Raw genomic sequence first — 48,898 nt, 5'->3', positions numbered from 1 at the left:
TGTTTTACCGTGGTCAACGTGGCCGATAGTACCAACGTTAACGTGCGGTTTCGTACGTTCAAATTTTTCTTTAGACACGATCGTGTTCCTTCCTAGTTATGATTCGTCGTGATCATTATTGATCGACGACGCGCCAGAAATTGTTATTTTATGCGCCAACGCCCGTTAGCGCAATATTTGGACGCCCTGATCTCGCAAAAAGTCGTAAACTTTTTGCAGTTCAATCGTCAATTAGTAACCACGCTCTGCAATAATTTTATCTGCGAAGTTTTTCGGCACTTCAGCGTACTCGTGAAACTCCATAGAGTAAGACGCACGGCCTTGAGTTGCAGAACGTAGATCAGTTGCGTAACCGAACATTTCGGATAGTGGTACTTGAGCACGGATGATCTTAAGACCAGCCACACCTTCGTCCATGCCTTCAATGATACCGCGACGACGGTTTAGGTCACCAACAACGTCCCCCATCCAGTCTTCCGGAGTGGTTACTTCGACATTCATCATAGGTTCTAGAATCACAGGTTGTGCTTCTAGTGCACCTTTCTTGAATGCCATCGAGCCAGCGATCTTAAACGCCATCTCGCTTGAGTCTACATCGTGGTAAGAACCATCAAATAGTGTAGCTTTAATATCTAGTACAGGGTAACCCGCTAGAACACCACTATTCATTTGCTCTTCGATACCTTTCGATACCGAACTGATGTATTCCTTAGGAATCACACCGCCCACGATTTCGTCTACGAATACGAAACCTTCACCAGGCTCAGAAGGTTCAAGTTTGACCCAAACATGACCGTATTGACCACGACCACCTGATTGACGAACAAACTTACCTTCAACTTCCGCTTTACCACGAATGGTTTCACGGTAAGCAACCTGAGGTTTACCAACGTTACAATCAACGCTGAATTCACGCTTCATACGATCAACGATAATGTCTAGGTGAAGTTCACCCATACCTGAGATCAGAGTCTGACCTGATTCGTCGTCCGTTTCCACGCGGAATGATGGATCTTCCGCGGCTAGTTTACCTAGCGCGATAGCCATTTTCTCTTGGTCTGCCTTAGAACGAGGCTCTACAGCAATCTGAATAACTGGTTCAGGGAACTCCATGCGTTCTAGAATCACTTTGTGGTTCTGATCACACAGTGTGTCACCTGTTGTTACGTCTTTCAGACCGATAGCAGCTGCAATATCACCAGCGCGAACTTCTTTCACTTCTTCACGCTTATTCGCATGCATCTGAACGATACGACCGAAACGCTCTTTCTTCTCTTTTACTGAGTTGTAAACAGCGTCACCCGAGTTTACAACACCGGAGTAAACACGCATGAAAGTTAGCGTGCCCACGAATGGGTCAGTCGCAATCTTAAACGCTAGCGCTGAGAAAGGTTCGTTGTCGTCAGCATGACGCTCAACTTCATTTTCTCTTTCGTCGACACCTTTAATTGCAGGTACGTCAACAGGCGATGGCAAGAACTCAACGACTGCATCCAGTACCGCTTGAACACCTTTGTTCTTAAACGCACTACCACAAGTAGCCAGTACGATTTCGTTATTTAGTGTGCGAGTACGTAGAGCTTGTTTGAGCTCAGCTTCAGTCAATTCACCTTCTTCAAGGTACTTGTCCATCAGCTCTTCGCTAGCTTCAGCAGCGGATTCAACCATGTGGTTGCGCCACTCTTCAGCAAGTTCAATCATGTCAGCTGGGATGTCTTCGTAAGTAAACGAAGTGCCTTGATCGGCATCATTCCAGTTGATCATTTTCATCTTGATAAGGTCGATGACACCTCTGAACTCATCTTCCGCACCAACGTTCAGCTGGATTGGAACAGGAGTCGCACCAAGACGATTCTTAATTTGGTTCACAACGCGTAGGAAGTCTGCGCCCGCACGGTCCATCTTGTTTACAAATACCAAACGTGGAACGTGGTATTTGTCTGCTTGACGCCATACAGTTTCAGACTGAGGTTCAACACCAGATGAGCCACAGAACACAACCACAGCACCATCAAGTACACGAAGAGAACGCTCTACTTCGATAGTAAAGTCAACGTGTCCAGGGGTATCAATGATGTTTACGCGATGCTCAGGGAACTGTGCTTCCATACCACGCCAGAATGTAGTAGTCGCAGCGGATGTGATAGTGATACCACGCTCCTGCTCCTGCTCCATCCAGTCCATGGTTGCTGCACCATCGTGAACTTCGCCGATTTTGTGAGAAAGGCCAGTGTAGAACAGAATACGCTCAGTTGTGGTTGTTTTTCCTGCATCTACGTGAGCACAGATACCGATATTACGGTATAGCTCAATAGGAGTTTTACGAGCCACGATTGTATCCTCTTACTAAGGTGTACCTTAGAGTATAGAAAAGTGCTGCGAGAGAACCTCGCAGCACAGAAGGTATTACCAACGGTAATGAGCGAACGCTTTGTTTGCGTCAGCCATGCGGTGAACGTCTTCACGTTTCTTAACCGCAGTACCTTTGTTCTCAGACGCGTCTAGCATTTCAGCAGCTAGGCGTTGAGCCATAGATTTTTCACCACGCTTGCGCGCAGCTTCAACCAACCAACGCATAGCAAGTGCGTTACGGCGAACCGGACGTACTTCTACAGGTACTTGGTAAGTTGAACCACCAACACGGCGAGATTTAACCTCTACCGCTGGGCGAACGTTTTCAAGAGCTTCTTCAAAAATAGCTAAGTGGTCTTTACCAGACTTTTCAGCCATAGCATCTAGTGCAGTGTAAACGATTTTCTCTGCAGTAGATTTTTTACCGTCAACCATTAGGATGTTAACGAATTTTGCCAGCAATTCAGATTTGAATTTTGGATCTGGAAGGATCTTACGCTGACCAATGACGCGACGACGTGGCATGGATTTATCTCCGTTGTCTTCTTCAGGTTTTATCCAAAACTTTTCAGTTTTTTCAAAAAATTAAAAATAATTTAGTGTTTGGCCTTACTTAACGGAATCCATTAAGACTTAGGACGCTTCACACCGTACTTAGAACGACCTTGTTTACGGTCATTTACGCCAGCACAGTCTAGTGCGCCGCGAACAGTGTGGTAACGCACACCTGGAAGGTCTTTAACACGACCACCACGGATTAGAACAACTGAGTGCTCTTGAAGGTTGTGACCTTCACCGCCGATGTACGATGTAACTTCGAAGCCGTTTGTCAGACGTACACGACAAACTTTACGAAGTGCTGAGTTAGGTTTTTTAGGTGTAGTAGTGTAAACACGAGTACATACACCACGTTTTTGTGGGCACGCTTCTAGTGCAGGCACGTTGCTTTTAACAACTTGCTTTGCACGTGGCTTACGTACCAACTGGTTAATAGTTGCCATTAACTAGCTCCTGATTTACTTGAAAGTAAGCTTTGTGAAAAATCTATCCCCAACTGCCAATGCAGTTAGGGACGCAAAATTCTATGCAGCAGTGAGAGGTGTGTCAAGAAATATACGGATCTTTTTTGTTCAATTAGAACAATTCATCCGTAAAGCTTTGTCGACAGCAAATCTTGTTCAATCCCAAGTTAGGGATTTATCCTGTTTTGCTGTTAGTTCAACGAAGCCTGAGTAATTCACAATCGTCAGCGATGGACTGATACGATTTGCAATACCGCGAGCTTGCGCATCGCTCTCTAACACAAATACGCTGCGGTTTTTTAGATGGGAAAATGCTTTATGTTGCGAGTTAGCAGCGTACACTGCATCTTCTATAAGTAAGATGTCATCCTGTTCACTGCATAAAGGCATAGCGTCTTCTAGAGCAGAGACTGTTTTTATGATGTGTAACATAACTTCCTCAAAAAGACAGTAGCTTGCCAGCGTGTTGTAACTTATCTTTGAGCTGTTCTGAGCTTAACGCTTGGGCTTCAATGACTAAATCCGCTTGCGCCAAACCTCGCTGGGTTAACGACTCTGAACACACAAAGACTTGTTCGATGTCGTATAAATCGAAAAGCTTTAACATCGGCGCGTAATCTTTACTCAAAATATTGTTGGGGTCTTGCCCGAGTAGAAGCTGGTATACCCCGTCACCCATGAAAATGACGCTGATATCTTCACAGTAAGCCGACGCGGCTAACAGTGCATCCACACCTTCACGACCAGCTGCACAGCCATGTGGCGCACTACGAAATAGATAAGTTAACTGACTCAAAACTGTACCACTCTGTCTTGGGTTAACATCGCTTCAGCTAGGCTACCTAAGCCTGCTTGTTCAAAACCATCGGCTAGATTGTTCTGAACCAAACCATGTTGATTCGCTTCTTCTTCACTTACAATCCCGCGACGCAAAGCGGCCGCGACACAAGTTTCTAGGCGAACACCATGCTCTTTAGCCAAAGACTGCCACGCCTTATTGAGATCAAATTCATCGTTGGCTGGCACACTCAAAGCAGTACCATTAGTCACACCATCTTGATAAAAGAAGACGCTCACTAGCTGATGGCCTTGCTCTATCACCGCTTTGGCGAACTGATAAGCACTGCGCGCTGACTGGCTGCCATAAACGGGACCATTCACCACTAACGTGTAAGTCAGTTTACTCACCTTTCATCATCCTCGGTTTTACGTTGACGAATGTACAAGTAAACGGTGTGTTTTGAAATATTAAGGCGATCCGCGACACGGTTGATGGCATCTTTAATATCGAAGATACCTTTGTCGTACAACTCCATCACGATCTGGCGATTTTTGGTGTTGTTAGACACGGATTTATCCGCATTGATCTCTTCGATGGTGCGTTCAACAGTTTGGTCCACCAGCTCTTCTACGTCACTAGCAAAGTTGACCGAGGAAGCCGCTTCTTTCGCTTCTTGCGTCGGCATGAAAGACTGAAGGACTTGCGAGAAAGGCGCATCCAAATTGACGTTGATACACAACAAACCAATCACGCGATTTTCGCCATTACGAATGGCGACAGTAATCGACTTCATCAACACGCCACCTTTTGCACGGGTAAAGTACGAACGTGAGAAGTTGCGCTCCGAGCCTTCGATGTCTTTTAGCATCTTAAGCGCTAAATCAGTGATTGGTGAGCCGACTTGGCGCCCCGTGTTTTCACCGTTAGCGATTTTAATTGCAGAGGTATTTAAGTCTTCTAGAGAGTGAAGAACGATTTCACAAAATGGACCTATCAGGCTGGCGATACCATCCACGACCGCCTCATAAGATCTTAAAATGATTTTGTCGTGCTCGGTAAACGGCATCACGTTAACGGATTCCATTTCGAGCAACATCTCCGCGTTTATTGTTTCTGTAGTTGTCATAAGCCTTCGAGCGAAAAATCAACAAATTGGTGTAAGTTTATCAGAAAATTTGAAAAGCAACCTAGCAAACTCACCAACTAGTGACCTAGAACAAAAAAGGCCCGTTAAACGGACCTTTTTCAATAACTTATCGCAGCTTATTGTTATTGCTCTGCGTTGTCGTTCTCAACTTTTAGCAGCTCAACTTCAAATACTAGCGTTGAGTTAGCAGGAATGCTTGGTGTGTCTTGGTCACCGTATGCTAGCTCTGGCGGGATAACGAATTTGAATTTAGAACCCACAGGCATTAGCTGAACACCCTCTGTCCAACCTGGGATTACACGGTTAAGTGGGAACGTTGCAGGTTCACCACGATCGTATGAGCTGTCGAACTGAGTACCGTCGATCAGAGTACCTTTGTAGTGTACTTGAACCGTATCAGTGTCTTTTGGCTTCTCACCTTCAGCTGGTGTCATTACTTGGTATAGAAGACCTGTATCTGTCTTCACTACGCCTTCTTGCTTCTCAAACTCAGCTCGGAAATCATCGCCAGCTTTTTTCGCTTCAGCTGCTTTCTCAGCCGCTTGTGCTTGCATCTTTTCTGCAACACGCTTGTCTAGAGATTCTAGTGCTGCACGTGTTTCTTCTTCATTCAATTCAGCATTGCCTTTGAAGACGTCTTCGATACCTTTTAGTACCAAATCTTTGTTAAGATTAATGCCGATTTCGCTTGGCTTGTCGATGCTTGTGCTTAGGTAGTTAGCAAATGAAACACCGATTGCGTATGCCGCTTTGTCGTCGTCGGTTTTAAAGTGAACCGCTTTACCGGTTTCTGCTTGAACTTGTTCTGCTTGAGGTGCGGTTTCTGTTTTAGTTTCTTCTTTCTGACAACCTACCGCTAGCATAACTGTTGCAGCAAGTAGCGACACTTTTAAAACTGATTTCATTAAATTCTCCCAATAATGGCTCTGCCATTGGTTGTTGTGCACAAATCTTCTATGAGACTAGTGAAGACAATCGTTATACCAATATACTAGCTATATGTCTTAAGACACAAACCGGATTATTAGATGTGATGCAAAGAATTTTTCATTTATTCCTATATTTAATTGTCATCACCACGTTAAATGGTTGCTTTTTCGCCGAGCGTGAAGTGCAGCGTTGGCCGATAGAACCTCAAGGTGCGACGAGCTTCGCACTTAGCAGAGATGGACGGTTTGCTCTGCTCTATTCTCAACAACGTCATTTGATGTTGTGGGACCTAGAGCAAAATGAACAACTAGCCAATCTGGGTGAACTCGATGCCGATGCCAATGTGGTTTCCCATATCCGCATATCTGACAATGGTCGCTACGCAATTACAGCAAGCCAAATGAACTTCGCAGTTTGGGACCTAGGCTGGACGCAATCCGAAGGCCTTTGGTCTATCTCTGATGCGCTCATTCGCGACGTTGATATCACCAGTAATGGTGAACAAGTTCTGCTTGGGTTATCCAACGGTAAAGCAATTTATGTCAACTTAGTCACCGGGCGTCGCATGGAGTTCCTTGCACATCGTGAAAAAGTCAATTCCGTGGCCATTTCTCCTAATGGGCGCTTCGCCCTAACCGGAGGTAATGACTATAAAGCGTATCTGTGGGACACCGAAACCGGACAAGTACTACGAACCTTCGAACATGAACAACGAATTGTTCGCGTGGCCCTGCAAAGAGATGGAAAATTAGCAATGACATCTGATGGCGGAAACCAAGCGATTGTTTGGAATTTAAAAACTGGACAAGAAGTCACACAGTTGAGCAGTTGGTCACGCCAATTAATTTTCTCTACCGCACGATTTTCTGACGACGGGACTCAACTAGTCACAGGAAGCCCTTCTGGCCGTGTGTCGATATGGGATACTCAAACCGGAAAACGAATGAGTGGATTTGAAGTGGAGCCCAAAAAAGACACTCGCCCTCCCCGTGCGGTCGTGTATGATGCAGCCTTTGATTCAAAACAACGCGTAATTACTGCTACTTCAGCAGGTATTGCCCAAGCTTGGCAGTTAGAGAACGGATCATGACAGAAAAAATCATTCAGCAATTGGAAGCACGCATTAATGACTTAGAATGTCAGCTTGCGTTCCAAGAACAGACTATTGAAGATCTGAACGGAGCTTTATCGCAGCAACAACTGCAAATTACCAAGATGCTCGATCAGATGAAATATGTGGTAGGTAAAGTAAAAAATATGGACTCGTCGAATTTAGCCGATCCGTCAGAAGAAACCCCACCACCGCATTATTAAAATGCAGGCTCAAATAGCATAAAGCCCAGAACATGTTCTGGGCTTTGTTGTATTAATTACTTAAGAAGGTACTCAAGAGGAAGCTATTCGTCGGCGTAGATTTTAACGCTCAGCTCGCCTTGCGTATTAATGCCTGCTCGGTACATGCCAGAACTGTTCATCGCAAAGTGCATCTCACCTTTAGCATCAATGGCAATCAAACCGCCCTCTCCGCCCATCTGTTTGAGATCACCTTGGATAATGTGTTCACAAGCCGTATGAATATCTTCTTGTAAGTAACGCATACGTGCTGCAACATCTTCCGCAACACGTTTACGAATAAAGAACTCGCCGACACCCGTAGTGGAAACTGCCACGACGCCATTTTCGGCCACCGTACCACAACCAATAAGAGCCGAATCTCCGACTCGGTTGTATTTCTTATTCGTCACGCCACCCGTACTGGTGGCAGCGGCTAAGTTGCCTTGTTGATCTAACGCTACCGCACCAACCGTACCGTGCTTACGGTCATCTGGGTAACGAGATTCCGACAAAGCAAACAGTCCTTTCTCACGCATAGACAGCAACTGCTCATAACGGCGATCAGTAAAGAAGTAATCTTGCTCGGTATACTCATGGCCTTGCTCAAAAGCAAACTTCTCTGCGCCCTCACCCACCAACAGCACATGATTGCTGTTTCGCATCACGTCACGAGCGAGCTCAATTGGGTTTCTGATATGACGAACCCCAGCGACCGCGCCTGCTGCAAGGTTTCGCCCATCCATCACAGAAGCGTCCATTTCAACCATTTCGTTGTTGGTCAGCACTGAGCCTTTACCCGCATTAAAGTTAGGAGAGTCTTCCAATACTTTCACTGCCGCTACGACGGCATCTAAGGCTTCACCGCCCGTGTCTAGAATTTGATGTCCCGCTTTTACCGCAGCTTCTAAATCCGCCAAGATGGATTGTTGCAGCTCATCGCTCACCTGTTCACGCAAGATGGTGCCCGCACCACCATGAATGGCAATCGAGAAAGGTTTCGTCATCACTTTGTCCAACTGTTATTCCTTGTATGGTTGGCACTACACCTTAGATAAACAAAAAGCGCAAGTTGAAAACTCAACTTGCGCTTTTCAAAGCTTTGCTAGATAAGATTATCTAGTGAAGGCGCTTATGATTAGTGAGAACCACAGCTACCGCCGCCACAGCAGCCGCCTTCTTCTTCGTGATCGTGGTCATGATCGTGACCACCACAACAGCCACCACCTTGGTGGATGTGACCGTGTTCGATCTCTTCTGCTGTTGCTTCACGTGTAGACATAACTTCTACTTCGAAAGTTAGTGTTTGACCAGCTAACATATGGTTACCGTCAACAACCACTTCGTTGCCGTCAACTTCTGTTACTTCAACAGGGATTGGACCTTGGTCAGTGTCAGCTAGGAAGCGCATGCCCACTTCGATTTGCTCAACGCCTTGGAACACGTCCGCAGGAACGCGCTGTACTAGCGCATCGTTGTGCTCACCGTAAGCTTCTTCAGGAGCTACCGTTACTGAGAACTTGTCGCCAGCCACTTTACCTTCAAGTTCTTTTTCAAGACCTGTGATTAGGTTGTTGTGACCGTGAAGGTAATCTAGAGGTGCTTCTGCTGTTGATTGATCAACAACGACACCGTCTTCCATCATTACTTTGTATGCAAGGCTTGCAACAACGTTCTTTTCAATTTTCATACTAACTCCAGGGAGATTAATTGACTTAACCTGAATGGGGTTAAGTACTGAGATATCTGGGTGTATTATGGGGATCAATTATCGAAGTTCAATTACTCCGGCTTAAAAATTCCGATCATTTCCTGATCTGAGTGTTTATTTTTCTCTACAGATTGTGGTTTACGCTGCTCTGTAAACTCACACTCGACACACTCAACTAATTCGATGTTATTTTCAATCCACCAGCGCAGGGTATCTTGCTGGCTGCAATTTGGGCAGCTAGCGCCGGCAATAAAACGTTTCTTGATTTTCACGCTATTTCCTTAGCTTGAGTCTTGGCTCAAGTACTACTTCCAATGATTAGGTGACTGATGGTCGCTCTCCATTTCACGACCAAATATTTCTTCTAGCTCTTTGCGGGCCTCTTTCGCTCTTTGAGCTAATTTCTTATCTTCATTGTGTTGAGGCAATAAGTCCTTAAGCATAGCATTATCTAACTTGCGAAAATGTGCTTCTGCCCGCTTTGCTTGATAAGGATGCATACCCAGTTCTACGAGCGCTTGGCGACCGAGATCTAGCGCCCCTAAAAATGTTTCACGAGAGTAATTCTCTACACCATGACTCATTAACTGGTAAGCCTCGACACGGCTTCTTGCTCGGGCTAACAACTTAAGTTTCGGGAAGTGCACGCGACAAATGTCCACGATGGCCATCACCTCATCAGGTGAATCAGTACAAATAATCAATGCTTCCGCTTTATCAGCGCCAGCAGCCCTCAATAGGTCAATTTGTGTAGCATCGCCATAAAACACTTTGTAACCATACTTACGTAATAGGTGGATTTGGCTGGCATCACTTTCTAATACTGTCACTTTGATTTTATTGGCATACATTAAACGTCCGACGATCTGACCGAAACGTCCAAAGCCTGCAATGATAACGCGTGGTCGGCGATCCACGACTTTCGTGGTCATGCCCTCTTCTTCTTGATTCAGGGTATGAGCAAACCACTTCTTTTGTCCCATCAGCAAAAGAGGAGTCGTCACCATGGATAGACTGACCACCACCAACAGAAACGCCACTTGCTCTTTGGACAAAATGCCCTCTTGGCTCGCCGCGGTAAATATGACAAAGGCAAACTCACCGCCTTGACTCAAAATTGCAGCCATACGGCTTCTCGCTTTGGCTCCGACACGGGCAGCTCTCGCCAATGCATACAAAACCAAACCCTTAACCACGACCAAAGCCACCACCGCACCGAGAATCTCTAAAGGGTGTAATGCCAATAACCCCAAGTTTACCGCCATGCCCACCGCAATAAAGAATAACCCCAACAACAGACCTTTAAATGGCTCGATAGCGATTTCCAGCTCATGGCGATACTCACTCTCTGCCAGCAAAACGCCTGCTAAAAAAGTCCCCAATGCCATCGAAAGGCCAAGCTTTTGCATCACGACCGAAATGCCAAGCACGACTAAAAGTGCAGCAACGGTAAAGAGCTCACGAACGCCGCTCATCACGACAAAACGAAATAGCGGACGTAGTAAAAAGTGACCACCAATCAACAGTGCTACCACACTGCCTAAAATAGTGAAGACATCCAACCAACTTCCACCACTATGCCCGCCTGCTAGCAAGGGCAACATCGCCAGCATCGGGATCACTGCAATATCTTGAAAGAGCAGCACCGCAAAACCAGATTGCCCCGTTTCGGTACCATTAAGCCCTTGCTCTTCAATGACTTTAAGCGCAATCGCCGTCGAGGACAGCGCCAACCCCATCCCGATCACTAAACTCACTTGCATGCTTACGCCAAACATACTGACGACACTACCAATCACGGCGGTCGTGACCACAACCTGCGCACCGCCTAAACCTAAAATCGGCCCTCGCATCTGCCACAATTTTTTAGGGTTTAATTCCAGCCCTATCAAAAACAGTAACAACACAACCCCAAGCTCGGCAAAATGCAAAATAGCATCAACGTCGCTAATTAAGCCAAGCCCCCATGGGCCAATCAACACACCAGCGAGTAAATAACCTAAAACCGAGCCAAGCCCAAGGCGCTGAGCAATCGGCACCGCAATAACCGCAGCCGAAAGAAAGACCACACTGCTTTGAAGAAACTCACTGGTGATCGCCATACTGACCTCCTCGATCTGCCGCTTGCCAGTTTTCAAGTGGGTTACTCAGCCATCCACGGTATAACTCAGCATGTTCGTAGCGTTCAATATCCGAAACATTTCTTGACCAATACAACACCAGAGGTTCAATCCAGTGCATTTGGCATAGGGCTGCCGTCAGTTCAAACGGTTGCAAGATTTGCTCAAGTGGGTATTTGTTGTACCCCTTCGCGCTGAAGGCTTCTTCTTTACCACCTGTTGTAATGACACTGCGCCAGTATTTTCCTTCTAGCGCCGCACCTCCGCCAAACGCAAAGCCTTTACCTAACACTCGGTCTAGCCACTCTTTTAATAGGGCTGGACATGAATACATATAAAGTGGGTGGTGAAATACAATCACATCGTGAGCGAGCAACAACTCATGTTCGTAATTCACATCAATAAAGAAATCAGGGTAAACACCGTAAAGATCGTGCACAGTGACGTGATCAAGCGACTGAGCTTTTTTTATCATCACTTGATTGGCAATCGAGTTATGTGGCTCTGGATGAGCATAAATGACCAGAACTTTTGGGAGAATAGACGGTGCAACAGCCAAATGGTCGTCCTTGTGGTTATTTTTATCCGTTATCAAATTGTTATACTTTTTTGTACAGCATAATGCAATTAAAGCGAATCAATCGACTTTTCCGGCCAATACCCCTACTATTCACCGCTAGATATATACCCAAGTGGCTTTAAAAACGATTGAAACCACTTCGCTATGTAACCAAGCAACGCGCACTGCGCAAAGTGAATGAAAACTTTATGATTACCTTCTCTGATATTCAGTTACTGCGTGGCGGTAAACCTCTTTTAGACCAAGCTTCTGCGACTATTCACCCTGGCGATAAAGTCGGTCTTGTGGGCAAAAACGGCTGCGGTAAATCAACGCTGTTTGCCCTACTGAAAGATGAACTGTCAATTGATGCTGGCTCATTTAGCCAACCTCAACACTGGGAGTTGGCCTGGGTCGCACAGGAAACGCCTGCGCTAGAGCGCACTGCACTGGAATACGTCATTGATGGTGATCGCGAGTACCGCGCTCTCGAAAAGCAGTTAGCTGAAGCAGAAACACAAGACAACGGAACCCTAGTTGCCGAGATACACGGTAAAATTGAAACCATTGGTGGTTACAGCATTCGCGCTCGCGCGGCAGAACTGCTCGATGGTTTAGGGTTCAGCCAAGAGCAAATGAGTTGGAGTTTGACCCAATTCTCGGGTGGTTGGCGTATGCGTCTTAACTTGGCTCAAGCGCTATTGTGTCGTTCTGATCTACTGCTACTCGACGAACCAACCAACCACTTGGATTTGGACGCGGTAATGTGGTTAGAGCGTTGGCTACAAAACTACCCTGGCACGCTGATTCTGATCTCGCACGACCGAGACTTCCTTGATCCAATTGTTGGTCGCATCATTCACATCGAGAATCAGCAGCTGAACGAATACACGGGTAACTACTCGTCATTCGAAAACCAACGCGCACAAAAGATGGTGTTGCAACAAGCGATGTTTGAAAAGCAACAGAAGCAGATGTCGCACATGCAAAGCTACATCGACCGCTTCCGTTACAAAGCATCAAAAGCACGCCAAGCCCAAAGCCGTATCAAAGCTTTGGAGCGCATGGAAAAAGTACTGCCAGCTCAATTCGATAACCCATTTAGCTTTCAATTCCGTGAGCCAGCTGCGCTGCCAAACCCAATCATGATGATGGATGAAGTATCTGCAGGTTACGGTGACAACCTCATCTTAGAGAAGATCCGCTTAAACTTGGTTCCTGGCAGTCGTATTGGTCTACTCGGCCGTAATGGTGCGGGTAAATCGACCTTAATCAAGCTGCTCTCTGGTGAACTTAACGCGCAAGGTGGTGACCTAACTTACTCACAAGGCGTGAAAATTGGTTACTTCGCTCAGCACCAGTTAGAAACGCTTCATCCTGAAGAAACGCCGCTGCAACACATGATGCAAATCGCACCCGATCAAACCGAACAGCAGCTACGTGATTACCTAGGTAGCTTTGGCTTCCAAGGTGACAAAGCACTAGAAAAAGTTGCGCCGTTTTCTGGTGGCGAAAAAGCCCGTTTGGTATTGGCTTTAATTGTGTGGCAAAAGCCAAACCTGTTGCTACTTGATGAACCGACCAACCACTTAGACTTGGACATGCGCCAAGCACTTACGATGGCACTGCAAACATTCGAAGGTGCGATGGTGATTGTTTCGCACGACCGCTATTTACTGCGCGCTACGACCGATGACTTGTATTTAGTGCATGATCGACAAGTTGCTCCGTTCGACGGTGATTTAAATGACTATTATAAATGGTTAACCGAACAACAAAGAGCGGAACGCAAAGAAGCGCAGGCTGCGCAGCCAAGCAAAGATACGGCCAACAGCGCAGCTGCGAAGAAAGAGCAAAAACGTCGCGATGCAGAGTTTCGAAAACAGACAGCGCCAATTCGCAAAACGCTGACACAACTAGAAAGTAAAATGGATAAGTTAGGTGCTGCACTGGCCGAAGCTGAAGAACAATTGGCGGACAACTCACTGTATGCGGCCGAAAATAAAGCTAAACTTAACCAAGTGCTGGCACTTCAAGCTTCCAGTAAAGCTGAGCTCGAAGAAATTGAAATGGAATGGATGTCTGCTCAGGAAGAACTGGAGCAGATGGAGCTAGAGTTTAATCAATGAGTAATCAACACGCTGAATACACACTCACCTTAGAACACCTTTGGCAGTTCAGTCTGCAGTTTTATGGTGTGCGAGAAGTGAAAGAAGCGTGTTTATCATTGCAGAACAATTATCACGGCAACGTGAACCTACTCCTGCTGCTCAGATGGCTCGATGAGCAGCAACTCATTTTCCAAGAAAAAGACTGGCCCTTGGTGCAAGACTGTCTAGGTAGGAGCGAAACTTTACTTCACTCCTTTCGCGACCTTCGTCGCCACCTTAAGTCTCAAGTCAATGACGCTTTGTATCGTGAGACCTTGCAGTTTGAGCTGCAACTAGAAAAGCAGCAACAAGCGGATTTGGTGGACTGCATTAACTCACTTGCACTACTCAAAAATGATGATGACCCACTGACGTTGAGATACTGTCGTCAACTCGGTGGGGAACATTTGCAGCAAGCCTTTGCTATTCCGGTGCCAAACATTCAACCACCAAAACGCCCATAAATCTGTAGAATACCTATAATCTTTATAAAGGATTATATTAATAAGTTCTTCAACGGACACCGAAGGACCGCATAAGAGCAGTTAGGTATGACACAATTTTTCGCAGCCGCCGGGATCAAAAACCCGCATCTCCAAACGCTTTTGCCGCGTTTTATTCGCAAAAAAGCGTTGTTTACGCCGATTTGGCAAACCCTCGATACATCCGATGGCGACTTTCTCGATCTCGCGTGGAGCGAGGACCCAACCCAAGAGCCTGCACAAAAAAAGCCGATTTTTGTTTTATTTCATGGATTAGAGGGGTGCTTCTATAGCCCTTATGCCAATGGGCTAATGAATGCATTTGCTCAATCTGGATGGCTGTCGGTGATGATGCATTTCCGCGGTTGTAGCGGTAAGCCAAACAAGAAAGCTCGCGCCTATCATTCTGGTGAAGTGACTGACGCCCGCCACTTCTTAGAGCACCTTGAGCAACGCTTTCCTGATAACCCCAAGGTTGCGGTTGGTATTTCTCTTGGCGGTAACATGTTGGCGAATTATTTAGCCCAATATAAAGACCACCCTATTTTGAATGCAGCGACTATTATCTCAGCGCCTTTAGACCTAGCGGCGTGTGCGAACCGTATAGAACAAGGCTTTTCAAAAGTGTATCGCCGTTATCTGCTTTCTTCACTGAAACGTAACGCGTTACAAAAGCATCATCTACTGCATGGCGAGCTGGCGCTGTCCTACAACTCAATCAAACGTGTCACACGGCTGTATGAATTCGATGATTTGATTACCGCACCATTGCATGGCTTTAAAGACGCACAAGATTATTACGACCAATGCTCTGGCTTAAGTAAACTACAGCAAATCACGCTACCCACACTGATCATCCATGCCAAAGACGATCCGTTCATGACCGATGATGTGATACCGAAGTTTGTTCTGCCAGATAATATTGATTACCGTCTCTTTGAGCACGGTGGCCATGTTGGCTTCCTGACAGGAACGGCGTTAAAACCTAAGTTTTGGTTGGAGGAAGCGCTGCCCGCGTATTACGAAAGTATCGCCGCAGATTACCTTTCTGCTGTATCCAAGCAACGAACGCAGTAAACTAGCCGCTCATCATAAAAGTTAGAGGTATTTATGATCATTCCATGGCAAGACATTGCGCCGGAAACATTGGAAAACTTAATTCGTGAATTCGTCTTACGCGAAGGAACGGATTACGGAACCGTCGAGGTTTCTTTGCAAGACAAAATTGATCAAGTTAAAGCTCAATTGGAAAAAGGTGAAGCGGTTATCGTGTTCTCTGAGCTACACGAAACCGTCGATATTCAACATAAAACAAAATTTTAGACCCTTCACATTTTACCGTATCCCACTCGATGACAAGGTATTGTTACGTGCTATAGTGGGATATCGACCGTGCAGTAGTAACTCTACTGCACATTACAGGTAAGTAATTTTCGACAAGGTTTGTCATGTCAGCTAAACACCCAATTATTGCGGTTACTGGTTCGTCCGGTGCCGGCACGACCACTACATCTGAAGCCTTCCGTAAAATGTTCAATATGATGAACGTTAAACCCGCATGGGTTGAAGGCGATAGCTTCCATCGCTTTACTCGCCCAGAAATGGACATCGAAATTCGCAAAGCCCGCGAGCAAGGTCGACACATTAGCTACTTTGGCCCACAAGCTAATGACTTCCCGGGATTAGAAGAGTTTTTCCGTAAGTTCGGGCATGACGGCACTGGCAGCGTGCGCCGTTATCTGCATACGTTTGACGAAGCAGTTCCCTACAATCAAATGCCAGGCACGTTTACACCGTGGCAAGACTTACCCGAAAACAGCGACGTGCTGTTTTATGAAGGGTTACATGGTGGCGTGGTCGATGGCGAGGTTAATGTTGCTCAACATGTGGATTTCTTAATTGGCATGGTGCCGATTGTGAACTTAGAGTGGATCCAAAAATTCGTACGTGACACTCGCGATCGCGGCCATTCGCGTGAAGCGGTAATGGACTCAATCGTGCGATCCATGGACGATTACCTCAACTATATCACTCCGCAGTTTTCTCGTACTCACATCAACTTCCAGCGCGTACCGACCGTTGATACTTCCAACCCACTTAATGCAAAAGGCATCCCTAGTTTGGATGAGAGTTTTGTGGTGATTCGCCTACGCGGTATCAAGAATGTCGACTTCCCATATCTGCTGGCCATGATTGATGGCTCATTCATGTCACGCCACAACACGATTGTCGTACCCGGCGGTAAGATGAGCTTTGCAATGGAGCTCATAGTTCGGCCTATCCTACAACAGCTCATCGAAACAGGGAAAATTGGCTAAAAACCTGCCTGCGAAGATGTTTACTTTTCATACCGTGATCATGTGCACAGTTTTGCTTACAAAATCTCAATCATGGCACGATTAAAATCAAGAAATCGTTTTCGAAAAAGGATACTATTTCTTACCGAAACACAAGAGAGCTTGCAGCATATAAAAAGTGCTCTTATTCTAGTAGGCCTAATTCAGGCTTAGCTAAAATATGGATAGCGCAAGCGTACCCTGCAGAGGAAGTGAGATATTATGGTTCTAGGTAAACCTCAAACCGACCCAACATTAGAGTGGTTTCTTTCACACTGTCATATTCATAAGTACCCTTCAAAGAGCACGCTAATTCACGCGGGCGAAAAGGCAGAAACTTTGTACTACATCGTTAAAGGTTCTGTTGCGGTTCTTATCAAAGACGAAGAAGGTAAGGAGATGATCCTTTCTTACCTAAACCAAGGAGACTTTATTGGTGAACTTGGTCTATTCGAGGAAGACCAAGAGCGCACAGCTTGGGTTCGTGCTAAATCTCCTTGTGAAGTTGCTGAAATTTCTTTCAAGAAGTTCCGTCAGCTTATCCAAGTAAACCCAGACATCCTAATGCGTCTTTCTGCGCAGATGGCTCGTCGTCTTCAAGTAACTAGCCAAAAAGTGGGTGACCTGGCGTTCCTAGACGTAACTGGTCGTATCGCTCAGACGCTTCTGAACCTTGCAAAACAACCAGACGCAATGACTCACCCAGACGGCATGCAAATCAAGATCACTCGTCAAGAAATCGGTCAAATTGTTGGCTGTTCTCGTGAGACAGTAGGTCGTATCTTGAAGATGCTAGAAGAGCAGAACCTAATCTCTGCTCACGGTAAAACCATCGTGGTTTACGGTACTCGTTAATCTCAAACTAGAGTGACACGAACAAAATTATAAAAGCCACCAATGGCAACATTGGTGGCTTTTTATTTGCTCATGACCAAATGAGATAGGGTGCAGCGAACACTAATGAGTAAGCTTAACAGGTTAACCCTAAAACTTAGCCATTCGTACTTTCAAAGATTTTGTCAGCTGAAGCGGCCACGAAACCTGGGTACAAATCACCATTTTCCATCGGATAGCGCTTAGCAAATTCATAAAACCCGCCAGGGATAATTTCAGTGCCTTCGCTAAAACGAACCGCTACTTTATCTGCCATGGTCGATGACTGCTCTAGCAACACCTCAGGAGTGCCCTTCACTTCACCACCATTTTCATTAATGGTAAACCCAGCGGTACGCAGATGATCGTTTACCTGCTTCACTTCTTCATATTCATTGAGCTGGTTAACGCTCACCGTGAAGTGGTTTGCTCCGTAACCATGCGCCGCAAGCCAAGATGCGTACTCACTTTCTTTAGCCAACGTTTGGTAATCAGCAAAGCTTAAATCCCACAAGCGTCCACCATGTAAGAATGCGCTATCGTTCAGCTTGTCAGCATCGACTTGTGCCACCAAATTTTTCACAATCTCTTGTAGCTCAGACGAGCACTCTTCAACTTTTAGCTCACTAATAAATACTTTAGGTTGCTTCGGATCTGGGTGCTCATAGTGCTTAGCAACCAGCTTTTTGCTTTCGAAAACGTAATCACCACACGCCTTGTAACCAATAGCTACAAATGGCTTAGCTAGAGTTTCAATACCAAGAGGCGCGATATTGAAGGTACGTAAAGCTATATGATCATTAATCAGAGGCTCATCTTCTTGAAGCAGCTGATGCACTTTAGCAGCCGAAGGGCAAAGACGTTGAATGTAATCTTGCCATAGCGATTCAAATAACACATCGGGCGTCATAACGACTCCTTGTTACGAGATGTAGAGTTTAAAGGTAAGCGGAAGTTGGCTGCTCGTTCACAACAAAAGTTGTCCAGAATAATGAACGAGCAACCATCAACCTGTGACGGTAAATGCCAGTCAGTCAACACGCTTTTCCGAGTCTTTGCTCACTTTTCGTGTTCTGCCAACGATCACTACAACCCATACCTAAATGATGCGCCGGCAAGTTGAGCCGCAATGCATAGTTGCGACTCTATTATTAAAACTTATAGCGCTACACCTGGACTCAATGTTGCAGGCAAGACAGTCTCTTGACCTTCCATTGATGCCATTGGGTACGCACAGTAATCTGCTGCGTAGTAAGCGCTTGGGCGCAAGTTACCCGACGCTCCCGGACCACCAAATGGCGCATCACCACTTGCACCAGTGAGCTGGCGGTTACGGTTCACGATACCTGCACGAATGTGGTCAACGAAGTATTCCCATTCTTGGTCGTCGGTTGAGACCAAACCAGCAGATAAGCCAAAGCGCGTATCGTTTGCTAGCGCCACGGCTTTGTCTAACCCTTCGTAACGCACCACTTGCAGAAGTGGGCCGAAGTATTCTTCATCTGGTAACTCAGCAATGTTCGTTACATCAATGATGCCAGGAGAAACAAACGCCGCCTCTCCTGCTTTCGCTTCAATCAAGCTTTCACCGCCAAGAGACTGTAGATTAGCTTGTGCATCAAGAATAAACTTGGCTGCCGCGACCGAAATTTGCGGTCCCATAAATGGCGCAGGTTCTGCAAATGGTTGGTCTACGCGAATATTGCGTGTCGCTTCGACGAGCTTAGTGATAAGCGCATCGCCTTTTTCACCCAATGGCACATACAAACGACGAGCACACGTACAACGCTGCCCAGCACTGATAAACGCTGACTGGATGATGGTGTAAACCGTGGCATCCAAATCACCATATTTATCAGAGATCACCATAGGGTTATTACCACCCATTTCTAGTGCGAGCATCTTGCCCGGTTGACCCGCAAATTGACGGTGTAATACATGCCCCGTATTCGCGCTACCCGTAAACAGTACGCCATCAATGCCTTTTGCGTCAGCTAGGGCGATACCAGTTTCTTTCGCGCCTTGAACAAGGTTAATCACGCCTTTCGGCAGACCGGCTTCTTCCCATAGCTTCATTGCCAATTCACCCGTCCATGGCGTTTGCTCAGACGGTTTGAAGACTACCGTGTTACCAGCCAGTAGCGCAGGCACAATGTGACCATTTGGTAGGTGGCCTGGGAAGTTGTAAGGACCAAACACCGCCATCACGCCCAATGGGCGGTGGCGCAATACGATTTGGTTGCCTGCTGCTTCACGGCTCGCCTCACCAGTGCGGTCATGATAAGCGCGAATCGAAATGGCAATTTTACCTGCCATGGCTGCTGCTTCAGTGCGCGTTTCCCAAATCGGCTTACCGGTTTCTTTGGCAATCACTTCGGCGATTTTTTCGCTGTTCTCTTTTACTTTCTCCGCAAAAGCCAACACGATTGCCTCACGCTCTGAAAATGGACGCTTTTTCCAGTCAATAAACGCTTCACGCGCTGCAGATACCGCCTGGTTCACCTGCTCTGCCGTTGCACCTTTGCCTTGCCAGATCACTTCTTGGTTGTACGGCGACAGAGACGTAAATGCTTCACCCTGACCTTGTACCCATTCACCTGCAATCCAATGTGTCATTGTTTCTATCCTTAAATTCTGTCGTCTGTTACTGCGGAAGAAGGCGGACGAAATCCCCTTCTTCAACCGAAAGTGCATCCGCAACGTCTGGTGCGATCATTACGCTCTGTGTCTCTGCGTCATACGCCGCCTTAGTGACTGTCGCACGGAAGTTCTCGAAAGATGAATTACACATCAAGAAGTCTTGTGTGCTGGAATGTTCAGAGATTTTGACTTGCGCGCGGAATGAATGACGTACCGACTCAATATTACGCAGATCACACTCAACCGTTGGGCCACCATCGAAGATGTCGACGTAACCTCGGTTGGTAAAACCTTCACGCTCAAGCAGCTTCAGCGCTGGACGCGTGTTGTCATGTACTTGACCAATCACGGCTTGCGCTTCTGGGCTGAGCAGATTGATGTAAATAGGCAGTTTCGGCATCAAGTCGGCGATAAAGCCTTTCTTGCCGATACCTGTCAGGTAATCTGCAAGAGTGAAATCGATAGAGAAGAAATGCTCTTGAAGCCATTGCCAGAATGGTGAATTACCCTCGTCGTCTGAAACGCCACGCATCTCCGCAAAGATCGTTTCAGAGAAGCGCTCTGGGTGCTCTGCCATCATTAGGAAACGACACTTCGACATTAGACGACCATTCAGACCTTGGCGGAATTTCTCACGCAAGAACAAGGTACAAATTTCGCTGTTACCAGTGTAGTTATTACCAAAAGTAAGCAGTTTAACGACGTTGTTAACGCCAAGCTTTGGCGACGAGTGCACAACTTTACTAATGTGATATGAGTAAAATGGGACATCCCAGCCGATAGATGCTTCGATTCCGGTGGTACCCGCAACCTCACCCGTTTCAGAGTCAAAGCCAACCATCAGGTAGCCTTCATCGCCTGGTTCTGCCACATCTGGCTTACCAAAGCTGTACTCTGAATGTTTGATTCGATTGGTTAACAGTTCTTCGTTAACCGGTAGAGATGTAAATCCGTGACCAGACTCCACCGCACAAGTGTGCAGTGCGTCGTAATCCGACATCGCGATAGGGCGAACTACTAGCATCAATACTCCCTCCAGATGCAAGAAGATCCTAACTATATTGTAGGAACAATTCCCCCATCAGAGATCCTTGACGGGGGTGTCTGCGTTGACGTTTAAACTGATATCGCGCTTAAACTAAAGTCGCGATCGCTTTATCCAGTTTCGCCAAGCCTTCTTCAATTTCTTGTTGTGTGATAACGAGTGATGGTGTGAAACGTACGACATTGGCACCCGCAACCAATACCATGAGACCTTGTTTACCTGCAGCAACCAGCACGTCACGCGCACGGCCTTGCCATTCTTCATTTAGTGCAGCGCCAAGTAATAGGCCTTGACCGCGCACTTCTGAGAAGATGTTGTACTTCGCGTTGATCTTCTCTAGACCTTCACGGAACATTGCTTCGCGTTCTAGTACACCAGCCAAAACCTCTGGCTTAGTGACTTCATTTACAACCGCTTCTGCAACCGCACACGCTAGTGGGTTACCGCCATATGTAGAACCGTGAGTGCCCACTTTCATGTGCTCTGCCAATTTTGCTGTCGTTAGCATTGCACCGATTGGGAAACCGCCACCAAGTGATTTCGCAGTACTTAGAATATCTGGCGTGATACCTAAACCTTGGTAAGCGTAGAAGTTACCTGTTCGGCCATTACCAGTTTGCACTTCATCGAAGATCAGTAAGGCGTTGTGTTTGTCACACAGCTCGCGAACCGCTTGAGCGAACTCAGGCGTTGGTGGCACGATGCCGCCTTCACCTTGTAGTGGCTCCATCATGACCGCACAAGTACGATCAGACATGTGTGCTTGTAAAGCTTCGATATCGTTGTAAGGAAGGTGTGTCACGTCGCCTGGCTTAGGACCGAAGCCGTCAGAGTATGCCGCTTGGCCACCAACCGTTACGGTAAAGAATGTACGACCGTGGAAACCTTGTTTGAATGCAATGATTTCAGATTTCTCAGTGCCATGAACGTCTGCTGCATAACGACGTGCCAGCTTCAAAGCGGCTTCGTTTGCTTCTGCGCCAGAGTTAGCAAAGAACACACGCTCAGCAAAACTCACTTCTGTTAGCTTTTTCGCCAGACGAAGGGCTGGTTCGTTCGTCATAACGTTACTTAAGTGCCAAAGCTTGTTAGCTTGCTCTGTTAGTGCGTTTACCATTACTGGATGACAATGGCCAAGACAGCTCACTGCAATACCACCAGCAAAGTCGATGTATTCATTACCTTCCTGATCCCAAACACGTGAACCTTCACCTTTAACAGGGATCATTTCCATCGGGTTATAGCAAGGTACCATTACCTCATCGAATAAACCGCGCTCTACTTTAATTTCCGTTGTCATTGCACATTCCTTCTTGATACCGCATGCGTAGCAGATAAGCGAATTTAACCGGCTCTCTTTGCCAGCAAATAATGTTTTGCATTTAAGCTATTGCGGCATTGTATTTACATTTAATTAACCATTTCAATAGTGATTTATTCTTTTCGTTCTCGAAAGCAACTTCCATTAATCACTGCTTATGACTATTTATGCATCAAGAAAGTAAAATAGAGAAGTGATTTTTTATAAATGTTATGTAATACAGGGGATAGAAGGTTTAAAAAGACATGAACAGACAAAGAGACTCGAGAGAATCGCATAGTTTTGCAATCCGCTCACCTCAGCAAAAAGATGAATGATTTGTTAAGAAAAGTGATCGCGATCAGATCGCTTTGCGTGCTAAAAAGTTCGCAAGCAACTCGTGACCTTGCTCAGTTTTGATTGATTCTGGGTGGAACTGCACCGCATCAATTGGCAAGGCTTTATGTTGGTAACCCATTATTTCATCCATGCTTCCGTCCGGCAGTTCTGTCCATGCAGTCAGTTCAAACACGTCGGGTAAAGTACCGTTTTTCACCACAAGAGAGTGATAACGGGTTACCGTGAGTGGGTTATTCAGATTTTTAAACACACTACGACCGTTATGACGAATCGGTGAGGTCTTACCGTGCATCACTTGTCGTGCACGTACCACTTCACCCCCAAACACTTGCGCTATCGCTTGATGGCCAAGGCAAACACCCAATATTGGAAGCTTACCAGCGAAGTGTTCTATCGCTTTCAGTGAAATACCTGCTTCGTTCGGCGTACATGGCCCTGGCGAGATCACCAAATGAGTTGGGTTGAGCGCCTCAATGCCTTGGATATCGATTTCATCGTTACGCACCACCTTTACGTCTGCACCAAGCTCGCAGAAGTATTGGTAAAGGTTGTAGGTAAAAGAGTCGTAGTTATCGATGATCAACAACATAAAGGGTCGGTTGCTCCAATCCGTTTTGGCAATGCTTACGTAGTGAATCGCCACGTTCGTGACAATCAAGGGCGGTATTTTGCTATACCAAGCAAGAAAGGCAAGTTTTTGCTGAATAAAAAGGCCAGCATAGGCTGGCCTTTGGTCTTTACAGCTATTTAGGAAAGGTTTATCAGGAAATAAATTCGCTTAGCGGCGACGGCGGAATAAGCCGAGACCTAGCAGCGCAAATAGCGCGCCAAAACCAAACGAACCACCATCTGAATCCTTCGACCCTTCTGTTCCAGTTTCAGTTTGCGTCATTGAAACATCACGAACAGAGCTAAACTTCACGATATTACCTGTCGAGTCAGTCACTTTCTCTTCTAACTGATAATTACCTTGCTCTGGCGTTTGTTCAAACTCAATATTCACGCTACGCGCATCAATATCAGCTTGAACTAAGGTTTGGCTAGCCGAGTAAGCTTTCGTATCGCTGCTTGCCGCAGCCGCTTGTGTGGATGGCGTTAAGTTCACCGTAACAATATCACCTACAACCGCCGTTGGTGGTAAACGGACATCGACGGCTAAGTTGTCACCTGCTTTCGGTAAATCGATGTCATCATCTGGTAAATCAATCGCGATGATCACTGGATCGTGATCAGAGGCAGAGAACGCATCTTTGTACTTCGGCATATCACCGGTGTACTTGCTGCTGTATTCGAACAAGTTACTCTCTAGTGAGTTGATGTGCCAATCTTCAATTGCTACCACTTTTTGCGCTAGGCTACTGCTTGCCAATGCGTGGTCCAAATTACCCAGCTCGCCCGAATAGGTGTAAGAAAACGTATCAGTGCCGTGCAGCAACGTGTTTAAATTGTGCAGACCGTAACCTTTTTCAATTTTGGTCTTCTCTACTTGAAGTTCACCATCACCAATGGTTGTGTAAGCAGCAGTATAAATGTCACGGCCGTATTTCTCTTTCGAGTAATCAGTCAGTGTCAGAAGTGGGTCTTCCATGCCATAAGCATTGAGATCGCCCATGAGCAATACATCGCCTTTCACCTCTTTCAACGCTTCACCCACTGCGTGCGCAGCAGAAACGCGGAAGTTGTTACAGTTGCCTTGCAGATCCGCTGGCTCAGAATCTTCTACACCAGCAATCCACTCTTCAATACACTCAGAGCCTTTCGACTTAAAGTGGTTTACGACAATAGACAAATCTTCACCCGTCTCTTTCACCGTAAAGGTCTGAAGTAGACTGTGGCGTTGGTACTTATCGTAAGCAGGGTTACTTTCTGTGCCCTCTTTACGAGTAATTGTGTTTTCTGCAATGTGCTGCTCTGGCGTGATGATCACTTTTGCAGCGTCTTTTGGCGTTACTGCGTTAGCACGATATAAAATCGCCACCATGATCGCATCACTGCCAAAGTATTCGTCTTGGTATTTGTCTTGCTCTTCGATTTCGACATACGTGTAATGATCTTCAGCGTCATCAATCTCAGCATTTAGGGCATCAACTAAGTTTTGGATAGCACTGCCATCACCAAAGCCATTGTTCTCGACTTCCATCAAACCAATAACGTCTGCGTCCATCTTGTTCATCGCCGCAACGATTTTCGCTTGCTGGATCAGGAATTCGTCTAGATTAGTCGCACCACGGTTTTGTCCGGTTGGGTTTTCATGACCACTGTCAGCCACGGAGTTGAAGTAGTTCAGTACGTTGAAGCTTGCAATACGCAAATCTGAGTCCGCAATCGCTGGGGCATCTTTACGAGCCACGTCGAAGCCTTCACCTGAAGTCACGAAGTTGGTGTTATTGACTTCATTTGTCGCAATCAGGCGGTATTCGTTGTAGCTGTAAGCCACGACACCCTGTAGACCTTCTACTCGAGAACCAAGGCGAATGTGCTGCTCTGAAGAGCCATCTTGATCTGCATCTTTAGCAAAATCTGGGTAGTATGGGATTTGGCCGTTTGGTGCTTTGCCATCTGATTCTAGGTATACGCGGTTCGCTGCGTTGTCTTTTGCTAGCTCAACGGCTGCATCGCTCTCTGCCGCGTGTAATTGAGTCGGCTTTAACAATGGCGCTTCATGAGAGAGCATCATATTGTTACGACGTGAATCGTAGTCGTAAGAGAAGTTTCGAGTTACAAACAAGTCACTTGCCGAGGTCAACTCAACTTGCATGCCTTCATGACGCTCTAGCGCATCACGTAGTGTCTCACCTTCTTTGATAACAAGATCGGTAACTCGAGGGGTTTCAGAGGTGCCTGTTTTCACATAGCTGTTAGCATCAGAAGCTAGCTGAGTATTGCTGTAGTACTCTTGAACTTTACCTTTCACACAAACAACGTCACCAGCTTTTAGCTCCGTGTCTGCCGCATCGGTATGAATGAACAAACCTTCTGAGGTCTTGTCGTTGTTATCACTTTCTAGTGCTTGTAGGTAGAAACCTTTGGTTAGGCCAGTGGTAACAGCAGTCACGACACCCGTTACGAAATGATCTTCGTCAGTAATGTATGGGTAACCATCAATGAATGGAGACGTATCGCCTTCACCTTGAATATCTTGGATGGTAGTGAAGTTAGGTTGCTGACCGTCTACTTCACAAGCGAATGGTGCTGGTGGCTCAGTCGCATTTAGCTCACCAAGGCCGTCAATGTTGTCTTTCTCAAATGCCGTCCACTGAGATGCATCATAAGTAGCAGAAGGGGTTAGTGCATCACTGTTACGAACTAATGTGGTGTCTTTACCAAAATCTACGTCACCCATCACACCGATGATGTCGTGTACTTCACCATCTTTAAGCAGTGCGATCGGGTCATCACCGTTAAAGTTCGCGACGCTTTTATCTGTAATATCCGCGATAGCTTTGATGGTATCGCTCGCGTCACCATGCGCCAGTACATACACTTGGTTAGCTTGTAGCATCACTTGGCTAAGGTCGAATGTGCTACCCCAAGTACCACCACCGTTTGATGATTTCGCCAACTCGTAGCCAGTGAGTGTCACCGCAGTATCACCCGTATTAGCGATCTCTACCGCTTTATTATAAGCGCCGCCTTCTACGTATTGGGAAATAATAATCTCTGCGTTCGCGTTTGCACTAAGTGCACTGGCGATGGTTAATGCGAGTATTGAGGGTTTGATTAACGTGTCCATTGTCATACCTGATATTTATGTAAATGCAAACTTAGCTCTGGTTAGAGCCTGCCATTTGCGTCTACTATCAGGTTTATTTATGAAATAAATAAGAATGAGTAATTAAAGCCGTGAAATGAATCACATGTGAATATAAGAAAATATGCCAGAGCATCCCATTCAAACATTTTTTGTAATAAATACAGAGCGCTATTGATAAACAAATCAGAATTTAGATTGATTACTCAGTTTACTTTTTCAATTCATGTTAAGGAGTAGAAAATACATCACTTGTTGAGTTGCTTATTAACCCAACCGTTCCTGTTACAAATAAAAAATATAATTAGTCACTAATTTAGAATGCTTTAATTTTCACTTGTATCACTGTTCAAGCCCAAGAATCTATTACTCGCTTCGTTCTCTCTTATACAGGCCTCTCATACTTCAAAGTTTTCATGATTTATTCAATAACTTTTCATTACTCACTAGCCAAAAACATACACAAAAGATATAACACCTGCGCGAGACAATAAGATCTCATTAGCTGTAAACCCAGGAACGACAAATGAAAACAATTCAACGCAGTGTGCTAGCTATCTCCCTACTTGGCTTGATAGCGGGGTGTCAGTTGACCGCCAGTGAGCCACTTCAACCTACGGCGAATCAAGACATCATCGAATCAGCCAAAAATGAACTGGATGGTATTGAAGAGCTAGAAGTCAGTGACGAGGGTGTTATTACCTTTACTCAGCGTCTAAGAACGCCAGGAACCTACTGGATTCCAGCGAGAATTAAAGAACTCAGCTACGATATATCATGCGTACAGCTTAGTTACTTCATTGATAGAGGCATGGTTGTGAAGTCTGCCTTTCTAGGAGCTCGAGGACGTGTTGAATATTACGACATGGAACGCTGTATGAAAGACACGCCATTTCAGTAATACAGGCATAAAAAAAGCTCCACCAAAGTGGAGCTTTTCGTATTCGTTCTTAGCAACTATGGGCGAGCTACAAAACCTACTGCTTCGTATGCTTTCTTAAGCGTTTCAGCCGCTCGTGCCGAGGCTTTCTCAGCGCCTTGCTGCATTACCTCGTCCATGTAAGCACGATCAGCGCGAATACGGTGATATTCTGCTTGAATTGGCTCAAGCATTGCTACAACTGCCTCACCAACATCTTTCTTAAATGGGCCATACATTTCTACGCCTTGGTACTTCGCTTCAATCTCTTCGAAGCTCATGCCTGTCGCCGCAGAGTACAGACCCATTAGGTTAGCAATGCCCGCCTTGTTCTCGATATCATGACGGATACTTGGCGGCGTTTCGGTATCGGTTTGCGCTTTGTTGATCTTCTTAAGGATCGACTTAGGCTCTTCCAGCAGCGTGATAACGTTCTTACGGTTGTCATCAGATTTAGACATCTTCTTCGTTGCGTCTTGAAGGCTCATTACACGCGCATTTACTGTCGGAATGTAAGGCTCTGGAACTTGGAAGATTGGCTGCTCTGGCGAGTAAATATTGTTGAAACGCGTTGCGATATCGCGCGCTAATTCTAGATGTTGCTTCTGGTCACTGCCTACAGGTACTTGGTGTGCACCGTAAAGCAAAATGTCAGCCGCCATCAACACCGGGTAGTCAAATAGACCGACGTTTACGTCATTCGCGTAACGTGCCGATTTGTCTTTAAACTGAGTCATACGGCTCAGCTCACCCATTTGAGTGTAGCAGTTAAGAAGCCAACCTAATTGAGCATGCTCTGGTACATGTGACTGAACAAATAGCGTGCTCTTCTTCGGGTCAACACCAACTGCCAGACAAATTGCCAGTGCGTCTAGAGTTGCTTCATGCAGCGCTTTAGGGTCCTGACGAACCGTAATCGCGTGAAGGTCTACCACACAATATTGGCAATCATAATCGTCTTGCATCTGCTGCCATTGACGTAGAGCACCCAAGTAGTTACCGATACTTAGTTCACCTGAAGGTTGAACACCACTCAATACAATGGGTTTGCTCATTAGAATGATTCCTTTGACTTCTTAATCTAATTAAATGAAAAAAACCGTGCAGTAATAGGTGCACGGTTTACTCAGTGTACTCATTAACGAGTATTTTGGAAGCTCTTTTGTAGCCGTTATGCAGAAACCGCTACAACGTCCAATAATTCTGCCAAACTGTCAGCGACGAAATCTGGATTTGATGCTGAAATAGGTTCACCGTGGTTGTAACCATATGTCAGACCAAATGAGGCACAGCCTGCATTCTTTGCTGCGAGAATGTCGTTTTTCGAGTCGCCAACCATCAGCATTTCACTTGGTTGGATTTGGTGCTTTTCCATTAGCCAGTTCAATGCTACTGGGTTTGGTTTTTTCTCTGGGAATGCATCACCGCCAAGGACATCAACGAAGTATTTTGCGATGTCGTGCTTTTCCAAAACGTCAGGCACAAACTTTGAAGGTTTGTTAGTCACCAACGCCATAACAAAGCCCGCTTTGTGCAGCTCTGCTAGTGTCTCTTTTACCGTTGGGTAAAGATGACTTAGCTTGTGACCGCTTTGCTCGTAGTAGTCATCAAACAATACACGCGCTTTAGCACGAAGCTCTTCACTCAGCTCTGGGTTGATGGTCAGGCTTTGGCTTAATGAGCGACCAATAAGCACGTCTGCGCCGTTACCCACATAATCACGAACTTGTTCTTCTGAAACCGATGGAAAGCCAAGCGCCTGTACTGCTTGGTCTGCCGCGACAGCTAGATCTGGCACGCTATCAAGCAAAGTACCATCTAGATCGAAGGCGATGAATTTAATGTCTTGTTGAGTCATAACTTCCCTGAGGATTTTTATTTATAAATCGGTGAAAACGACAAAGGATGGCACCCCATCCTTTGTTTTTATCATTATGTCTGATTCTACAGTAACTGTTTGTTTCGTCGTTACTTTGCAGCAATACGCTGACGAACTGCCTCAAACAAACAGATGCCGGATGCCACAGATACGTTCAAGCTTGAAACGCTACCAGCCATTGGGATCTTAATCAAATCGTCGCAGGTTTCACGAGTCAGACGACGCATACCGTCACCTTCAGCCCCCATTACGATAGCAAGAGGTCCAGTCAGTTTGGCTTGGTAGATGTCGTGCGTTGCTTCACCCGCAGTACCAACAAACCAGATGCCTTTCTCTTGCAATGTACGCATAGTACGAGCCAAGTTAGTCACTCGGATCAATGGTACGACTTCAGCTGCACCACAAGCGACTTTACTTACCGTCGCATTCATTGGCGCAGAACGATCTTTCGGTACGATGATCGCCGCAGCACCTGCCGCATCTGCGTTACGTAAACACGCACCAAGATTGTGTGGATCGGTCACGCCGTCTAACACTAAGAGCAGTGGTGATTCGTGCTTTGCAAGGATGTCATCAATATCGTTCTCATTCAGCTGTTTCGCTGGTTTCACACGAGCGATGATGCCTTGGTGATTTGCACCGCGTGCTTTGTCATCCAAGGTTTTACGTGTCATCTGCTGAATAGAAACACCACAAACCTGAAGATCATTTAGGATTGGCATTAGGCGATCATCTTGACGACCTTTTAAAACGTACGCCTCGATAAAACGCTCTGGTTCGCGCTCCAATACCGCCTTCACTGCGTGAATGCCGTAGATAAATTCGTTACTCATTGTTTAACCTGTTGTTCTGGTCGTATTGCCTGCGCCAACCGAGTTTGAACTAAGTTGGCGCTTCAACCTACTGCGCTTCTTTTTTAGTGCGCTTGGTTTTCTTCGGCTTACTGTGCGGCTTCTTTTTACGTGCTTTTTTCACTTTAGGCTTCTCGTTGCCTTGGGCGTCACCACGTTTTGGGCTATTACGCTTACTCGTTGCGCCCGTTTCTTCTGGGCGTTTAGTTGGCTCTATCGCAGGAACTGCACGAGCCGCGCCACCTTCTTTCGATGAAGAGCGAGTCGCAGCGCGTTTTTTATCTTTCGCTTTGCGTTTTGCTTCCGCTGCGCGTTTCTTCGCAGTCTTACCTTCGCCGCGTAGCTTACGACTTGTTTCGACCAATTCAAAGTCAATTTGCTTATCATCGAGGTTAACAGCCAGTACTTTTACTTTTACTGCATCACCTAAGCGGTAGATGTTACCGAAACTTTCACCAATAAGTCGTTGACCAATCGGGTCAAATTGATAGTAGTCGTTCGCAAGGGTAGAAATATGCACCAAACCATCGATGTGCAAATCCGTTAAACGTACAAAGAAGCCAAAGCTAGTGACATTAGCAATAACACCGTCTAGTTCGTCACCGACGTGGTCTTGCATATATTCACACTTCAGCCAATCCGCAACATCACGTGTTGCATCATCAGCACGGCGCTCTGTCATCGAACATTGTTCGCCGTAAAAATCCATGTCGTCAAACGAGTAATGATAGCCACCTGTTGGTGTCCAGCGATCTTGATTACGACCTTCTTCTTTAGCAATCAGATACTTGATTGCACGGTGAAGTAACAAGTCAGGGTAACGACGAATTGGCGACGTAAAGTGCGCATAGCGTTTCAATGCCAACCCAAAGTGCCCCGCGTTATCTGCGTTGTATACCGCTTGCTTCATTGAGCGTAGCAGCATGGTCTGAATCAACTCTTGATCTTGACGCCCGGAGATTTGACGTGCGAGATCAGCATAGTCCGTTGGTGAAGGCTCTAAACCACCTTTTAGCTCAAGACCAAGTTCACTTAAGAAGTCACGGAAACCTTGCAGGCGTAATTCACCTGGAGATTCGTGGATACGATAAAGCGCGGGCTCTTTCGCTTTTTCTACCAGCGATGCCGAAGCAATGTTGGCTAAAATCATACATTCTTCGATGATCTTATGCGCGTCATTACGAATTACTGGCTCAATACTTTCGATTTTTCGTTCCGCATTGAAAATAAATTTGGTTTCAACGGTTTCAAATTCGATTGCACCGCGTTGATCTCGTGCTTCTTTCAGCACTTTGTACATCTTGTGCAACTCTTCTAGATGAGAAACAAGCGGCTGGTAGCGCTCACGTAGTTCTTCATCCCCTTCTAGAATCGCGCTCACTTTGCTATATGTGAGACGAGCGTGCGAGTTCATCACCGCCTCGTAATGCTTGTAACCAGACAGCTTACCTGTATCGGAAATGGTCATTTCGCACACCATACACAAGCGATCTACTTGCGGGTTAAGCGAACATAGACCGTTCGACAGTACTTCTGGCAACATCGGCACAACTTGCGACGGGAAATATACTGAGTTACCACGATTGATCGCTTCTTTGTCCAACGCAGAGTCAGGACGAACGTAGTAACTGACGTCAGCAATCGCTACCCATAAACGCCAACCACCTTCTTGGTTCTTTTCACAGTAAACGGCATCATCAAAGTCTCGTGCGTCTTCGCCGTCAATGGTCACTAGTGGCAAATCACGTAGATCCACACGACCAACTTTCGCTTCTTCTGGTACTTCTTCGCCTAAGTTTTCGATTTGTTTATCGACGGCTTCTGGCCATTCGTGAGGGATTTGGTGTGTACGAATCGCAATTTGTGTTTCCATACCTGGTGCCATATTTTCACCAAGGACTTCAACCACTTTACCCATCATGCCGCGTGAGCGTGAGCCACGATCAGTAATTTCAATTACGACTACGTTACCCATGCGTGCACCCGCTTTGTGCTCATTTGGGATCAGGATATCTTGGCTGATACGCGAGTCATCTGGGACAACATAGGAGTATCCATATTCAAGGAAGAAACGACCAACGATTTGATCATTGCGCTCCTCTAGCACACGCACCAAACGTCCTTCACGGCGGCCGCGCTTGCTGTTGTCTGTCGGTTGCACTAAGACAAAATCACCGTGGATGATGTTCTTCATCTGATGGTGCGGTAACAGAATATCATCATCCTTGCCGACGCTGCCTTCTGGACGTACCCAACCATGGCCATCACGATGACCAATCACGTAACCTTTCACCATTTCAAGTTTTTCAGGCAATGCATAGCACTGACGGCGGGTAAACACCAGTTGGCCATCTCGCTCCATCGCACGTAGCCGACGACGCAACCCTTCGTATTGCTCTTCGCCCTCAAGCTTTAGTGCCTCAAACAAGTCGTTACGATTCATTGGAACGCCCGCTTGCTCTAGAAACTCGATGATAAACTCTCGGCTTGGAATTGGATTTTCGTAATTTTTGGATTCACGATCTGCAAAAGGATCGTTTGGAATATTGTCTGACATAGGCACGCCTATCTAGCAAGGAAGGTATATGGCTAGTATATCTGAGTCTCTCGATAAGCTACAGAATTGCTTTGAAAAAAGAATGATCGAGATCGACTCTAGGCATGCAAATGAGTTAAGGACGAGCCAGCAAGATCAAAAGTTCAGAATTGTCACTGAGCAAGGATTCAATCGTGCAATCATCCAACTCCGCCAGGAAGGCACTTTTTGCTTTCGCCAATTTATCTTTGAGGCGGCAAGCAGGGGTAATATGGCAAAAATCCACACCACAGTTGACTAAATCTAACGGCTCTAAATCGCGCACAACACCACCGACTGTGATTTCAGACGCAGGCTTCATCAGCCGGATACCACCGTTTTTTCCGCGCACGGTATGGACATAACCCAACTGCCCTAACCGATTGATAACTTTAACCATATGGTTGCGCGACACACCAAATAAATCCGTCACTTCGGTAATGCTGGTTAACTCATCTTCCGGCAACGAAGCCAAGAAAATTAAGGTTCTCAACGCATAATCAGTGAAACTAGTTAACTGCATATTCTCTCCCAAAGTGCGACTCAATAACCCGCTGGTGATGCTAAAACCCCAAACTTGAGCTATCGATAAAAGTGTAAATCTTTTCTTGATCGAAAGATACATTTGAGATACAACTTTAAACATGCATTATAAATACAACTTAAAGTAGGAAGCCCTTATGCTCAGCAATCAAACTATCGAGATCGTCAAAGCGACCGCACCACTCATCGCCGAAACAGGACCAAAACTGACCGCGCACTTTTACGAGCGTATGTTTACTCATAACCCTGAGTTGAAAGATATTTTTAACATGAGTAACCAGCGTAACGGCGATCAGCGTGAAGCATTATTCAACGCTATCTGTGCCTATGCTGCCAATATTGAAAATTTGCCAGCTCTGCTTGGCGCAGTAGAGAAAATTGCGCATAAGCACACGAGCTTTTTGATCACAGAAGATCAGTACCAAATCGTTGGTAAGCATTTACTTGCGACAATCGATGAGCTTTTTAATCCAGGTCAAGAAGTGTTGGATGCTTGGGCTGAGGCTTACGGCGTACTTGCGAATGTATTTATTCAGCGCGAAGAACAAATTTACCAACAAAATGAAGCTTTGGAAGGCGGCTGGCGCGGTCTACGCGAATTTGAATTAGTCGATAAAAAGATTGAGAGCGAACACATTTGCAGCTTTGTGTTCAAGCCAACCGATGGCCAAAAAGTGGCGCCGTATAAACCGGGACAATACCTTGGCATCTACATCAACAGTGACCAGTTAGAAAACCAAGAAATTCGCCAATATAGCCTGTCTTCTGCGGTCCAAGAGAACACCTACCGTATCTCAGTAAAACGTGAAGAAGGCGGAAAAGTGTCGAACTACCTGCACGATAGCCTGAACATTGGCGAAAAAGTGCAGCTTGCAGCCCCTGCCGGTGATTTCTTTATGGATGCCGAACCACAAACACCCGTTGTTCTAATTTCTGCTGGTGTGGGACTTACTCCAACGCTGTCAATGCTAGAAAGTCTCTCAGCACATCAAGCACCTGTAACTTGGGTTCATGCAACCGAAAATGGCCAACAGCATGCTTTCAAGCAACACGTAAACCAACTCGTTGCAGAAAAAGAAAATATGAACGCGCTCGTTTGGTATAACCAACCAACGGCAGAAGACAAGCTAGGTGAAGACTTCCACTTCACGGGCTTTGTCAATCTGTATGAAATTGAAGCTGCATTAAAGCAATATAACGTGCAGGTATACTTCTGTGGTCCTGTAGGATTTATGCAGCACGTAGCGAAACAGCTATTAGAACTTGGCGTACCAGAAGAGCAATTCCATTACGAATGCTTCGGTCCACACAAAGTGGTTTAAGCGCTACCAACTATCGGGAAAACAACAAAGCCCACGTGACGTGGGCTTTGTTGTATGAAGTTGTTTGCAATATTGAAGCGTTACCAAAAGGTGTCTCGCCGTTTAGCTCGAGCAATAACGTTTTGTGGCATGCGCTGTTCAAGGCCGTTTCTCAATACAGTTATGCGCTTATGCTGCCGCTTATCTGCTGTGACAGAGTTATATAACCAACGATACGCATCTTCGTAATCGAGTGGACTGCCATAATCACGTAAAAGCAACTCGGCCAGATGAATACGCGCGTTTAGGTTTCCCATTGACGCAGCTTCTCGCAAATATGGAATTGCACGTTCTTTATCTTGCTGTACTAAAGTGCCACGCGAATAGTATCGGCCAATCTGCTCTAGTGCAGCAGGTAACCCCTGATGCGCTGCATTTTCGATGTAGTAAAGACCCAGTTCGACATCTTGCTCGACACACACACCCCAAGCCAACATATCTCCGTATAGAAACTCATAAGCGGGTAAGTTAATTCGAGTCGCACGAGCTACGATATCCTCCACCAGCTGGCAGTTATCAGCGCGCACACGTTGTAAGTGCTTATTTTGCTCAATAAGCTTTATCAGCTCTGCTTCGGTATAGATCGGAACTGGTGCCCCCACATCGGCAACATTGGCTTTCACTGTGGTAGCAACCAAGGTCAACAACAGTGAAGCAGCCACTGTTCGTAACTTCATAAACGTACCCTTAAGGTATCTAAGAAACCAAAGATCGGTGAAGGATCTCCTCTGCTTGATAACCTTATCGGCAAAAAACAGCTAAGCTTTAGACAATTTTTGCCTCTGATTTAGGCTCAGCGGCAAAAGCTTGCCATATGAGAGTCACGCTGTTTTTGTTCAGATACAAAAAAGCCGACCAGAAGGTCGGCTTTTGCAATCTTTAACGGCTATCAATTAAGCTTCGAATGGGTGAACTTTGATGATAGTTTCGTTACGGTCAGGACCTGTAGAGATGATGTCTACTGGAACGCCAGTTAGCTCTTCAATACGCTTGATGTAGTCAAGAGCTGCTTGTGGTAGAGCATCTAGTGACTTAGCACCAAATGTGTTCTCAGACCAACCAGGCATTGTTTCGTAGATTGGCGTTGCTTTTTCGAATGCTTCAGCAGCCATCGGAGAAACTTCTAGCACGGAGCCATCTTCCATCTTGTAACCAGTACAGATTTTTAGCTCTTCTAGACCATCTAGTACGTCTAGTTTAGTTAGACAGAAACCAGATACAGAGTTGATTTGGATTGCACGACGCATAGCAACAGCATCGAACCAACCTGTACGACGTAGACGACCAGTTGTCGCACCGAACTCGTGGCCAACTTCACCTAAGTGCTTACCAATTGGATCTTGCTTATCTAAACCGTCGTATAGTTCAGTCGGGAATGGACCAGCACCAACGCGAGTACAGTACGCTTTTGCGATACCCAAGATGTAACCGATGTGACGAGGACCAAAACCAGAACCTGCAGCAACACCACCAGCAGTCGTGTTAGAAGACGTTACGTACGGGTAAGTACCGTGGTCGATATCAAGTAGTGTACCTTGTGCACCTTCGAACATGATCTTGTCGCCGCGCTTACGTGCTGCGTCTAGTTCGTCAGTTACGTCGATAACCATTGAAGTTAGTAGCTCAGCGTAGCCTTTCGCTTGCTCAAGTACTTCTTCGTAGCTTACTGGTTCCGCTTTGTAGAAGTTAACTAGTTGGAAGTTATGGAACTCCATGACTTCTTTTAGCTTCTCTGCGAAAGTCGCCATATCGAATAGGTCGCCAACGCGTAGACCGCGACGAGCAACTTTATCTTCGTATGCTGGACCGATACCACGACCAGTAGTACCGATAGCTTTTTTACCGCGAGCGATTTCGCGAGCTTGGTCCATTGCAACGTGGTAAGGAAGAATTAGCGGACATGCTTCAGAAATGAAAAGACGCTCGCGTACTGGAATACCGCGCTCTTCAAGAGGCTTCATTTCTTTAAGTAGAGCTTCAGGTGATAGTACAACACCGTTACCGATAACACATTTTACGTTATCGCGAAGGATACCTGATGGAATTAAGTGAAGAACGGTTTTTTCACCGTCAATTACGAGAGTGTGACCTGCGTTGTGACCGCCTTGGTAGCGTACCACGTATTTTGCATCTTCAGTTAAAAGGTCTACGATTTTACCTTTACCTTCGTCACCCCATTGGGTGCCTAGAACGACTACGTTATTTCCCATCTTTCCAAGTCTGATTGCTAGTTAAAAATGGATTCTAGCACCGAATCTCACTTCTTGCAGTCATTTTTTGTTCACAGAGTCGCTACCAGAATGTCATCTTGCCGCTTTGTTCATTTTGAAATCAGCATATCACTGATAGTATTTAGCTTTCTCTATTCGACTGGAAAGCGCTATGTCTGAATCCATATGGTTGGCGATTGGGCTCGTCTTGATCGTGGAAGGCATTGGGCCACTGATTGCTCCTAACGGTTGGCGGAATATGGTGGCTCAATTAAGTGAACAACCCAACAATCAGCTACGACGCATCGGTGGCTGCCTAGTAGTTGCTGGAGCCGTCATCGCCATCATGATGAGCTAACACTTAGCATCAGATACAAAAAAGGCTCCCTAAGGAGCCTTTTATTTCAATGAGACGCGGAGATTATTTCTCCATGCTGCCCTTCGACTGGTTCATGTATTGGAAGAACTCACTCTTCGGATCAAGCACCAGAATATCGCTCTTAGAGCTGAAGGACTTCTCATACGCACGTAGCGAGCGTAGGAAGCTAAAGAACTCAGGGTCTTTGTTGTACGCTTCAGCATAAATCTTCGCAGCTTCAGCATCCGCTTCACCTCGTGTCACACGCGCAGTTTTATCAGCTTCAGCTAGAATAGTTGCTACTTCTAGTTCTGCTTGAGCACGAATAACTTCCGCCTTTTCACGACCTTGAGAACGGTGCTTACGAGCAACGGACTCACGCTCCGCACGCATACGACGGTAGATAGACTCACTGATTTCATCAGGCAGGTTGATTTTCTTCATTCGGAAATCAACGACACGAACACCCAAGTCTTTCATTGCGCTTTCACGCGTGTCTTTCAATACTTCAGACATGATTAGGTCGCGTTCACCATCAATCTCAAGCGCCTCACGAGCCGCTTCAGTTGCGACAACATCGGCACTTGCGTCTTCTGGTAGCACATCATCGTTACGTGGACCAGATACGATCTGTTTGATTTCACGAGCACCGATTTCAGAACGAAGCACGTCCGTCACTTTACGCTCAAGTAGTGCCTCTGCCGTTAGCGAGTTACCACCGCCAGTCGCGAGGTAGTAGCGACCAAAATCTTCAATACGCCACTTCACGTAGGTATCAATGATAACGTCTTTTTTCTCAGACGTTACGAAACGGTCTGCACGGCCATCCATTGTTTGGATACGTGCATCAAGTTGTTTCACACGGTCAAACAAAGGCATCTTGAAATGCAGACCAGGCTCGTAAATTCGAGTGATGTCGTTGTTGTCTTTCAAGACACGACCAAATCGAACCACGATACCGCGCTCACCTTCAGGAATCACAAACAAAGACATCAACATTAATGCCAGTGCGATTACCAGTACAGGGATCATTAACTTACGCATTCTTAGTATCTCCCTTGACGTGAACCTGTTGAACGAGACTGCGTGTTCGAAGTGTCTTCTTGTGTACGATCAGACTCAAGTTGAATTTGATCATAAGTTGAAGATGACTTCGATTTACGTTTGGTATCTGCTTTGCCCTCTTGTCCCGCCAACTTATCGATTGGAAGGTAAAGAAGATTGCCGCTTGATTCCGAGTCAATCAACACTTTCGAAGTGCTTGAGTACACCTCTTCCATTGCGTCAATGTACAGACGATCACGCGTTACACCAGGCGCTGCTTGGTATTCTGGTAGTAGTTTTTCGAACTGTGCTACCTGACCAAGAGCCTCGTTAGTGACACGCTCATTGTAACCTTGTGCTTCTTTCTTCAAACGCTCTGCACGACCCGTTGCCTTAGGCAAGATTTCGTTCTTGTATGCTTCAGCTTCACGAATGAAACGCTCTTCATCCTCACGTGCTGCGATTGCATCATCAAACGCATCTTTCACTTGCTCTGGTGGACGAGCAGACTGGAAGTTCACATCAACAAGTACCAGACCCATATCATAGCTATCAATGATTTGGTTCAGTGTTTCTTGCGTAGTTTGACGAATTTGCTGACGACCACTGGTTAGAATGCTATCCATCAATGAGTCACCAATTACTGCACGTAGTGCAGAATCCGTTGCTTGACGCAAGCTGTCGTCTGCATTGGTTACACGGTACAAGTATTTGTATGGGTCAGTCACTCGGTACTGAACATCCATCGCAACTGTTACAACGTTTTCATCTTTGGTCAGCATTAGACCAGATGCACGTAGTGAACGAATCGCTTGTACGTTTACCGCTTCGTACTCATCAATAAAGCGAGGACGCCAGTTAAGACCTGGGTCTACGATACGATCGTATTTACCTAAACGCAGTACAACACCACGCTCTGCTTCACCGATGGTGTAAAAACCAGCGAAGAACCAAACTGCAACAGCAATCAGAGCAATCACGCCAAAGCCAATTGCACTACCACCACCGCCGCCGATTGGAGAACCACCGCCGCCTTTTTTACCAAACTTGCCGCCCAGCTTTTGACTCAGTTTGTTGAACACTTCATCTAAATCTGGCGGACCTTGATCTCGGCCACCAGGACGCTGGCCACCACGATTATTATTACCCCAAGGGTCATTATCGCGGCCATTGTTGCCGTTGTTATTTCCAGGCTCATTCCACGCCATTAGAAAGCTCCATCATTTGATATGACGTTATACTGTAGCAGTCCTTTAAGTGACTATAAAGCCAGTCAAAACTGCCCCTTCTCTTTTTTCAAGTCTAGACCAATCTACTTGCTGCATTCGAATATCGATCAACAAGTTACCATCCTGGTCATATTCCTCACGTTGAATACACTTCATTTGGAAGAAGGTACTACGGAATCGTCCTTGATACTGTGGAGGAATTCGCAACTGATGCTCGACCATTTGTGACGCCAGACGTTCCGTCAGAGCCTCAAACAGGACATCAATGCCCAACCCATCCATTGCTGAAACCCAAACTGCGCGAGGTACGCCTTCCTCGTCTCGTTCTATACGTGGTTTCTGCGAATCTAGATTGTCGATTTTGTTCATGACAACCAGAGTCGGCACTTCATGCGCGTCGATCTCTTCTAGTACTTCATGAACAGCTTGAATATTCTCACGAAAACGCTCATCACTGGCATCAACAACATGTAACAAAATGTCAGCTTCTTGCGTTTCCTGCAAGGTTGCCTTGAAGGCCGCAACCAAGTCGTGTGGCAAATGTCGAATAAAACCAACCGTGTCTGCCAAGATGGCAGGACCAACATCTGCTAACTCTATCTTACGTAAAGTCGGGTCCAAAGTAGCAAATAATTGATCAGCCGCGTACACGCCAGCTTCTGTAATACGGTTGAAGAGTGTCGACTTACCCGCGTTGGTGTAACCCACAAGTGAAACCGTTGGGATTTCAGCTCGATTTCGGGCGCGGCGCCCTTGTTCACGCTGCTTCGCTACTTTGTCTAAGCGTCGCAGGATGGCTTTGATTCTGTCACGCAATAAGCGACGGTCGGTTTCCAGCTGGGTTTCACCCGGGCCACGTAAACCGATACCACCTTTCTGCCTTTCAAGGTGTGTCCAACCACGAATCAAACGAGTAGAGATATGACGAAGTTGAGCCAGCTCTACCTGTAGCTTACCTTCGTGTGTTCGAGCTCGTTGAGCAAAGATATCGAGAATAAGACCAGTGCGGTCGAGAACTCGACATTGGCACAGTGCTTCGAGGTTACGTTCTTGGGCAGGAGAGAGGGCGTGATTAAAAATCACAATTTCGGCACCCGTTGATTGTACCGCTGTAGCAATCTCTTGGGCCTTACCCTCTCCGACATAGTATTTCGGGTGTGGGGATTGACGACTACCAGTTACCACTTGTAGCGCCTCTACCCCAGCAGAAGAAACCAGCATTTCGAACTCAGCCAGATCTTCCCATTCACCTTCTTGCGTGAAGTTGATATGAACAAGTACGGCTCGCTCACCGGATTCATAACGGTCAAACAAGCAATCAACTCCTTATTTTAAAAATACTCGATGAAGAATTAATCTTCAGATTTCTCTTGTGGACGCTCACCTTGTGGACGTTCACCGCTGTGATGGCTCACTGGACGAGCCGGCACAACTGTTGAGATCGCGTGCTTGTACACCATTTGGTTAACAGTATTCTTCAGCAGGATCACAAATTGATCGAATGATTCGATCTGACCTTGTAGTTTAATACCATTCACAAGGTAGATAGATACCGGGATACGCTCACGACGTAGCGCGTTTAGAAATGGGTCTTGTAGAGATTGCCCCTTAGCCATTTTTATTTTCCTTATTTAATTTGTAGTTGTAATTATTTAGCTAGTGGTGCAATGCAAAAGATACGGCTTTTGCATCTGAGCTAAACGAATCAAAAATGCACTCTAAGTAATTAGCAGCATAGTATAAAAACCGCCAACAACAGATCCTTTGAGAGTGCGTTCACGCAAAAACGATCACATTATACACAGCTATGTCAATCAGATGCTATTGCTTCCGACATCGTTTCTAATGCCTGTTCAATGTTCTCGCTATCCAACCAAGTTAAATCATCCCAGCTGCGTAACCAGGTGATTTGACGCTTGGCCAATTGACGAGTCGCGCATACGCCACGAAATACCGCTTCGTCACGTGTACACTCCCCATCTAAATACTCCCACATCTGTCGGTAACCGACGCATCGTATGGAAGGAAGATCGGGGTGAAGATCTTTTCGCGAATATAACGCTTTCATTTCTTCTTCAAAGCCCGCTTCCATCATCTTCTCGAAACGGAGTTCAATCCGACGGTGAAGTTCTGCCCTATCCTTGGGAGCTATTGCAAACTGCTTGACTCGGTATGGTAGGCTTTCACCTTTCGTTTGAGTCAATTCAGTCAAAGTTTTACCTGAAATGCGAAAAACTTCCAATGCCCGAGATAAACGTTGGGGATCATTGGGATGGATTCTCGCGGCTGACACAGGATCAACCTCTTTGAGTTCATCGTGCAACACTGACCAACCTTTAGTCAATGCCTCTTGTTCAATTTGCTGACGAATTTCAGGATTTGCAGCAGGAAGTGGTGATAAACCTTCAAGTAACGCCTTGTAATACAGCATTGTTCCACCCACAAGAAGTGGAATTTTTCCTTCTGCAACAATATCATCCATCGCTTTCAATGCATCTCGACGAAAGTCGGCGACAGAGTAAGATTCACTTGGATCCAAAATATCTATCAAGCGATGAGGCGCCAAACTTAACTCTTTTTCATCCGGTTTCGCCGTACCGATATCCATCCCTTTGTAGATCAAAGCAGAATCAACACTGATGATCTCAATCGGAAATTTTTGACGAAGACGAATCGCCAGCTCAGTTTTGCCTGATGCAGTTGGCCCCATTAAAAATAGCGCCAAAGGTAGTTTATCTGTCATGGTTTTAATTTGGCTATCGTGGCAGAGAAATCAACAGCGGATACGAATTTTGTATCTTCTAATGGCAATTGACCATGTCTTAGCTGTTCAAGTTCCGCAATAATTTGAATGGCTTCAGAAAAAGTATAGTGACTCTTCACTGTCGTGACCTGTAATGCGAGCCAATCTATCAACTCAGACAGCATCTGAGCCGCTGCTATACCTTCGTTCACACAAGATTGCGCGTAAGATAACAGATCTGGTACTAAATTTTGTAAGTTTTGTTGACGCAGCGGAGCTGGGACGCCCATCACCATTAAGGCGTGCTCGTTTCTCGCTTTCAATTGAATACCAAGCAATGCCAAATCTTGTTGATAATCTTGGGCCAGTCTCACTAATTCGGCCTCTAACTTAATAGATAGAGGAACAAGCAGAGGTTGTGCCTTAAGTGCACCATCGCTTGGAGTGAGCTGGCCTTTTATACGATAAAATTCTGCTCTAGGTAACGAGACTAACGCCGCCCCACTGTCACTGCTCATCAAAACAAATTGTTCATCGACCACCATCAGCGCTTTGCCTAATGCAGTAATCGATGGCATTGATGTTTGCGAAGTTATCGTTTGGGGCGCTATTGGAGTGACTGCCTGAGCCTCAAACTCTGGCGTTTTCAGCAGCTCGTGATAAGCGCGTACTTCTTGTTTAGTTGGCGCTGGTTCTACGTGGCGCTCTTTACTGTGACTTGGCTTTGGTGCGGGTTTGGATTCCACCCAATCATTACGTTTGAATGACTCCACTACGCGCGCCTCTCGCACGGAGGTCTCACTAAGACCGCTATTACGAGGCTTCACTTCATAATCACTGCGTCCAGGATAAGCCGGTGTACTCTCTATCGCTTGATAAACCCGCTCTGGTACTGGTGAAGATGCTGGCTCTTGTACTTTTTCAGGCTCTGGCGAATGCTCAATCTCTTCGGATTCAGTTGGTTCCACGCGATGAAATGCCGATTCATTCACCTGTGGTTTATCAATCACTGCGCTTTGTGAAAGTGCATCCGTCAAAGCTTGATAGATGAAATCATGCACCAAACGAGCTTGGTGGAAACGCACTTCATGCTTAGCAGGGTGAACATTCACATCTACTTGGTGCGGATCCAGCTCAATAAAGAGCACATACGCAGCAAACTGATCTGGCTTTAAGCTCATTTCATAGCTTTGACGAATCGCGTGATTGATTAATTTGTCACGCATCATTCGGCCATTCACATAGCAATATTGTAAATCGCTTTGCTGCCTTGCTCCCTCTGGTGTGGTAATCCACCCATGTAACTTTAACCCTTGATGCTCAAGCTCGATTCTGAGCATATGCCGCACAAACGCATTACCGCAGACAGCAGCAATACGCTTTTCGGTTTGAAGCTGATTTTTCGCCGCGCGATATTGACGGATGATCTTGCCGTTATGACGCACATTGATGGTGACATCAAAGCGGCTTAACGCAATGCGTTTCAATAACTCATCAATATGAGCAAATTCGGTTTTCTCCGTACGAAGAAACTTGCGACGCGCTGGAGTATTAAAAAATAAGTCCAACACCTCAACGGTAGTGCCAATCGGGTGCGCTGCTGGCTTAAGCTTCACCTGCATATCACGCCCTTCGGAGTAGGCACTCCAGGCTTCTTCTTGTGCCGCAGGACGCGACGTGAGCGTCAAACGCGAGACTGAGCTAATACTGGCTAACGCTTCACCGCGAAAACCTAGACTCATAATGGCTTCGAGATCATCTAAGGTATGTATCTTAGATGTCGCATGACGACTGAGCGCTAAGCCGAGTTCATCTTTCGCGATACCTTTTCCGTTATCACGAACACGAATCAGCTTTGCGCCTCCTTTCTCGATATCGATATCGATTCGAGTTGCGCCAGAATCAAGACTATTTTCAACCAGCTCTTTAATCACAGAAGCAGGTCTTTCGACCACTTCCCCTGCGGCGATTTGGTTTGCAAGTCTGGCTGGCAAAATTTTAATCGTCATAATGAGTTAGAAGCTCACCTACTTGTTTGGAATGATCAGGACTTGCCCAACCGCTAGCTGATCAGAGCGTAAGTTATTCGCTTTACGAATGCTCGATACGCTAACGCCGTATTTGGACGCTATTTTGCCAAGGAACTCACCCCGAGAAACCTTGTGCTTACGAATCGGTTTATCTTTTACCGCGACCGTTATCTTCAACTTTTGCCCTACCCACAAGGTATCTGACTTCAAGTTATTCTCTCGGCGGATATCTGAAACCTTCACTTTATAGTGATTCGCAATCTTACCTAAGAACTCACCAGACTTAACCTTGTGCGTAATGGTTTCTGTCTCAACAGTAATCGGTTTACTTGGCACTTTAATCGTACCAGCAGAAGGAATGTTGAGCTTCTGACCAATTGCCAAGCCTGTCGACTTCAAGTTGTTTGCCGACATCAGCGCTTTAGAGCTAAGCCCATATTTGTTCGCGATCACCGATAATGACTCGCCACGCTTTACAATATGTACCACTGGCTTCGCTGAAGGCGAGAACACCGTACCCTCTGGTGGGTTATCTTTTAAGTACTTGACGACCGCCTTAGTGATAGCCTGAGCTAACTTATCTTGGTGCGCTCGTTGAAACAGTAAACGCTCTTCTGTTGGGTTAGAAATAAAGCCCGTTTCCACTAGCACAGACGGAATCTGTGGAGAGCGTAAAACCGCAAGGCTGGTGTTGATCGGTTTGGTGTTATGCAGGTGCGCAACACGTCCCATCTCACCTAGGATTTCTGTTGCCAGTTTATAGCCTTCTTTTTGTGAGTGACTAAACTGCAAGTCCAGCAAAGTTTGGTTCACATTACGATCTTTTGTCTTCGTGAAGAACGCATTACCCGAGCCGCCCAATAACTCAGACTGTTTCTCATGGTTCTCGACCCAACGAGCAATTTCGGTATTTGCACGACGAGTATTTAGTACGAAGACCGAACCACCGCGAGGCTTCGGTGAGGTAAACGCATCAGCGTGAATGGAGATCAGTAAGTGTGCATCATTTTCACGAGCAATCGCGACACGACGGTTTAAGTTTACAAAGTAATCTCCCGTACGAGTCATGCGCGTTTTAATACCAGGAGTCGCATCGAGCTGAGCAGCAATTTTTCTTGAGATACTCAATACCGCATCTTTCTCGTACTTACGACGTGAAGGGCCAATAGAGCCAGGGTCTTCCCCACCGTGACCAGGGTCGATAACAATTAACACTTCTTGAGCTCGTTGAACTGAACTCATGTCTTTGCTGGCCGCCGCTGGCTTACTCGGTTTAGAGGTCGATGCCTTCTTACCGTGCGGTAAATCAATCACCAAGCGGTGACCATACTGCCCACCTGGTGTTGGGCTTAATTTAAATAATTCCGCTTGAACGCTCTTTTTTAGTTCAAACACCAAACGATAAGTGCCCTTCTCTGGAGGCGAGCTTTTTCGTACCAGTTTTAAAACAGGGCTATCCGTAACAGTAACAGGCAGTTTGGCCTGCATCGTCGTGCTTTTTAAATCCACGACAAGGCGATCCGGCCCTGATAAAGAGAAATAGGAATAGTCAGCTTCCGAGCCTAAATCGATGACAACACGTGTTTCATCAGGTGAAGGCCAAACTCGAAAACTCTTAACGACGTTAGCAAATGCTAAATTGGGGATGAGAAGGAGAAAAGTGGCGACAAACGTCGCCACTACTCTAAAATTAGAAAAACTCAACATAGCTCCAATCGACTGAGTAACTGCACACCATAATCATTATTAGCTGTTAGTTCGGCTACACGTTGCTCACCTTGGTAGCGAATGTTTACATCAAGATCCGGTTGTGGCAGTAAGCCATGCCCTTTTTCAGGCCATTCAACCAAGCAAATCGCATCGTCTGTGAAATAGTCTCGAATCCCCATAAACTCAAGCTCTTCAGGATCCGCAAGACGATAAAGGTCGAAGTGATATACTTGCCACTGATCCAACTGGTACGGTTCGACTAGAGTATAAGTTGGACTTTTCACGTTACCTTGGTGACCAAGAGCACGGACAAAACCACGACTAAAGGTTGTTTTACCTGCACCCAAATCACCATGCAGATAAATTGTGGTTTGCTGGGAACAAAGCTGAGCCAAAGCGGTGCCTAGTGCAACCGTTTCATGCTCATCTTTTAAATTGAATTGTTTCGTGCTCATTGATGCTTCTCTAACTAATGATCGTTGACTATATAAAAATCAAAAGAACAGGAATAGTAAACCGTGTTGGTTTTGAGAGACAAGCTTTCAAATGTCATATGTGCGAAAAAAGTATCCAATAAACGGTATCTTAATCATCTTAGTATCGACCTAGATTTAGAATATATGCAAATGACTTCAATAAGCAGTATTCACAACATCAAAAACGTACCTAACTGGGTAGCACCAAAGCCAGAGATCCGTTAAGATCCGCCCCCCTTTATTCCGGTGGTTAATATGAACTACGAACAACTCGCACAACAAATCAAAGTTTGGGGAAAAGAACTCGGCTTCCAAAAAGTTGGGATCTGCGACGTTGATCTGAGTGAACATGAAGCAGCACTACAAAAATGGCTTGATGCAGGCTATCACGGCTCAATGGATTGGATGGCTCGTCACGGTATGATGCGTGCTAGACCCCATGAGCTACTCCCGGGAACCGTTCGTGTTATCAGCGTCCGGATGGACTATCTGCCACCAGAGGCTCAATTCGCTTCGAACCTCGCGAATAAAAGTCATGCCTATATTAGCCGCTACGCACTAGGGCGCGATTATCACAAGCTCGTCAGAAAGCAGCTAAATAAGCTCGGCAAACTTATTGAACAAGAGGTTGGTCAATATGGTTACCGACCTTTCGTTGATTCCGCACCAATATTAGAGCGACCTCTCGCCCAAAAAGCGGGCTTAGGTTGGACCGGGAAACATTCCCTGATTTTAGATCAAGACTGTGGATCGTGGTTCTTTTTAGGTGAACTACTTGTCGACTTACCACTACCCGTTGATGAGCCAAGCGTTGATCAGTGCGGTAAATGCAAAGCATGCATTACATCATGCCCAACACAAGCCATCATTGAAGACAAAGTTGTCGATGCCCGGCGTTGTATCTCTTATCTCACCATCGAGTTCGATGGCGTGATTCCTGAAGAGTTTCGAAAGCCAATGGGTAACCGCATTTATGGTTGTGACGACTGTCAATTGGTTTGCCCATGGAACCGCTACGCCGACATAACGGAACAAGATGATTTCCACCGTCGTGACAGTTTCAAAAACCCTGACCTCGTCGACATGTTTAACTGGGATGAAGCGACTTTTCTAAAAAATATGGAAGGCTCCGCTATCCGTCGTATTGGTCATATACAGTGGCTACGTAACATCGCTGTCGCACTTGGTAATGCAGAATATAGTCAGCGAATCATAGATGCGCTGGAAAGTCGGCAAGGTGAAAATAAATTACTTGATGAGCACATTAAATGGGCTTTGACAGAGCAACTGAATCAACTCCCCACTGAGAGTAATTCATCTATAGAGACGAAAAAGCAACGCTTAATAAGGATAGTCGAGAAGGGACTGCCGAGAGACGCATAGAGCGTAGTCTATATGCAAGAGATTGAAAGTACTTTTGCATGTTCAATTCATGACCTTGTTCTCAATTTTGTAATGTGGAAAAAAATTTGAGATTCAAGAAAAACAAGCTAGCAGAAAAAAGTTAAACACAGTTCGGAGAAATGACTAGGATCAAAAAAATACCAGTTAATGATCGTATTTTAACGTACTCGATCCGACAAAAAACTTATTTTTTCTTTATATAACAAAGATTTAATTGATATTTCTTTGTTGTTTCCACTTCACTTTAGAGAAAAGATCTTTCTTCCCCATCATAAAAAGTCAAGCTAAAAACACTTTATCAACCAACTTATCCACAGAACGACGTATGTGGATAACTCTGTTAATTAAAGTAGATAAAACACGCGAAGCCTCATCATACTTGTACGTCAGCCGATTCATATCGTGTTTTAAACACAAACGAAATCGTCCGACATCATATGATGCGGATAAAAGTTTAGCTTTTGGGGATTCATGCTTCGCAGCATTATGAAAAGAGCGATGTGATTGGTTGCGAGAAGCAGGCGTTGAATCAAGCGGCGCATCCGTAGACGACTTAACAATTGTATACTAAATAAGTACTCAATCTATCGTCTTGTATTTGGTTGCGGGGGCCGGATTTGAACCGACGACCTTCGGGTTATGAGCCCGACGAGCTACCAAGCTGCTCCACCCCGC

46 protein-coding genes are annotated in these 48,898 nt (G+C 45.9%); 12 read left to right on the top strand and 34 right to left on the bottom strand.

Annotated elements, in window-relative coordinates:
• Positions 1–231 precede the first annotated feature (231 nt).
• The 8 genes from fusA to fkpA all read right to left on the bottom strand — a co-directional run bounded on the left by fusA (position 232) and on the right by fkpA (position 6,207).
• The gene (fusA, locus tag R7P80_RS27940) at positions 232–2,331 is read right to left on the bottom strand and encodes an elongation factor G (protein WP_005382794.1); all 2,100 of its coding nucleotides are present in this window, start codon (positions 2,329–2,331) and stop codon (positions 232–234) included.
• A gap of 75 nt (positions 2,332–2,406) precedes the next feature.
• The gene (gene rpsG, locus R7P80_RS27935; RefSeq protein ID WP_005382796.1) at positions 2,407–2,877 is read right to left on the bottom strand and encodes a 30S ribosomal protein S7; all 471 of its coding nucleotides are present in this window, start codon (positions 2,875–2,877) and stop codon (positions 2,407–2,409) included.
• A 101-nt stretch (positions 2,878–2,978) separates the two neighbouring features.
• On the bottom strand, positions 2,979–3,353 hold the full coding sequence (rpsL, locus tag R7P80_RS27930) for a 30S ribosomal protein S12 (protein WP_004399892.1): 375 nt from the start codon (positions 3,351–3,353) through the stop codon (positions 2,979–2,981).
• A 177-nt stretch (positions 3,354–3,530) separates the two neighbouring features.
• Positions 3,531–3,806: a sulfurtransferase complex subunit TusB gene (gene tusB / locus R7P80_RS27925; RefSeq protein WP_005382799.1), complete on the bottom strand. Its 276-nt coding sequence runs from the start codon at positions 3,804–3,806 to the stop codon at positions 3,531–3,533.
• A 7-nt stretch (positions 3,807–3,813) separates the two neighbouring features.
• A complete protein-coding gene (tusC, locus tag R7P80_RS27920; protein WP_054702275.1) occupies positions 3,814–4,170 on the bottom strand; it encodes a sulfurtransferase complex subunit TusC in 357 nt (118 codons plus the stop codon).
• Positions 4,167–4,562, bottom strand: a complete 396-nt coding sequence (gene tusD, locus R7P80_RS27915; RefSeq protein WP_017821752.1) for a sulfurtransferase complex subunit TusD — start codon at positions 4,560–4,562, stop codon at positions 4,167–4,169. The genes tusC and tusD overlap by 4 nt, the downstream gene beginning before the upstream one ends.
• Positions 4,559–5,281, bottom strand: a complete 723-nt coding sequence (locus R7P80_RS27910) for a transcriptional regulator (protein ID WP_005382804.1) — start codon at positions 5,279–5,281, stop codon at positions 4,559–4,561. The genes tusD and R7P80_RS27910 overlap by 4 nt, the downstream gene beginning before the upstream one ends.
• 143 nt (positions 5,282–5,424) lie before the next feature.
• Entirely contained in the window at positions 5,425–6,207 is a 783-nt protein-coding gene (fkpA, locus tag R7P80_RS27905) for an FKBP-type peptidyl-prolyl cis-trans isomerase (protein WP_017821751.1), read from the bottom strand.
• Between the two features lie 128 nt (positions 6,208–6,335).
• Between fkpA and R7P80_RS27900 the strand changes: the two genes are divergently transcribed.
• The gene (locus tag R7P80_RS27900) at positions 6,336–7,322 is read left to right on the top strand and encodes a WD40 repeat domain-containing protein (RefSeq protein ID WP_017633742.1); all 987 of its coding nucleotides are present in this window, start codon (positions 6,336–6,338) and stop codon (positions 7,320–7,322) included.
• Entirely contained in the window at positions 7,319–7,546 is a 228-nt protein-coding gene (locus R7P80_RS27895) for a SlyX family protein (RefSeq protein ID WP_005381455.1), read from the top strand. Before R7P80_RS27900 ends, R7P80_RS27895 begins: the two co-directional genes overlap by 4 nt.
• A gap of 83 nt (positions 7,547–7,629) precedes the next feature.
• On the opposite strand, the gene R7P80_RS27890 is transcribed toward R7P80_RS27895, so the two are convergent.
• The 5 genes from R7P80_RS27890 to kefG all read right to left on the bottom strand — a co-directional run bounded on the left by R7P80_RS27890 (position 7,630) and on the right by kefG (position 11,954).
• The gene (locus R7P80_RS27890; protein ID WP_225492170.1) at positions 7,630–8,571 is read right to left on the bottom strand and encodes an isoaspartyl peptidase/L-asparaginase family protein; all 942 of its coding nucleotides are present in this window, start codon (positions 8,569–8,571) and stop codon (positions 7,630–7,632) included.
• 131 nt (positions 8,572–8,702) lie between these two features.
• Entirely contained in the window at positions 8,703–9,254 is a 552-nt protein-coding gene (gene slyD / locus R7P80_RS27885) for a peptidylprolyl isomerase (RefSeq protein ID WP_005381451.1), read from the bottom strand.
• Between the two features lie 92 nt (positions 9,255–9,346).
• Entirely contained in the window at positions 9,347–9,547 is a 201-nt protein-coding gene (locus tag R7P80_RS27880) for a YheV family putative zinc ribbon protein (RefSeq protein ID WP_005381449.1), read from the bottom strand.
• A gap of 33 nt (positions 9,548–9,580) precedes the next feature.
• Positions 9,581–11,377, bottom strand: coding sequence for a glutathione-regulated potassium-efflux system protein KefB (gene kefB, locus R7P80_RS27875; RefSeq protein WP_017633740.1), 1,797 nt, complete (start codon positions 11,375–11,377; stop codon positions 9,581–9,583).
• The gene (kefG, locus tag R7P80_RS27870) at positions 11,361–11,954 is read right to left on the bottom strand and encodes a glutathione-regulated potassium-efflux system ancillary protein KefG (RefSeq protein WP_005381444.1); all 594 of its coding nucleotides are present in this window, start codon (positions 11,952–11,954) and stop codon (positions 11,361–11,363) included. Before kefG ends, kefB begins: the two co-directional genes overlap by 17 nt.
• A gap of 209 nt (positions 11,955–12,163) precedes the next feature.
• Here kefG and R7P80_RS27865 point away from each other — a divergent pair, with 209 nt between their 5' ends.
• From R7P80_RS27865 to crp, 6 genes are all read left to right on the top strand, one after another.
• Positions 12,164–14,083 (top strand): ABC transporter ATP-binding protein, encoded by a 1,920-nt coding sequence (locus R7P80_RS27865; RefSeq protein WP_017633739.1) that lies wholly within the window; start codon positions 12,164–12,166, stop codon positions 14,081–14,083.
• Complete coding sequence (locus tag R7P80_RS27860) at positions 14,080–14,568, top strand: TIGR02444 family protein (RefSeq protein WP_017633738.1); 489 nt, start codon at positions 14,080–14,082, stop codon at positions 14,566–14,568. The genes R7P80_RS27865 and R7P80_RS27860 overlap by 4 nt, the downstream gene beginning before the upstream one ends.
• A gap of 87 nt (positions 14,569–14,655) precedes the next feature.
• Positions 14,656–15,663, top strand: a complete 1,008-nt coding sequence (locus R7P80_RS27855; protein ID WP_017633737.1) for a hydrolase — start codon at positions 14,656–14,658, stop codon at positions 15,661–15,663.
• 33 nt (positions 15,664–15,696) lie between these two features.
• Positions 15,697–15,909 (top strand): YheU family protein, encoded by a 213-nt coding sequence (locus R7P80_RS27850; protein WP_005382815.1) that lies wholly within the window; start codon positions 15,697–15,699, stop codon positions 15,907–15,909.
• Positions 15,910–16,034: 125 nt separating this feature from the next.
• The gene (locus R7P80_RS27845) at positions 16,035–16,904 is read left to right on the top strand and encodes a phosphoribulokinase (RefSeq protein WP_086047074.1); all 870 of its coding nucleotides are present in this window, start codon (positions 16,035–16,037) and stop codon (positions 16,902–16,904) included.
• Between the two features lie 240 nt (positions 16,905–17,144).
• Entirely contained in the window at positions 17,145–17,777 is a 633-nt protein-coding gene (gene crp / locus R7P80_RS27840) for a cAMP-activated global transcriptional regulator CRP (protein ID WP_005381432.1), read from the top strand.
• A gap of 136 nt (positions 17,778–17,913) precedes the next feature.
• Here crp and R7P80_RS27835 read toward each other — a convergent pair whose 3' ends face one another.
• The 6 genes from R7P80_RS27835 to R7P80_RS27810 form a co-directional block, all read right to left on the bottom strand.
• On the bottom strand, positions 17,914–18,705 hold the full coding sequence (locus tag R7P80_RS27835) for a DUF1338 domain-containing protein (RefSeq protein WP_005381426.1): 792 nt from the start codon (positions 18,703–18,705) through the stop codon (positions 17,914–17,916).
• 248 nt (positions 18,706–18,953) lie between these two features.
• Positions 18,954–20,411: a succinylglutamate-semialdehyde dehydrogenase gene (astD, locus tag R7P80_RS27830; RefSeq protein WP_005381424.1), complete on the bottom strand. Its 1,458-nt coding sequence runs from the start codon at positions 20,409–20,411 to the stop codon at positions 18,954–18,956.
• Positions 20,412–20,439: 28 nt separating this feature from the next.
• Complete coding sequence (gene astA / locus R7P80_RS27825; RefSeq protein ID WP_005381422.1) at positions 20,440–21,459, bottom strand: arginine N-succinyltransferase; 1,020 nt, start codon at positions 21,457–21,459, stop codon at positions 20,440–20,442.
• 109 nt (positions 21,460–21,568) lie between these two features.
• A complete protein-coding gene (locus tag R7P80_RS27820) occupies positions 21,569–22,780 on the bottom strand; it encodes an aspartate aminotransferase family protein (RefSeq protein WP_005381420.1) in 1,212 nt (403 codons plus the stop codon).
• Between the two features lie 361 nt (positions 22,781–23,141).
• Positions 23,142–23,729 (bottom strand): aminodeoxychorismate/anthranilate synthase component II, encoded by a 588-nt coding sequence (locus R7P80_RS27815; RefSeq protein ID WP_031780782.1) that lies wholly within the window; start codon positions 23,727–23,729, stop codon positions 23,142–23,144.
• A 189-nt stretch (positions 23,730–23,918) separates the two neighbouring features.
• Positions 23,919–26,873 carry an ExeM/NucH family extracellular endonuclease gene (locus tag R7P80_RS27810; protein ID WP_213900105.1) on the bottom strand — a complete coding sequence of 985 codons (2,955 nt, stop codon included), beginning with the start codon at positions 26,871–26,873 and terminating at the stop codon, positions 23,919–23,921.
• Positions 26,874–27,417: 544 nt separating this feature from the next.
• Here R7P80_RS27810 and R7P80_RS27805 point away from each other — a divergent pair.
• On the top strand, positions 27,418–27,792 hold the full coding sequence (locus R7P80_RS27805) for a hypothetical protein (RefSeq protein WP_053303037.1): 375 nt from the start codon (positions 27,418–27,420) through the stop codon (positions 27,790–27,792).
• A gap of 56 nt (positions 27,793–27,848) precedes the next feature.
• Here R7P80_RS27805 and trpS read toward each other — a convergent pair whose 3' ends face one another.
• The 5 genes from trpS to nsrR all read right to left on the bottom strand — a co-directional run bounded on the left by trpS (position 27,849) and on the right by nsrR (position 33,638).
• Positions 27,849–28,865, bottom strand: a complete 1,017-nt coding sequence (gene trpS / locus R7P80_RS27800; protein ID WP_005381398.1) for a tryptophan--tRNA ligase — start codon at positions 28,863–28,865, stop codon at positions 27,849–27,851.
• A 116-nt stretch (positions 28,866–28,981) separates the two neighbouring features.
• Positions 28,982–29,668: a phosphoglycolate phosphatase gene (locus tag R7P80_RS27795; protein WP_005382834.1), complete on the bottom strand. Its 687-nt coding sequence runs from the start codon at positions 29,666–29,668 to the stop codon at positions 28,982–28,984.
• A gap of 110 nt (positions 29,669–29,778) precedes the next feature.
• Complete coding sequence (gene rlmB, locus R7P80_RS27790; protein ID WP_047103967.1) at positions 29,779–30,522, bottom strand: 23S rRNA (guanosine(2251)-2'-O)-methyltransferase RlmB; 744 nt, start codon at positions 30,520–30,522, stop codon at positions 29,779–29,781.
• A 67-nt stretch (positions 30,523–30,589) separates the two neighbouring features.
• A complete protein-coding gene (gene rnr, locus R7P80_RS27785) occupies positions 30,590–33,097 on the bottom strand; it encodes a ribonuclease R (protein WP_225492172.1) in 2,508 nt (835 codons plus the stop codon).
• A gap of 115 nt (positions 33,098–33,212) precedes the next feature.
• Positions 33,213–33,638, bottom strand: a complete 426-nt coding sequence (nsrR, locus tag R7P80_RS27780; RefSeq protein ID WP_005381392.1) for a nitric oxide-sensing transcriptional repressor NsrR — start codon at positions 33,636–33,638, stop codon at positions 33,213–33,215.
• Between the two features lie 157 nt (positions 33,639–33,795).
• Here nsrR and hmpA point away from each other — a divergent pair, with 157 nt between their 5' ends.
• The gene (hmpA, locus tag R7P80_RS27775; protein WP_225492174.1) at positions 33,796–34,980 is read left to right on the top strand and encodes an NO-inducible flavohemoprotein; all 1,185 of its coding nucleotides are present in this window, start codon (positions 33,796–33,798) and stop codon (positions 34,978–34,980) included.
• An 80-nt stretch (positions 34,981–35,060) separates the two neighbouring features.
• On the opposite strand, the gene motX is transcribed toward hmpA, so the two are convergent.
• The gene (gene motX, locus R7P80_RS27770; protein WP_005381388.1) at positions 35,061–35,696 is read right to left on the bottom strand and encodes a flagellar protein MotX; all 636 of its coding nucleotides are present in this window, start codon (positions 35,694–35,696) and stop codon (positions 35,061–35,063) included.
• A 216-nt stretch (positions 35,697–35,912) separates the two neighbouring features.
• On the bottom strand, positions 35,913–37,229 hold the full coding sequence (locus tag R7P80_RS27765) for an adenylosuccinate synthase (protein ID WP_005381385.1): 1,317 nt from the start codon (positions 37,227–37,229) through the stop codon (positions 35,913–35,915).
• A gap of 172 nt (positions 37,230–37,401) precedes the next feature.
• On the opposite strand from R7P80_RS27765, the gene R7P80_RS27760 reads away from it, so the two are divergent.
• The gene (locus R7P80_RS27760) at positions 37,402–37,587 is read left to right on the top strand and encodes a DUF2065 domain-containing protein (RefSeq protein WP_005381383.1); all 186 of its coding nucleotides are present in this window, start codon (positions 37,402–37,404) and stop codon (positions 37,585–37,587) included.
• A gap of 63 nt (positions 37,588–37,650) precedes the next feature.
• On the opposite strand, the gene hflC is transcribed toward R7P80_RS27760, so the two are convergent.
• The 8 genes from hflC to tsaE form a co-directional block, all read right to left on the bottom strand.
• Positions 37,651–38,631, bottom strand: coding sequence for a protease modulator HflC (gene hflC, locus R7P80_RS27755; protein ID WP_005381382.1), 981 nt, complete (start codon positions 38,629–38,631; stop codon positions 37,651–37,653).
• A 2-nt stretch (positions 38,632–38,633) separates the two neighbouring features.
• A complete protein-coding gene (hflK, locus tag R7P80_RS27750) occupies positions 38,634–39,839 on the bottom strand; it encodes an FtsH protease activity modulator HflK (protein WP_017633728.1) in 1,206 nt (401 codons plus the stop codon).
• A gap of 45 nt (positions 39,840–39,884) precedes the next feature.
• Positions 39,885–41,174, bottom strand: coding sequence for a ribosome rescue GTPase HflX (hflX, locus tag R7P80_RS27745; RefSeq protein WP_005381380.1), 1,290 nt, complete (start codon positions 41,172–41,174; stop codon positions 39,885–39,887).
• Between the two features lie 38 nt (positions 41,175–41,212).
• A complete protein-coding gene (gene hfq, locus R7P80_RS27740) occupies positions 41,213–41,476 on the bottom strand; it encodes an RNA chaperone Hfq (RefSeq protein WP_005381379.1) in 264 nt (87 codons plus the stop codon).
• A 194-nt stretch (positions 41,477–41,670) separates the two neighbouring features.
• On the bottom strand, positions 41,671–42,603 hold the full coding sequence (miaA, locus tag R7P80_RS27735; RefSeq protein ID WP_047103958.1) for a tRNA (adenosine(37)-N6)-dimethylallyltransferase MiaA: 933 nt from the start codon (positions 42,601–42,603) through the stop codon (positions 41,671–41,673).
• Positions 42,600–44,612, bottom strand: coding sequence for a DNA mismatch repair endonuclease MutL (gene mutL / locus R7P80_RS27730; protein WP_047103956.1), 2,013 nt, complete (start codon positions 44,610–44,612; stop codon positions 42,600–42,602). Before mutL ends, miaA begins: the two co-directional genes overlap by 4 nt.
• Before the next feature lie 18 nt (positions 44,613–44,630).
• Positions 44,631–46,340, bottom strand: a complete 1,710-nt coding sequence (locus tag R7P80_RS27725; RefSeq protein WP_047103954.1) for an N-acetylmuramoyl-L-alanine amidase — start codon at positions 46,338–46,340, stop codon at positions 44,631–44,633.
• On the bottom strand, positions 46,334–46,798 hold the full coding sequence (gene tsaE, locus R7P80_RS27720; RefSeq protein ID WP_005381372.1) for a tRNA (adenosine(37)-N6)-threonylcarbamoyltransferase complex ATPase subunit type 1 TsaE: 465 nt from the start codon (positions 46,796–46,798) through the stop codon (positions 46,334–46,336). The genes R7P80_RS27725 and tsaE overlap by 7 nt, the downstream gene beginning before the upstream one ends.
• 276 nt (positions 46,799–47,074) lie before the next feature.
• Here tsaE and queG point away from each other — a divergent pair, with 276 nt between their 5' ends.
• On the top strand, positions 47,075–48,202 hold the full coding sequence (gene queG, locus R7P80_RS27715) for a tRNA epoxyqueuosine(34) reductase QueG (RefSeq protein ID WP_047103952.1): 1,128 nt from the start codon (positions 47,075–47,077) through the stop codon (positions 48,200–48,202).
• The last annotated feature ends 696 nt before the right edge of the window (positions 48,203–48,898 follow it).

The sequence above is a fragment of the Vibrio sp. 2092 genome, from assembly GCF_033339635.1.
Lineage (GTDB): Bacteria > Pseudomonadota > Gammaproteobacteria > Enterobacterales > Vibrionaceae > Vibrio > Vibrio alginolyticus.
The sequence above is the reverse complement of the archived record's forward strand: the minus strand, read 5'-3'. Positions and strand labels throughout refer to the sequence as shown.

Coding starts and splice junctions, on each gene's coding strand:
- R7P80_RS27835 (WP_005381426.1), bottom strand. CDS start 18,705: ATGACGCCCGATGTGTTATTTGAATCGCTATGGCAAGATTACATTCAA.
- R7P80_RS27820 (WP_005381420.1), bottom strand. CDS start 22,780: ATGACAACGGAAATTAAAGTAGAGCGCGGTTTATTCGATGAGGTAATG.
- R7P80_RS27765 (WP_005381385.1), bottom strand. CDS start 37,229: ATGGGAAATAACGTAGTCGTTCTAGGCACCCAATGGGGTGACGAAGGT.
- hmpA (WP_225492174.1), top strand. CDS start 33,796: ATGCTCAGCAATCAAACTATCGAGATCGTCAAAGCGACCGCACCACTC.
- R7P80_RS27760 (WP_005381383.1), top strand. CDS start 37,402: ATGTCTGAATCCATATGGTTGGCGATTGGGCTCGTCTTGATCGTGGAA.
- mutL (WP_047103956.1), bottom strand. CDS start 44,612: ATGACGATTAAAATTTTGCCAGCCAGACTTGCAAACCAAATCGCCGCA.
- trpS (WP_005381398.1), bottom strand. CDS start 28,865: ATGAGCAAACCCATTGTATTGAGTGGTGTTCAACCTTCAGGTGAACTA.
- hflC (WP_005381382.1), bottom strand. CDS start 38,631: ATGCGTAAGTTAATGATCCCTGTACTGGTAATCGCACTGGCATTAATG.
- astA (WP_005381422.1), bottom strand. CDS start 21,459: ATGCTAGTAGTTCGCCCTATCGCGATGTCGGATTACGACGCACTGCAC.
- nsrR (WP_005381392.1), bottom strand. CDS start 33,638: ATGCAGTTAACTAGTTTCACTGATTATGCGTTGAGAACCTTAATTTTC.
- tusB (WP_005382799.1), bottom strand. CDS start 3,806: ATGTTACACATCATAAAAACAGTCTCTGCTCTAGAAGACGCTATGCCT.
- motX (WP_005381388.1), bottom strand. CDS start 35,696: ATGAAGTTACGAACAGTGGCTGCTTCACTGTTGTTGACCTTGGTTGCT.
- R7P80_RS27900 (WP_017633742.1), top strand. CDS start 6,336: ATGCAAAGAATTTTTCATTTATTCCTATATTTAATTGTCATCACCACG.
- R7P80_RS27850 (WP_005382815.1), top strand. CDS start 15,697: ATGATCATTCCATGGCAAGACATTGCGCCGGAAACATTGGAAAACTTA.
- fkpA (WP_017821751.1), bottom strand. CDS start 6,207: ATGAAATCAGTTTTAAAAGTGTCGCTACTTGCTGCAACAGTTATGCTA.
- R7P80_RS27845 (WP_086047074.1), top strand. CDS start 16,035: ATGTCAGCTAAACACCCAATTATTGCGGTTACTGGTTCGTCCGGTGCC.
- rnr (WP_225492172.1), bottom strand. CDS start 33,097: ATGTCAGACAATATTCCAAACGATCCTTTTGCAGATCGTGAATCCAAA.
- R7P80_RS27795 (WP_005382834.1), bottom strand. CDS start 29,668: ATGACTCAACAAGACATTAAATTCATCGCCTTCGATCTAGATGGTACT.
- R7P80_RS27815 (WP_031780782.1), bottom strand. CDS start 23,729: ATGTTGTTGATCATCGATAACTACGACTCTTTTACCTACAACCTTTAC.
- astD (WP_005381424.1), bottom strand. CDS start 20,411: ATGACACATTGGATTGCAGGTGAATGGGTACAAGGTCAGGGTGAAGCA.
- hfq (WP_005381379.1), bottom strand. CDS start 41,476: ATGGCTAAGGGGCAATCTCTACAAGACCCATTTCTAAACGCGCTACGT.
- queG (WP_047103952.1), top strand. CDS start 47,075: ATGAACTACGAACAACTCGCACAACAAATCAAAGTTTGGGGAAAAGAA.
- R7P80_RS27860 (WP_017633738.1), top strand. CDS start 14,080: ATGAGTAATCAACACGCTGAATACACACTCACCTTAGAACACCTTTGG.
- R7P80_RS27895 (WP_005381455.1), top strand. CDS start 7,319: ATGACAGAAAAAATCATTCAGCAATTGGAAGCACGCATTAATGACTTA.
- R7P80_RS27890 (WP_225492170.1), bottom strand. CDS start 8,571: ATGACGAAACCTTTCTCGATTGCCATTCATGGTGGTGCGGGCACCATC.
- R7P80_RS27725 (WP_047103954.1), bottom strand. CDS start 46,340: ATGTTGAGTTTTTCTAATTTTAGAGTAGTGGCGACGTTTGTCGCCACT.
- R7P80_RS27810 (WP_213900105.1), bottom strand. CDS start 26,873: ATGGACACGTTAATCAAACCCTCAATACTCGCATTAACCATCGCCAGT.
- R7P80_RS27855 (WP_017633737.1), top strand. CDS start 14,656: ATGACACAATTTTTCGCAGCCGCCGGGATCAAAAACCCGCATCTCCAA.
- miaA (WP_047103958.1), bottom strand. CDS start 42,603: ATGACAGATAAACTACCTTTGGCGCTATTTTTAATGGGGCCAACTGCA.
- rpsL (WP_004399892.1), bottom strand. CDS start 3,353: ATGGCAACTATTAACCAGTTGGTACGTAAGCCACGTGCAAAGCAAGTT.
- R7P80_RS27910 (WP_005382804.1), bottom strand. CDS start 5,281: ATGACAACTACAGAAACAATAAACGCGGAGATGTTGCTCGAAATGGAA.
- slyD (WP_005381451.1), bottom strand. CDS start 9,254: ATGAAAATTGAAAAGAACGTTGTTGCAAGCCTTGCATACAAAGTAATG.
- rlmB (WP_047103967.1), bottom strand. CDS start 30,522: ATGAGTAACGAATTTATCTACGGCATTCACGCAGTGAAGGCGGTATTG.
- kefB (WP_017633740.1), bottom strand. CDS start 11,377: ATGGCGATCACCAGTGAGTTTCTTCAAAGCAGTGTGGTCTTTCTTTCG.
- tsaE (WP_005381372.1), bottom strand. CDS start 46,798: ATGAGCACGAAACAATTCAATTTAAAAGATGAGCATGAAACGGTTGCA.
- R7P80_RS27805 (WP_053303037.1), top strand. CDS start 27,418: ATGAAAACAATTCAACGCAGTGTGCTAGCTATCTCCCTACTTGGCTTG.
- R7P80_RS27865 (WP_017633739.1), top strand. CDS start 12,164: ATGATTACCTTCTCTGATATTCAGTTACTGCGTGGCGGTAAACCTCTT.
- crp (WP_005381432.1), top strand. CDS start 17,145: ATGGTTCTAGGTAAACCTCAAACCGACCCAACATTAGAGTGGTTTCTT.
- hflK (WP_017633728.1), bottom strand. CDS start 39,839: ATGGCGTGGAATGAGCCTGGAAATAACAACGGCAACAATGGCCGCGAT.
- rpsG (WP_005382796.1), bottom strand. CDS start 2,877: ATGCCACGTCGTCGCGTCATTGGTCAGCGTAAGATCCTTCCAGATCCA.